A 57,671-nucleotide genomic window follows, 5' to 3' on the forward strand; every position below is an offset into this window, starting at 1 on the left:
AGAACTCGCCGAAACACAATTGATAAACGTAAATCGTGCCGATTTCCTAAAAGAGCAGATTTTATTTTTTATTGGTGCATTCTTCGTTATTCTTTCGTCTTTTTATGCTTTACTTTTTTATAAACCATTCGAAAAATATAAGTTCTTTTTTGCTTCGATAGTTTTTACAATACTTGTATTTATGTATTTCAAGGCAAAAGATTATTATGCTATTGGCTTATACCCAATTTACATTGCTTTTGGTTCCGTTTTTCTTTCAGATGTTTTGCAAAATGGATGGAAACGTTTTTTAAAACCTGTTTTTATTGCACTTCCATTATTATTTTTTATTCCGATGTATTTCTTAGCGTTTCCAAATAAAAGTCCAGAAAAAATAGTGGCAGAAAAACTGGAAACCCATCGTTGGGAAGACGGAAAAGAACATGATTTATCACAGGATTTTGCGGATATGCTGGGCTGGAGAGAACTTGCCAGAAAAACAGATTCGGTTTATGCTTTATTTCCAAAATCTGAAAACACTTTAGTGCTTTGTGACAATTACGGTCAGGCCGGAGCTATAAATTATTATACAAAAAAAGGAATCAAAGCTGTTTCTTTTAATGCCGATTACGTGAATTGGCTTAACCTAAATCTGTATTATACAAACTTAATTCGGGTGAAGGAATTTGAAGAAAAGAGCAATGAATTTAAAGAAACAAGTCCGTTTTTTCAATCAGCTTTTAAAGTAGACGGAATCACAAATAAATACGCCCGCGAATTCGGAACGACAATTTTTGTTTTTACCAAAGCCAAAGTCAACATCAATAAAAGGCTTGAACAAGAAATCAAAGAAGAAAAAAATTACGAAGATTAATGATCGATTTTACCAATATTGAATATTTAAAAACTGGAAATCCAAAGCAAATTCGGGCTTATGAAACTTTAACTCAAAATAAGGTTTTAGAAACTCTTTCTGAATTTGATCCGATTTTGGTCGGCACAGTTCCGATTAACATTGATATCAAAAACAGTGATCTTGATATTATTTGTTATTGGAAAAATAAAGTTGAATTTGTTTCAAGAATTTCTTCTTTATTTGAAAACAAAGCTGAATTCCAAATTCGAGAAGTTATAATTAATCAGCATGAATCTGTTGTTACTAACTTTAAAATTGATGATTTTGAAATAGAGATCTTTGGCCAGAATATTCCAACTAAAATTCAAAACGGATACAAACACATGATTATTGAACACAAAATCCTGGAGTCAAAAGGCGAAAACTTCCGTTTAGAAATTATAAAACTCAAACAAAATGGTTACAAAACCGAACCAGCTTTTGGCAAATTATTAGGTTTAAAAATCGATCCGTATTTAGAATTATTGAATTATAAGATTTAATTCAACAGAATAAAAAACACATTCTACTTAAAATCAAAACCTTACAACAAACAATAACTTAATAAAAATATTTCGTTAATTTCTTTGGATAACCGTATTTAGTGCTTATCTTTGCACCCGAAACATCGCGGGATAGAGCAGTAGGCAGCTCGTCGGGCTCATAACCCGAAGGTCACAGGTTCGAGTCCTGTTCCCGCTACTAAGAAAAACACCACTTGAAAAAGCTGGTGTTTTTTTGTTTATAACACTTTACGATATGGATGAATTTGTAGTTTATATTCTTTACTCTGAAAAATTCAATAAAACTTATACAGGTTTTACTTCTAATTTAATCGAAAGATTTAAATCACATAACTTTCTTGAAACAAAGGGATATACTTTAAAATTTCGACCTTGGGAAGTTGTTTATGTAGAATTCTTTAAATCAAAATCTGAAGCAATGAAGAGAGAGAAATATTTAAAAACAGGAGTTGGAAGAGAATTTATCAAAAATCTCATTTCTAAATTATAGCTCGGCGAGTTCATATCCGCCGCGGCGGACACAGGTTCGAGTCCTGTTCCCGCTACTAAGTAAAGCTTCAGAGAAATCTGAGGCTTTTTTTTGTTTATAAGGCTATTCAAATTCTACAGTGATCAATTCATTTATTTTATCCAGAAACTCTAATTCATCAGATGGAAATAATTGAAGAACTGTTTCTAAAATCAAACTTAGATTAATTGATGAATTTTTATTTGTTTCCTGATCCAGTGATAGAATACATAATTTGAGCATATTGGTAATAATACAGCCCAGCTCGTAATAGTTGATTACTTTGATTTCAGTATTATGGAAATTCGTTTTTTTTGTTATTGCTTTTTGACTATTTAAATAGTTTGACGCAATTTTTTTAACGTCTTCTAATGTTGTGATTTTATTAATTCCCATGATATATTTTAAATTAGACTTTACTTTTTAGCAAATTCAAATTTGAGCATATTACAACTATAAATGGTTATCCTAAATGATAACTTATAAAAAAAATTGCGCAAAGTCAGAGACATTTGCGCAACTTTTCAGTTGAACTCTTCGCAGAGCAGGGGATGCAAAATACTGTTGGCGCAGGTCCTTCTTCTAAAAAAGCTTTTAATATTGATATTGCAAACGCATCAGATTCTGAACTCGGGGCCTTGAATCATGCATTTAATAGGCATGCATCTGAGCTTTCTGTATTAATAGACAAACCCATTAAATGGGCTAAAAAAGATAACTTAGCATCTATGATGGATAATTTTAACGAAGCTGTAAATTTAATAGAAACTCAAGGTACAAAAGTTGGTAAAACTAGAGTACCATATGGTGAGAAGGGAAGTGGTGTAAATGTGCAATCGACAGAAGCAGATGTTTACATCTACCAACACACAAGTGGAAAAGAGTATTACTCATATAGAAGATCATCAGATAACCAATTTATAAGTGCTGGTGAAAAAACAAGAAATATAAATATATCAAATTAAAAAATAATCATGGAATTAATGGATATAGTGATATTCGTATCATCATTTTCAAAAGACAAAGTTATTTATTTTAAGAATAATTTTCTTCAAGGGTACGTGTCTTCAGAAGAATATTATGAATCGCCGAAATATAGTTCACCAGTCATGTTTGAAACAGAAAACTTTTTGGATATGTGGAATTATGTATTAGATGAAATTGGCAGATCTTTTACTTTTTATTTCGATAATGATAATAACCAATTTTGCCCAAAGGCTGCTATTCAAATAAATAATGATGGCTCTATATGTTTAGTCTTAAGCGTTGATTCAGAGTATTCAGATGAATATCAATCAAAATTAAAGAGTGCTTTTCCTAATGATGATTGTATCGTCAGTTATTCTTACTTTATGCCTTTTTCAAGAGAAGATTTTAAGAAAAATCTAAATTAAATTTATTTTATTAACCTTGATTAAACTATATAATTCCCCCGCTCAGCAAAGTGTTACTAAATTTAAACAAGCTATCTCCGCTGCGCAAATGTCTCTGACTTTGCGCAACACAAACAAATATATTTAAAAACCGTAGATCTATCAAAGTCTCCGACTTTAAAATAATTTTGAAATAACCTTAACTGTAGTAGTCTTACCAAAAATCTACTCAAAAAAGTCAGAGACTTTTGAGAACTCTACAATTTCTAAGAACAAAAAAATTGCGCAAAGTCAGAGACATTTGCGCAGCTTTTCAGTTGAACTCTTGGAAGAGCGGTACATTTACCAAAAATTACTTTCTAATAACTTCTATTTACAAGTAGATTTATTAGTTTTATAAACCTGCCCTTTATTATTTGTCCATATTTTTAAATCAGTATATCCGTCATCACCGCCACCAACAAAAGTAATCTTATAACAACTGTTTGAATAAAAAATCTGTGTAACATTTTTTAAATCATAAAGATTTATTATTTCATTTATATTTAAGGCACTTGGTATTTTTATATTTTTATTTTTTACAAATAAATCATAGTAGCAATCTTTGTCTTTTAAATTTAAACTATCGCATTCTATCAAAATTCTTTTCAATGGTCTTCCATTACATGATACTATAGATTGATTTTTAATATCAAAATATATATCTGTTGATTGACAAGATGAAAGTAAAAAAATAAAAAATAAAATTTTAATCATCAGAAACGTCGGAGTAGTCTTTTTTTTCATATCTTTCTGTATTGTAGGCTGTCCACCATTTATTAATTCTACTTATTATATCACTATTTTTATTTGCTTTGTTATTAAATAATTTAAGTATTAGATTTTTTTGTTTCCCATTGCCATAATTTTCATCAACAAATTTTGAAAAATCTCTAAAAATACCAGCACCTGCTTCGGCTTGTTGTTCTAAGGGAGATTCATTGTGAACTATATCTGCATAATCATCATCTTTGATAGCATAGGCATTAATTAATGCTTTAACTACGTACGTACCAACCGACCTAGCTATATGTTCCCCACCTCCGTAATCATCTAATTGTGGTAAATGCCCAACTTCATGAGAGCTCAATTCAAAGAACTCTACAGAATTTGCTTTTACATTATAATAGGTAATATTTCCATTTTTCGATTCCTCACCTGTAGTCATAGCACCTCCCGCTGCGCAAATGTCTCTGACTTTGCGCCACACAAACAAATATATTTAAAAACCGTAGATCAATCAAAGTCTCCGACTTTAAAATAATTTTGAAATAACCTTAACTATAGTAAGTCTTATCAAAAATCTACTCAAAAAGTCAGAGACTTTTGAGAACTCTACAATTTCTAAGAACAAAAAAATGCGCAAAGTCAGAGACATTTGCGCAGCTTTTTCAGTTGAACTCTTCGCACAGCTAGGGGTTATACTTTTCACTTAAATCACTTAGAAAGTGGCCTTATATTAACATGCAAACTTTTACATTCTGAATACTCTAAATCAATCATTTCGTTTTTCTCTGAAATTGATATAACAGAATTACCTTTTAGATTATATTCATACCATCTATTTAATTTTAAATCTAAAATTTTAATTTTATGTTTTGGTAAAAGATAAAGAATCTGACTATATCTATCACTTTCATTTATTGAAGAAATAATTAAGAATCTATCTTCTAGCATCTCATATATACAATATCTATAATCTTTAATGGGGCTAAATATAATTTTATCTTTATAATACAGCTCATTTTCCGAATTAAGATGTAATTCAGATTGGTTTAATAAATATTCTTGCGATAAACTACTTTTTTTATATTCATAAAAAGGAACTAAATCTTGCGCGCTTATATTAAAAAAAGTAAACAGCAATATAGTTAAGGTTAAAATTTTCATATGATTTATTTTTTTAATGTATATATTGAAGAACCTCCATTTATTCCTTTTTGATTTCCATAAGAACTTGGCAAGTTCCTTTCATAACTTATTGTCCATTTATCATACCAACCGTTTTTGGTAAAAACCTGAGTTCCTTGATCATTTTTAACAAAAAAGTAGCAAAATGGCTTGTCTCCGCTGCGCAAATGTCTCTGACTTTGCGCCACACAAACAAATATATTTAAAAACCGTAGATCTATTAAAGCCTCCGACTTTAAAATAATTTTGAAATAACCTTAACTATAGTAAGTCTTACCAAAAATCTACTCAAAAAAGTCAGAAACTTTTGAGAACTCTACAATTTCTAAGAAAAAAAATGCGCAAAGTCAGAGACATTTGCGCAGCTTTTCAGTTGAACCGGATTATAAAAAAGCCACTCCGTTATGGGAATGGCTTCAATTACTTTAATTATTTCACATAGAAGAACGTAAATGCTTTTTAGGTAAATCTTTTTTCTTCCTCTGATTATAATAACTATTCATTTCTTCCTTAGAAAAGTAGCAATAAACCATATAGCTATCAAAATCTTTATCAGTGTATGCAGATTTAACATTAACAATATCATACGCCATAAAAAATGCTTTCGCTTCTGCTCGATAATTTCGTGTATTATTAATTTCCCCACTTAAAAAATGAACAGCAAAAGGCATATAATGTATTCTTTTTTTATCTTTTAATATTCCATACGTTTCTTTTTGCTTATTTATATAAGTTTCAACTTCATATTGCTTATATGCTACAAAAAGGAGAATTATTGTGATAGTAATTATCAACGATTTCTTTAATATTATTGTTTTCATAAGTTATTGTTTGCCCAAGATGTTCCATTCCATTTATATGTACCCGAAGACAGATTTGTAAAATTAGAAATTAAATCAGACAATCCACTAGCTTTCTTTTTCGAATCTTCTTCATTTTTCGTTGTTTTACCAAAATCAAAGTTTAAGTGCGTAACCTTATTTTTATCATTTTTAAAATAATAGTCAGCACCTACGAACCCTGCATCTAACATTTCACCCGCAGTAGGAAACTCAGGCGTGTTGTACCACATTAATTTATCAATCAAGGCTTCAGCGTAGCTCAGCATAGTAAGCTAATTCCGCTGCATTTTTTTTGCCAGCCATTAAAGCCGCTAAATAAACTGTCCAATAATGTCCATCAGTCTCGTAATTTCCATTGGGGTCAATAAAAGTGAGCGGAGTCATTTAATAGAATTGAGTTGTCTGCTGAAAAGAATATGGAGATAAAGCAGGGTTATTTATTTTATTCTAAAATTCCTCCACTTAATTTCTTTGCATCTTGCAAAAGAGAATTACCTAGTGTGATATTTTTAGGCAAATATTTTCCTTCTAAATAATACTTACCAAGAATATACTTAGCATTTGGATGCTCTTTATCAGATGCTCTTTTTAGATAATGCAAAGCCATTTTTCTGGTTTCTTCATCTAAAAAATCAATTTCAGGTAAACTAGTTGATGAGTTTTTTTCATCTAATTCGACTAGTCCCATAAATACATTTAGGGATGCTTCAGAATAATTCCATTTGTTTGACACTATAATTGAATAAATCAATGCGCCATGATATGTATTAACCTTAGCGATACTATCATAAAAGTTTTTATCAAATTTATTAATTAATTTTTCTTTAAATTTTGGAGCTAAATTTTCTTCGTTTTTTGCTTTAGCTAATTGTGTATCATTAAATTCAACAATATATTTTTTCTCATAATCTTTAAATGCTGAATTATAAATGTAATCAGTATAATATTTCAATACTATTAAAACTATACAAACAAGAATGATACTTAAAAACAACTTTTTTTTCATATTTTTTTAATTAGGTTCTGCAATATCTTTTAAAGTTACCGGGTCAATTTCTACAGGTTGCCAATTCCAAGGACGCGTACCAACTAGTTCATGTCCTCTATATATATTCCATTGTCCTTTATCACCAGGACGGCCACTAAAAAAATGACCACTACTATTATCTTCTGATGGCGAAACAAGTTTAGTTGAACCAACAAATATTACTTTAGAAAATTCTTCATAACCAGAAGCCGTTTCAAGAATTCCACCTCTTTCTCCATTCATACAAGCATAAGAAATAAAAGTTCCTCCATTTCTTTTTATCTCAACCCATTTTTCTCCGACCGATGATTTAGTCAAAAAGTCATCTAAATCATTTGCAAATATCCTAGTCCCATCTAATTTTGAACCTTTGTAAGTTAAATGCTTTATATACCCATGTCCAAAATATCTTACCGCATCATCAGTTATATCTTCTATTAGTGCATAAGCAGTTCTAACCATTTTTTGTTCTTCTACATCTCGTTTTGAATATAAAGTAGGGAAACCAATTAAAAATGATGGAGGTCTTGCACTTGAATTCGTATGGTAAGCAATTGCATCTGTTACATTTGATATTTCTCCATTCTCTTTATTAGTATATTGCCCTGTATCCCAATCATAATATATCCCTGATTGTCCTGCTCGCGGAGCCATTCCATCAAGGTCTATAAAATAAACAGGATTATTAAAAGCATAATTATAAGGACTAAACCTTCTCATTTGTTCTGCTAAAGGATCAATATTCATCCAGCGACCAAGTGCTGGATCATAATTACGTGCACCATAGTCGTAAAAGTTAAGCCCCAGCTCGTCTTGAAGCTCCTTTCCATTGTACTTATACTTATTCTCCACACCTGTTTTAACAGTATTATACCCTTCTTGTTTCAATCCAAAAGGATAGAAATTACTCTCTTCTTTAATAGCAAGCGTTTTATCATAACTTACACGAACATTACCCAAATGATCCTTGTATTGGTATACATACTTATAAGATCCTGACACAGGTTCAACATAACCTTCGGTAGTTGGAAAAAATTTCAATGCCGCATTATCATATTGGTATCCTCCAAGATAATCAGTAGTTGTAACACTTGCCGGTGAAGTAACTGTTACGATTTTCTGTACTTTCTGCCCTGTTGCATTGTAAAGATATACAATGTTTCCTGTTGTGGCAAAAGTTATTTTAGTTGGCAGGTTTAAATGGTTATAAGTGATGGCTGTGATGTTTTTGTTATTGTCTTTGGTCATATTACCATTAGCATCATAGCTATAATCATCAACCGTATTGGCTGCACTGTCTACAAAACCGCCTGCTTTATAAGTAGTAGCATTATCCACCACTTTTGTAAGCTGGTTTAAATTATTAGTAGAGCCATAACTATATGCTAAATTATCAATTTGCTTGATAGAAGCAACATCTCCATTACGAACCAGAGACATAATGTTTCCGTTTTTGTCGTAGGTTAAAGTTTCATCGTAATAATTATTTACAGTACCATTTTGCTTAAAGATAGCGGTTCTTAAACGATTTAAATTGTCGTATGCATACGCGTAACCTCTTATTATAGCTTCAGAGTTATTACTTGTCCAATAGGTCTCTGCAATGTTTCCATTATATAAAGCACTTACACCTGCTGTAGCTGCTGTGTTATAATTTATCTTAAAAGCAAAAAGATCTTTAGGATCTCCTGATTTACTCAATGCATTTACATCATTAATTCCTGTAAGCCATCCGCGAATGTTATACGTATAATTTACGTTTTGTGTTGGCGCGGCTGTAGTGTTTCCTACTTTTTTAGAAATTAACTGTCCTAATTCATCATAGGTATTGCTGGCAATTAATTCAATTGTACCACTGTTTATTTGATGAGTCTGAGTTAATAAACGATCCTGAGCAGAGTATGTAAAAACATCTTTGGTCATAAGCTCTGTATCTGTACTCAGCCTTTTATGTCTGGTAATGCTGTACTGCAATTCTCCTGAAAAAGGGTCAAGGTTACTATCTGTATAGGTATAACCTCCTAAATGATTTTGGGTATACGCACGAATAGGTCTGGCTTTTGCATCATATAGTGTATATGAAGATTCGTTTTTATACAAAGTACTGCTTTCTAAAACACGCACCCAAGAACCTGTTGCCAAGCCTTTTGGTTTTACAGTTGTATTGTAATATACTGCCTGCGACTCTACAGAAGCCGGAATTGTTGGCGCATTAGGAAAATTATAATCGTCATAATAATTAACCGTTAATACATGATATCCAGATGTAGGCCATACAGTGTTACTATAACGAAAAGCCACGCCATTTATAGTCGTATTTGTTGCCGCAGCAATTTTAGTTTCACTAGGATTTGTCGTTACTGCATTTTGAGCGTCCTGCCATGTTTTTCTATCGGCAGTTGTAACTGTACCCGGCATCCATGCTGTAAGAATTGCACGATTGAAGGCATCGTATTTAGTTACTGCCCATCCTGTAGAGGTTAAATCTGTAAAAGGTGAATTTGCAGGACCAGTAGCTACTGCTCTGTCTAGTTTATCATAAACGATAAATTCCCATTGTTTGCCTGGTAATTTTTTCTCAACAAGTCGGTTACGATAATCGTATTTGTACTGATAACATAAATCGTTTAGAATTGTTGCGGTAAGCGCAGCATCAGCTTTTGGTGGAATTACATAAGTAAGGTTTCCATATTGATCATACACATAATAGGTATCGTGTTTTTCATTTGTTGTTCCTGTTCCTACTTTACCATACGTCCTTTTCAAGATAACCTGTCCTAATTTATTTTTGAACTCTACAGTTGCTCCGTTTAGCTCTGTTGGTGCTGCAGCTGTATTCTCATCATAAGTAACTGTTTTTGTAAGCTGGTTGGCATCATAAAAAACATTTGCGGCTGCATTTCCTAAAGAGATATCATACAATCCTAATGTACTATTCCAGGTTGTAATGGCATTAAAACTTTTTACATCACTAGCCGCATTAGCCAAATAATCTATTTTTATTTCATGACCTAAACCCAATCTCCAGTCGTTTCCTGGAGCTGCTTGTTTTGAAACTCTGTTTAATGGAGAATTTTCTAACGATTTTTCACTATATGGGTAATTAGTTGCCTCTAAAGCTGGGTTTCCATTTTTTGTGGAATTTGGAGTTCCATAATATGACGTTAAATTACTAACCGCTGCTGTTTCAAAAGCCATATTATAACCTTCTGATTTATAAGGCAGGTATTCTTTTATTTGTCTGCCATAAATATCGTACTCAATAGGCGTAATAATGTCTTTTCCGGTATTCGACTGCTGGTTGCCATTTTTTTGAATCGGTCTTCCTAATCCATCAAAATAAGTAATATCTACTTTGGCTTTATTAGCATCCAAAGCTGTATAAACTGTCTGAGAAGCTTGTTTATAGGTTTTGGTAATAACATAATTTTGATCCTGAGATGGGGCTGCTAAACTTGCACAATCTGTACTTGTACCAAATACTAATGGGCAATTGTCTGTATTATTTCTCACATAGTTTCCTGCTGGTTTTAAACATTGTGTTACAAATGTAAGCGGGTCACCAAGAGTATCCAGATCATTGTCTAAATACCATTTTGTATTAGGGTTTAATGTTGCATCAGCATCATTACAATCCAAATTATTATTGGCATATCCTGTTGGTTTTACACTATAAAAAACCGTTCCTCCTGCCGAATTTCCAAAGGTATCATTGTCATTATCCTTATAAAAAGTCTGAGGAGCAATATTGGTTATATTGGCAGTTGTATCATCATAGTCTGAATTATTGGTTACATAACCTGTTGGTTTTGCACTATAATACACACTTACATTTGGATTACCATACGTATCACTATCAGCATCTCTGTAAAAATACTGCGGAGGTATATTGGTAATATTAGCATTATTATCATCTAAATCTGACTGATTGTCAACATACCCATTGGGCTTAGTCTGACTAAAAACATAAACAGCAGGATCTCCATAACCATCTTTGTCAAAATCACGATTCCATTGATAACCTGTTGGGTCTTCTCCTCCTGGGTCAACTACAGCTGCCGCTGCAGGAGTATCAACTGGTGCCGTCTGAAGAGAGTCTATTTGTTGCGCATAACCCCAAAAAGCAGACAGTTGGAGAAATATAATATATAATAATCTGTTTTTCATTTTGCTTTAAGGTGTTAGTTTTTGTAGTGGTATTGGTTTTCAGATAAAATGTTTCCATTTCTGTCTTTTACAGTCTGCAATCTGTTATAAGCGTCATAACTGTAAGTCATGACATCACCTTTAGGATCTGTTACAGTACTAATACCTATTAATGGAAGGTGTGTAAAAGTGGTTATCATACAATTTACCAGAGAAGCGTTGCTTCTTAAACCATTTAACGTCGTCATATTGGCTTCAGAATAGGTATCTAAGGTTGCTGTTGTAATTCCTAATGCAGCAGCAATTTGTGCCAGAGTTGCGTTTTCAATTTTAGCAATTGGTAATGTTTTATCATAACCCCAGATAAAGCTTACGCTTGTTCCGTTTTCCTGCGTATATTGTATAATATTACCCTTAGCATCATATTGATCAAACGTTATTTTCTTTTCTAACTGACCTACTGCCGGAGTTGTAATATTGGTTAAAGTATTTGGAAACTTTGCCGCATAAATATTCTTTGGAAGCAATAAATTGTATGTAGATCCACTCATTTCATAAACAGTAGTCTGCTCTGAAATTTTTGTAGTTCCTTTATAAATTTGGGTATTAATAGGAGTTCCTACCATATTTGCAGCTTTCAGACTGGCAATAAATGGCAGACCTGCCACTTGTGTATCTGGTGGGTAAAAATATTTCGTTTCTGTAATCTCACCTGCTGCACCCGTCGTTGAGTTTGTACTCGACTGCGAAGTTAACTGGAAGTGATTTGTACCAGTATAATTATAATTTACTACAGTTGTAAAAGGATTTGCACCATTTTTATCATATTCATTTGTAGTAGTATTCGATAAATAAACAAAATAAGAGATATACTTATAAGGCATAATATCCAAATGGGTTATTGTGGGTATACCTATTGTTGTTCCGGCTGTTTTTCCAAAACATGGATTTGGAATATTGTATGAAACATTATTCGCCCCGCTTGCTATACAATTGCCATTGGCATCTTTTTGATGAAAATGTGAAACTGAACAATATTTAACCGGATATGATTTTGATATATTATTCGCTGAACAATAGCATTGATCATTTCCAACATTATTTATAAACACTCCCGGAGCCGGATTATAAATGGCAAAATTGATCAATGTTGGGTTATTAGTATCTTTTAAATAGGTATTTATAGTCTCTTTTCTAAGAACATACGAGCTGCCTTGTTTTTCAAAAACTTTTGTTTTTAATAATTTTCCATTATTCCAGCCTAAATTAGTCCACGGAACATTTCTAAACTCCCTGTCTCCCAAATAAATTTGTTCACGATAATCTTTATTGATCATAAACTCATTTTCTTCATAGCCATTATCAAAAGCATCACCACTGCTTACAGTAACATATTTGTAATATACATTAGATCCCATTTCGAATAAAGAAGAAACACTGCTCGAGTTTAAAACAGCATCGGTAACTGTACAACTGTTATTATTAGCATCTGCATAACTTACATGATCACTGTAATTTATATAATAAGGAACCTGAAAATTATCTCCGGAAGATATATTTAGGTTGTCAAATTTTGCGTAATAATATTTTTTCGTAACCGGAGTTGGATTATTTAAAGAGTAATCTTTAGTAGATTTTACCCTGCAGCCACCAGTTAATAAATTAGTATTTATAATTTGAGGTGTTCCTGAATAATATTGAAGATTTACTTTACTATATATACAATTGTAATCGTTGGTTAAAGTAACTCTATAGTTTTTATTTTGTTCAACATTAAAATAATAAGGTATTGTCGCATCATTATTTAAAACTAATGATGTAACCCCGGGAGTAACCTGTTGCGAATAAGCTGAACTATACTCAAAAATAGGTACATAAACATTATCTTCAATACAAAAAACAGTTACGGCTCCCTTATGATGATTTCCTCCAGTATCATTAGAGGGATCGCAATTTGCAAAATAAGTATTTCCGGTAAATTTTGCCGTATACGAAAAATCTGCTTTGAAATTAACTACAGTTGTCGTATGTCTTTGCTCCACATCATTCTCTAAAGTCATTACCGGATTTACAGTTGTCGGCATAACTTTTTTAGTTCCATAATAATCATTAGATGCATACTCTAATTCCGTATAACCTTTTGTTGGATACACTATTTTATTCAAAAGACCAGTTTGTACTTTAGCTTCGTTAATTTCTCTATTAGCATCTGTAAAAACAAAGTTTTCAAAGCCTGATCCTTCTATCCTAGGAATCAGCATAATATTATTTGCTCCATTAAAATATCCCCAATGATCCTGACTTTTAGACAATCGTACAGGAAAGTCCGTTGGGTTTATATAAGTAAAAGAATATTTATTAGCAGGTTCCAAAAAATTAAACCCGTTTAAAAAAATCCTTTTGTTTGTAGTAACTAAATAATCAAAATCAATTTTTTCAATTATCGCTTGTGATTTATTTTTTAATGTAATAGTTTTAATAACATCGGCAGGATCAGTACCTGCTGGTATTTTATCTTCGTAAGTAAAACTAACACTTCCTGCAGTAGCGTTATTACTGCTTATAGCACTTATTGTTTTTCCTATAATTCTTGCATTATGTGAATAAATTGGTCCAAAAGTAATTCCTTTGGTATAGCCTTGTCCAGATGCACAGGTCTGCCAAATTGGATAAGCTTTCGAAGCCTGCTGACTTTCTGCTTGTGTATAATTTTCCGTAACATTGTTATATGTAAAATAAATCTCATCTCCTTTAGGATGTACTATTTTGTTCATATACCAGGCAGTTGTTTTTATAGAAGGTTCACTATGACCAGCTCCATAAGTATTTAACATTGTCTGCTCTGTTTCCTGAAAATAATATTTTACACCATCAGTAGTTGTGATCACAAAGGTGTAAATCTCCCCTCCTACTGTCGGAATTAATTCCACTCTCAAATCAGTTTTCTCAAGAAAAACAACCTTATTATTATCGTCAAAATAAAATTTTCCTGAACCTCCGGGAAAATTAAAAATAAAAAGATCTCGCTGGCTGTCTTTTCCCTGATTTTCCCCAAAAAGATAAAAATACATATTTTTCATCTCATATTCTGGTACAGTCGTAATATCAAGATGCTTCATTGCAAAATCATCATCATAATCATCTTCCAGATTACGAATAATGCGCGTGATGACGCCTCCACCGATAAGACCCCAACCCAGTCCGGTTTTAGAATTTATTTCATCAACTTTAATTCCTGCTGATGCATAAGTTAAGTTATAAGGAACACTCAAATTTGTTGTTTTATAATTAAATAAAGGCAAATTGATGTTTGGTGTACCTGTAAACATACCTACTGGTGTATTTCCGTATAAAGAAAATTTAAAAGCCTCTGGAGAAGGAGGAGTAATATTCGGTAAAAATTTACTTGGATCATTGCTTGAATCCTGCGCATGTACTCCAGTTATGACACATAGAAACATTCCCCATAATAGGGCTTGAATAGAGTTTTTCAAAATAAAATTTGGATTAATTTGGATAGAAAATTGGTTCTTGGCTGCTTTTTTACAAAGAATTTGTAATAAAAATATAAGACTTACATATAAATATGCTTTTTTTTGTTAAGAAATTTGTTTTTTGGTAAGGCAAATATTGTAAAATAAATTAAGTTTAAACAATAAAAAATTAACATTTATTGAGTCAAAATCAAATAATTTTTCAAAAGACTTTTCATGCTTTAAAACACTGTTTTTAAACACTAAAGAAATTTCTTAATAATAAAAAAGGTCTCCCAATTGGGAGACCTTTTTTGTATATAAATATCTACATCTTACGCTCTAAACAAAGCATATTTATTATAATTAAACAAAACCCTGTCATAAGGAACATAAAGAGAAACAATCTTCTCAGATGAAGCGTCAAATTTTATTCCGTTGTACTTTCTGAATAAGTAAATTTCTTTTAAACAATTTGAAAGACTTTGGTGAATTTCACTTGTAAAAGTCGGTAGTTTTTTATCACCAACTAAAAGATCAATTTGATAGTTAGAACTGCTTTTTGATAAATTATTACCAATAATTCTTAAGGTAAAAGTTGTCGATTTTCCGTATTGTTCGCCTTTATATTGTAGTGTCATAATTTTGTGATAAAAGGTTAATATTTTATTTCAAGAATTAATTAAAATTATAAAAAAAATCGTTTAAACAAAGTATGAATTGAATTTAATTAATTCACAATACTGTTTTCGGGTGTCTTTTCTTCGTTAATATCCAATAAAAACAAATTTCCGTTTTCGTCAAACATTGTCATATTTAAGGCATCCCGCAAAGTGAGTTTTCTTGAAACCGAACCCGTAAATTTATTATAAGAAAGATTCATTTCAGACAAATTAGACAATTGTTCCAGTTCTTTAGGAATTCGACCATCAAAACTATTGCCGTATAAACTTAGATTTTCTAAAACACTAAAATTAGAAATATCAGAGCTTAAATTTCCTGAGAGTTTATTATCATTTAAAAGTAAAATTTTCAAAGTCGAAATCTTATACAAAGAAGCTGGCAAAGTACCTTCAACCTTATTTTCAAATAAACAAAGGATTTCTAATTGATTCAGATTTCCAATTTCTGTTGGAATTTCTCCGGAAAAATTGTTTTTAAAAAGCTCCAAATCTTTAAGATTCTCCAAATCACAAATTGCAGATGGTACTATTCCTGCGAATTGATTGTTTGAAATATTAAAAAACGTAAGCTTTTTTAAATTACCTACTGAATTTGACAACTTCCCTTTGAGATTGTTTTTACGAAGATCAATCGAGGTTAAGTTTTTAAGTTCGAAAAATTCCTGCGGCAGTTCGCCCTGCAGATTATTATCAGCCAGATTTATGGCGGTAACTTTTCCGTTTTCGGTATAAACTCCATACCATGTTGAAACAGAAAGAGATAAATTCCATCTTATTTTCCAATGCGAACCATTCGTCGCATGATATAATTTTATTAGCGCGTCTTTCTCTTTATCCGAAACAGTATCTGCAAAAATATTTAGAGAAAAAACAAATGCTAAAAAAAGTGTTGCAAAGATTTTCATAACAGACTTGGGGTATGTTTTTCTGACTTCAAAATTAGTTAATTAGTAGATATAAAGCGACTTATGTCGATAAAGTGTTAATAAATAAAAAAATCGTATTACTTTTCTTCTATTTAAAAATATCGAAAACGTTATAGATTTTTAATTACTTTTGAAATAACTAATTACAAAAAAACTAAGAATATGGAATTTAACTTTTACGCATTACTAGCCGCGGCAGTTGTAACTCTTCTCGTTGGCTTTGCCTGGTATCATCCAAAGGTTTTTGGAACTATCTGGATGAGAGAAAACAATTTTACCGATGAAGATTTAAAAAAAGGAAGCATGCTCAAAATTTTCGGGCTTACTTACATTTTTTCTTTAATGATTACAATGACCTTAATGTCTCTCACAATCCATCAATCGGGAGCAATTGGAATGGTTGGAGGCCCACCATTAATTGATTCGGCAAAACCTTCTTTTGCAGCTTTTATGGCAGATTACGGAAATGCTTATCGCACTTTTAAACATGGTGCTTTGCACGGTTTTATTTCGGGATTGTTTTTTGCTTTACCAATTGTAGGAATCAATGGTTTATTCGAAAGAAAATCATGGAAATATATTTTTATTCATGCTGGTTATTGGATAGTTACACTCACTTTAATGGGCGGAATTATCTGTGGATTTGCATAAATTACAAAACAAAAAACCCGTTTGATATCAAAATCTCAAACGGGTTTTCTTAATAATAACTTAAAGAAAATGAGTTATTATAAATATTATCTAATTTTGAAGAAATTAGCTCAATCTTTTGAATACAACTTATTCTTTTCAAATATACAACAGCACATCGTTACTCCCTTTAGAATGGAATTCGCTGGCTGTAAACAATATCTTTTTAAGACGAGAATATCTCGAAGTCCTGGAAAATTCCTGTCCGGTAAATATGATTTGTGATTTTATTGGAATTTTTGATAATGAAAAACTTATCGGAATTGTTTTAACTCAATTTTTATTTGCCGAAAAACTCGAATCCTTTGGAGAACGCGATCAATGTTTAAAAACTTCTGTTCGAAATTTTGCCTTAAAGAACTTTGCTTCGCATGTTTTATTTGTTGGAAATAATATGCTGACCGGGCAAAATGCTTTTATTTTTGATTCGACTGCAAAAGAATCAAAAGCTATCAAAACACTTCATAAAGCCATTACGCAGTTAAAAAAAGATTTGAAAGCAAATGGGAAAAAAGTTCATATAACCAGCATAAAAGATTTTACTATAGAAGAGATTAAGCCGCTTCAGGCTGAATTTAAAAACAATTATACCTTTTCGACTCAACCCAATATGATTTTTAAAATCAATGAAAATTGGAAAACCGAGCAAGATTACATTGATGCTTTGTCAAAAAAATATCGGGATCAGTATAAACGCGCCAGAAAAAAATCTGAAGGAATCGAAAAACAGCAAATGTCTTTAACTGACATTAGAAAATATGAAGATGACATTTACGAACTTTATTTTCATGTTGCTAAAAATGCGCCATTCAATACTTTTTTCCTCGCAAGAAATCATTTTAGCTTTTTTAAGGAAATCATGAAAGATGACTTTTTACTTTATGGTTATTTTTTAGATGAAAAACTTATCGGTTTCAATACATTGATAAAAAATGGAACTGTAATGGATACTTATTTTCTAGGTTACGATGAAAGTATTCAGCGCGAAAAAATGTTGTATTTAAATATGCTTTATGACATGATTGCTTATTCTATTAAAAAAGGGTTCAAAGAAATTGTTTTTGCCAGAACTGCTCTGGAAATTAAAAGTTCTGTGGGTGCAAAACCAGTAAAAATGTACGGTTTAATTACCCACAGCAATGCTTTAATCAATCACAATATTGCGAGATTCTTTAATTATCTTGAGCCAAAAACCGAATGGCAGGAACGCAATCCATTTAAATAATATTTTTAAGGAACAGCCAGTTTCATCTGTTTATGCAGAATATGAATTTCTAAAGAATTCTGTGCACCACAGTATTCACCATCAATTTGAAAATGAACCGGAATATCTGTTTTTATTTCTGCCTTATCAGTCGAAATAATAACAATATCTTCAGAATCGATTGGCATATTTCCGGTAATAATTTTTCCAATTAAGAATAAGTCAAGACTTTTTAAAATAACCAGCTCAAACTTTCCATCGTTCATAGCCCCATTCGGATTTATGATAACGCCAGTCCCGTATTTTTGAGAATTAGCAATTACAATCATTCTAGCCACATGACTTACTGTTTTATTATTTGCCGAAATAGTTGCTTCAAAAGGTTCATCAGCTTCCGTTAAAGTTGTAAAAGCCTGCAAGGCATAACCCCAAAAACCTCTTACATCGCTCTGTTCGTAGTTTTTAACCAAATTAGCATTTAAACCAAGATCGCTTAAGTGAATGCTTTTTTTGCCGTTAATGCAAATCATATCCATTTCGATATAATGATGCTGAAAGGCGATTTTAAGGTTTTCTTCAATTCCTGCCGGCAGATTTAAATCGACCGAAAGTCCGTTTGCAGATCCAGCCGGCAAAATTCCAATGATAACATCGTGTTCTTCCATTGCTTCGGCAACCATCTTTATAGTTCCATCACCTCCAGCTACAATAATTCGCTCAGGATTATATTGATTGTATATAGTTTGTATTTCTTTTATATCATTTTTTCCGGTTGTTTCATATACTTCTAGATCGAAGTGGTTCGTCGATGCAAATTCTTCGACAGCTTCGATTAAATCTGATTTATCAAGATCTCCTGATATCGGATTTACAACAAATAAGATATTCTTTTTCAAAATTTTATTTTTAAAACCAATTAAATTAAGTAAATTACAGTTACCTAAATATACGCAATTAATGAAACCAATTTTACAATTATATCGAGGTTATGCAAATGAGCAGGAATTAATTGTAATGGGACATGTTTTAAAACGAGAACACAATTACGATTTTGAGAAAAAGAAACTAAAGAATGCTACTTCAATTCTCAAGTTGTTCCGAATCAAAACCATTAAAAACTTTGATGTTTATCTTCATTACAATAACGAAGTAATTCATACCAAAACTTTAGACGATGGTTATTTTAATTTCTGTATTCCGTTAGAAAAAGAAACTCATTTTGGATGGATGTCTTATGAGGTAAGTTTGAAATACAAAAACGAAACTATACGTTGTGAAGGCAGTTTTATTAGACCACACAAAGGAAAACTCGGAATTATTTCAGATATTGATGATACTTTTTTGGTTTCGCATACCAATAACATTTTTAAAAAAATTTACATTTTGTTATTTAAGAATGTAAACGACCGAAAGGTTTTTAATGATGTGGTTTCGCATTATCAGGCGTTAAGTTCTGCAGGAAGAAATAATACCGAAGAAGTGAATGCTTTTTTCTACATATCGAGCAGCGAGTGGAATTTATACCGATTTATTGCCAAGTTTACCCGAATTAATAAATTACCAAAAGCGGTTTTTCTGCTAAAAGATATCAAAAGAGGAATCACTGATTTTTTTATGAGCGGAAGAGGAAATCACGATCATAAATTTGAAAAAATAAAACATGTTGTAGAGTTTTATCCAACTCTGAAATATGTTTTAATGGGCGACGATTCTCAGCATGATCCTATTTTATATGAAAGAATCTGCAAAATATTTCCCGTTACTGTCATTGCAGTTTACATCCGTCAAACGGGTAAATCTCAAAAAAAGGAAGTAAAAAAGATTTTACAAAATCTGGAAAGCCTTAATGTTTCTGTTTGTTATTTTAAAGAAAGCAGCGAGGCAATCGCACATTCAAAATCTATTGAAATTATTAAATAAGTTTTTTGTTTCAGGTTTCAGGTTCTCAGCAAAACCTGAAACCTGAAACAAACTTATCTAAGCATTAAAACTATCAATCTCTTCCTGAACAATTTCCCAGTCTATAAGTAATTGTTCTAAATCCTGTTTCTTTTTATTGTAAGCTGTAAAAAACGATGCATCTTCGATGTGTTTATCGTAATTCGTTTCGAGCATTTTATCGTCGTGCTGAATGTCTTTTTCTAATTGCTGAATCTGACTTTCGATTTTACTTAAACGGTTCTGCAGCGTTTTTCCTTTTTTCTGATCTTCATAAGATAATTTGCTCGCTTCTTTCTCTTTAGGAGCTGCTGCTTTTACAACATCTTTTTTCTCAACTTCTCGCATGTTTTCGAGATTACGCTGTTCTAAGAAAAAATTGATATCTCCCAGATATTCTCTGATTTTTTGATCTTTAAATTCATAAACGATATTTGACATTCCCTGTAGAAAGTCCCTGTCGTGGGAAACAAGCAGTAAAGTTCCGCCAAATTTTTGAAGAGCAGCTTTCAGAACGTTTTTAGATTTAATGTCTAAGTGGTTCGTAGGCTCATCCATTACTAAAACATTAATTGGCTGCAGTAATAATTTACAAAGAGCCAAACGGTTACGTTCTCCTCCTGAAAGCACTTTTACTTTTTTCTCTACATCATCTCCACGGAACAAAAATGCGCCAAGCATGTCTCGTACTTTCATACGGTTAGTGTCAGAAGCAGCATCTTCCATGGTTTGCAAAAGTGTAATTTCTCCATCAAGATGTTCTGCCTGATTCTGAGCAAAATAACCTAGCTGTACATTATGTCCTAATTTAATAGTTCCTCCATATTCAAATTCATTTACAATGGCTTTCATAAAAGTAGATTTTCCTTGTCCGTTTTGACCAACAAAAGCAATTTTACTACCACGTTCAACCAATAAACTAATGTCTTTTAAAATGGATTTATCACCGTAAGCCTTTGAAACGTGCTCCGCTTCTATTACAACTTTCCCGGGTTCTTTAGAAACCGGAAACGAAATATTCATTACTGAATTATCATCTTCGTCAACTTCGATTCTTTCAACTTTATCCAGTTTTTTAATCAATGATTGCGCCATTGAAGCTTTTGAAGCTTTTGCACGGAATTTCTCGATTAGTTTTTCTGTTTCTTCAATCTTTTTCTGTTGATTTTTTTGAGTTGCCAATTGTTTCTCACGAATTTCATGACGAAGTTCTAAATATTGAGAATATGGTTTATTAAAATCATACGCTTTTCCTAAAGAAATCTCGATTGTACGATTTGTAACGTTATCCAAAAACATTTTATCGTGCGATACAATCACTACAACTCCGGGATAATTACGAAGGAAATTTTCTAACCAAATGATACTTTCGATATCCAAGTGGTTCGTAGGCTCATCCAGAAGAAGTACGTCGTTTGACTGAAGCAGGAGTTTTGCTAATTCGATACGCATTCTCCAACCACCTGAAAATGTTTCGGTTTGGTTATTAAAAACTTCTCTTTTAAAACCAAGTCCTAAAAGAATTTTTTCGGTATCACCAACATAGTTATATCCGCCAAGAAGTTCGAAACGATGTGTGTAATCAGATAAATCTTCAATAATCTGTCCGTATTCTTCACTTTCATAATCGGTTCTTGTAACCAATTGATGATTGATTTCTTCTAACTTTTTCTCTACAACTTTAATTTCAGTAAAAGCTTCATACGCTTCTTCCAAAACAGTTCTTCCGCGTTCAAAATCAATATCCTGACGTAAAAACCCCATTTTGATATCTTTCTCCTGAGAAATAACTCCTGAATCTGGTTTAAAATCTCCTGCTAACATTTTTAGCATTGTAGATTTACCTGCTCCGTTTTTACCAACAAGACCTACGCGATCACCTGCCCCTAAACGAAAAGTAACTTCTTCAAATAAATATGTTCCTCCAAAAGAAACCGAAAGATTGTGTATATTAAGCATAATTTATAACTATTGTTATCAGCAGTAAAGGTTGAAAAATCGTACCTTTGTTTAAATTTTTTGCAAATGTTAAAAAAAGGATCCAAACTAAATAGTATTTTAACAGGAAGTTGTCCAAAATGCCAAAAAGAGAGCATGTATTCAGACAAAAATCCGCTTCATTTGACTAATGTTCTAAAAATGAATGATCATTGTAGTCACTGCGGATTAAAATATCTAATTGAACCATCTTTTTTTTATGGGGCAATGTATGTTAGTTATGCTTTAAATGTAGCCGTCGGAATTGCAGCATTTATTATTTCGTTTGTCTTTTTTGGAGCGAGCGTAAAAGATTCTTTTATAGCAATTGTTATTACATTAATTGTATTATTTCCTTTTGTTTTAAGACTCTCGAGAAATTTATATATCAACATGTTTATTTCATACGATCCTAAGGCCGGTCAGGAGTAAGAGATTTTAAATATCTTTTATGGAAACGTTTTATATCCGCTTCGCGGTCTATAGGTGTTCCATATTCAATATTATCATATAACATTTTTGCCAAAGCTGGTCCCAGCATTACACCACGCGTTCCTAATCCGTTAAGGAGATGAATAGATTTGTAGGCCTCATGAGTACCAATTAAAGGCCGTCTGTCAGCCACTGTTGGCCTTACTCCTGCAAAATGTTTTACAATTTCAAAATCGCAGGTAATAATCTCTCTAATTCTGTCTAATAGTTCCTGCTTACCTTCCTCGGTAGGAAGATCTGTTTTATCATGCCAGTTGTAAGTTGCACCTACTTTATACAAATTACCTCCAATAGGCAAAATAAAGACACTTGTATTAACAATAACATCTAATTTTAAATCTGGTGCATTTATTAAAAACAATTCACCTTTTGTTCCGTCCAAAGGCAGATAATTAAAATAAGGATTTTTATGCAGTCCAAATCCTTCTGCAAAAATGATATGACGGGCTTTAATGTTTTTATACTGAACTCCTGAATCAATAAAATCCAAAAAAGAGCTATGAAAAGATTCTTCTAAAAGTAAATTATTCTCCTTTAAATATTCTCTGTAGCTTTCCAACAATTGTCCGGTTTTAACATAGCCTGTATGCAAAACCTCTCCATAATCATACGGTGAATCAATACTCTGGTATTTTTTAGTAATCAGTTTTGTAGATAAAAAAGGAGCTAAGTTAATTTTATCAGAAGCTGCAAACCAGTTATTTTGTTCTTCGATTGAAAAAAACTTTCGAAGAATAGGCATTTTAAAATTGAATTTTTCCTGTAGTTTATCTTCCACTGTATTATAGAACTCATTCATTAAAACCAAATGTTCTTTGGCGTTCCATACTTCACTGAAACGTTTCAAAATAACCGGATTGTAAAGTCCTCCCGCAATTCTCGAAGAATTTTGCGATTTGTCGTCAATAACTAAAATTGATTTATTGTTTTTAAGGGCAACTTCAGCAAAAGAAATTCCGGCCAGTCCAGATCCGATGATTAAATAATCAAGCATTGTGTTTGTAGATAAATGAAAAAAAACTCTTCTACAAAGGTAGTAAGAGTTTTTCTTATAATTTGATTAGATCTTTAGTAGTTCCACATGTCTTCTTCAAAATTGCGGATTTTCTCTTTAACCCTTTCTGATTCTAACAGCTGATTTTGTGCATTATCTTTCATATAATCTTTAATTTCGCGATCGCCATACATATTTTCTTCTTTGTAAATTATGGCGTTAAAACGTCTCGAATTTAATATTTGATCGAATGAAATTGGCATTGCAGAATTGCTGTCGTTAAATGCCTTTCCCTGATGCAGTACTTCTCTGGCATTTGGAAAGAAAACCCAGAACAATTCTATATAATCCTTTTCGTCGCTGTTCATTGTGTAAACATCGGGTGTAACAGGACAAATTCCGAGTAAACGGTATTTAAGTTCACTCTGGCGTTTATCAAAATACCAATATCCTTTTATTTTGTACTGAGAAACATCTGCAGCTGTTAGATCTTGTTTCAAAATATATTCTGCAGGAACAGTTCTAGTAGGCCCTATTGTTTGATCAACATACGTAACAACTTTCTTTTTTCCGGTACCCGTAACAACTTTTTTCTTCACTACACGTGTTTTATAGTCATCCGGATATTGATTAATAAGCTCTCTCCCGGCGTCAGTAGTATCAATTCGGGAAAGCGCACCCTGAATATCTTTTAGAGATTTTTTGGTATTGAAATAACTATCAGAATACACTTCTGTAATTTTTCCTGTTCTAATACCTTTTGTCAGTACATCATAAAGAGAACGCCTGTCTGATCCAATATTAGCAGTGTCCACAGGAAAGTATAACGGAAAATTAATTTTTTCATTTAAGTCAATAATTTCCCAAACTGTTTTTCCCATCAAAACATCTCTATCATCTACATAACCATAAGCTAAAGGCTTATCATTATCAGAAATTAATTGGGCTGGAGTTTTTAATCCAATCTGATCAGCCGTTTTTGCATTAAGCAGATTAGATTGCGCATTAGAACTAATAAAGCAGGCTGTAAATACAATAACCGTTAAAAAAACTTTCACTTTCATCATAATATTTTTTATAATAAAACCAAACGCAGTTTGTTATTATTTATTGTAATTTTCTTACAATTTAATATGTCTATAAGAACGAAAATAATTTGTTCATGAATTGAATCCTACAATAAAACTTACAACAAACTACAAAACAGAAAGTTACAAAAAAAAGTAATTACTTTAAAAAAAATATTAATTCTCTTAATGAAATGAAATATTAAAAATAAAATTAAATCTCTTTTAAAATATCAATTCTCTAAAAACAAAAAACTCTTACTACAATGTAGTAAGAGTTTTTATATATTCCTCAAGTCAAAGACTTAGTAGTTCCACATATCTTGTTCAAAGTTGCGAATCTTCTCTTTTACTCTTTCAGATTCTAACAATTGATTTTGAGCGTTGTCTTTCATGTAATCTTTAATCTCACGATCTTGATACAAGTTTTCTTCTTTATAAACAATCGCATTAAAACGTCTTGAATTTAAAATCTGATCGAAAGAGATTGGCAGTGCTGAATTGGTATCATTGAAAGCTTTTGCTTCATGAAGTACCGTTCTTGCATTTGGGAAGAAAACCCAAAACAATTCGATATAATCCTTTTCGTCGCTGTTCATCGTATAAACGTCTGGAGTTACAGGACAAATTCCAAGTAAACGATATTTTAATTCACTTTGACGTTTATCAAAATACCAGTATCCTTTAATTTTATACTGACTAACATCAGCAGCTGTAAGATCTTGTTTCAAGATATATTCAGCAGGAACAGTTCTTGTTGGTCCAACCGTTTCATCTACATAAGTAACAACTTTCTTTTTACCAGTACCTGTAACAACTTTTTTCTTCACAACACGTGATTTGTAGTCATCAGGATATTGGTTAATAAGTTCTCTACCAGCGTCTGTTGTATCAATACGAGACAATGCACCTTCGATGTCTTTCATAGATTTTTTAGTATTGAAATAACTATCAGAATACACTTCAGTTATTTTACCTTTTTTAACGGCTTTCGTCAAAACATCATAAAGTGAACGTCTATCAGAACCAATATTAGCAGTATCTACAGGAAAGTAAAGCGGAAAATTGATTTTCTCATTTAAGTCAATAATCTCCCAAGTAGTTTTTCCCATTAAGATATCCCTGTCATCTACATAACCATAAGCTAAAGGCTTGTCATTATCAGAGATAAGCTGCGCAGGAGTTTTAAGCCCAATTTGAGCCGGTGTTTTTGCATTTAGCAAATTCGATTGCGCATTAGAAGCAAAACCTCCAGCGATAGAGACAATAGCTATTAAAAAATTTCTTACTTTCATCGTGGTATCATTATAAGATATGAATGTAGTTTACACTACTAATTATTGTATTTCGTAAATTACCGGAGCAGTTCTTGGTAATAAATAACTACCAGCTCCAACAAGTTTAGTTTTAATTTCAGAAATAGTAACTTGGTCTCCTTTACCAGCTCTTGAAAGAACTTGTTTACATTGTGCATTTAATCTGTTTCCTGTAACAACAACTGTAGGCTGTCCAGCAATTTTCATATTAAATCCAACAACATCTAAACCAACTTCAAAATCAAAATCAAGTAATTTAGCACCAATAGTAGCAATTTCTAAGTTAGATCTAGGACCTTTAACAACTCCCATCTCACCTCTAATTGTTCCTGTTGGTCCAGGAATACCTTTAATTCTGAATGTTTTCTTATCTGTAACTTTATCACCGTTTGGTAATGTTCCTGTAACAGAAATTGTAGCTTCTGTACCAGAACCAGGGCTCATGTTATATTTTCCAGGTTTTCCAGCTGAAGATAATCCAGGAGCACTAGCTTGTACTTTGTTATCAGCAACACCAGCGAACGATACAGAGATTGGGTTAACAACTCCTCTATATACTACGTTCATTTTATCAGCAGAAATTGTAGCTGAATTTGGTCTTGGAACTACAACGTATTTTCCAGCAAATTTAAGCGGAATGTTTTTTCCGTCCTCTAGGAATGTAAATTGTCCGTTGATGTTTTGTTCTCCAACTCCACCAGCAGTTAAAGAGATAACCGCTTGTCCGTTTACGATTTGTCCAGGACCTTGGAAAGAAGTTGGTTTTGTGTTTTCGTCATAACGACCTAAAACTACTTTACCTGTAACTTTTTCTCCTTGGAAATAAGCATTTTTGTCTAAAACTACAATCGCTTGGTAGTTGCTGTAAGAAGCTGCCTGAACCGCCGCTTTTCCTAAAGCACTGTTATAAACATCAGTTTCTGCTTTTTGAACGTCATTCTGCCAAGCTGAAAGTTTAGCAGCAGATGCAATTGCTGGGAAACCTTTAAAGTGGTAAGCTAAGTATTTTTCTTTTATACCTTCTTTGTTTTTAACGTCAGAAACATCAAATTTCTTCTCAACTTCTGCAATAATGTTAGCATATTTTTTATCAGTTCCTAAAGCTGCTTTAAAATCAGCTTTATATTTCTGAATTCTAGCAATGATTTCATTACCTTTTTTAGTGTAACCGTCTCCTGTAAACCAGTCATCGATGTTATCACCTCTGTCCATAGCTTCGTAAGGCAATTTACCAGTCTCTTTATCAACTTCAAACCCTTTAATAGATTGAGCTTTTAAAGTTCCTAAATATGCATAAAAATCTTTCGAAATAGCTTCAACTTTATGAGCAGTTGCAGCTGCTACAGCAAACTCTCCTTTTGCCTCAGATGCTTTTTGATCCAAAGCTGTTAATAGAGAGGTATTATTTGTAATTGATGTCGTATTTGAAGCTTCAAATTTTTCGTTAAATAAACCAAAACCTGAAATAACTTCTTTTGATACGTTCATTGCCAACATTGCGATGAAAACCAGATACATCAGGTTAATCATCTTCTGTCTAGGGGTTAATTTTCCTCCTGCCATTTTTTTCTAATTAGTTCTTAATTAATAAATGTTATATTTTAGCTAAAAACTAATTATCCTTTGTTACTCATTGCAGAAAGCATTCCACCGTAAACGCTGTTTAAAGAAGCGATGTTTGCTGTCATAGAAGCCATTTGCTCTTTTAATTTAGAAGCGTTTTCAGCGATTTCAGTATTTGCTTGTGCATTTCTTGAAGCGCTTTCTAATTGTACTTTATATAAACTGTTTAATGATTCCATTTGTGCAGCAGCAAGAGATAACTCTTCAGCATATTTCTTTTGTCCTGCGATTGAATCTACAGTTGGAGAAATTGCTTTTGCAGCTCCTTCGAAATTTTTGATGCTGTTTCCTAAACTTGACATTAATTCACCGTCAATTTTAGCTTCTTTTAAAATTGCATCTAATTTTTGAGATAATAAACCTTGGGCATCTGTTGATTCAACTTTATCCTCTTTTTTTCTAGCCTGTCCGTTCGCTAATTCTGGGTAAACAAGAGTCCAATCTAATTCGTCTTCAACTGGTTCAAAAGCAGATAACGCGAAGATTAACGCCTCAGTTAATAAACCTACTGAAAGCATAACTGTTCCTGTTAATGGTCCAATTTCAAAGTGAGTAATTTTGAATAAAGCTCCAACGATTACTACTGCCGCTCCCATACCATAAGCGAAATTCATTGCTTTTTTACTTAATAATGCCATAATAATTTTTTTTTAGGTTTTAATTTTAAAATAGATTCGATTTGGTTATTGTATTGATTTAATTATAAATTACTATTTCTTTTTTCCGCCTCCTGTTACTTGAGTTCCCATGTAATCTTGTACAGTTCTGAAACCTATATAACTTCTGGCTGAATCAGCATATTCGTGATCACGAGTACTTACTTGTAGGAAATAAGCAACGTCTTTCCAAGATCCTCCGCGAACAACTTTTCTTTGGTTGTTTCCATCAATTACGTTAGGGTTCATTGTAGAAACATACTCGTATGCATTTGGATTATAAGCTGAATCTGTCCACTCAGAAACGTTTCCTGCCATGTTATATAATCCGTAACCATTTTGTTCGTAAGATTTTGCTTCAACAGTATATAAAGCTTCATCAGCTGCATAATCTCCTCTGTTTGGCTTAAAGTTAGCCATGAAGCAGCCTCTGTCACTCTTAGTGTAAGGACCTCCCCAAGGATATGTAGCAGACTCCAGACCTCCTCTTGCAGCATACTCCCATTCTGCTTCTGTTGGAAGCCTGAAAGCATTAACTAAGTCACGTCCTTTTTTCTTAGATTTAATATAGCTGTTTTTATTCAAAGTTCTCCATGCACAAAATGCTTTAGCTTGTTTCCAGGTTACACCAACAACAGGGTAGTCTCCGTAAGCTTTATGCCAGAAATAATCGTTGTGCATTGGTTCATTATATGAATATGAGAAATCTTTAATCCAAACTGTTGTATCAGGATAAACATTAACCTGCTCAGTTTTAACGAAGTCTTTTCTTTTTCCAACTTTAGCTTTTGCAGCAGCCTGAATATCCATCCAAGAATAACGGAATTTCAATTTATTTACATCAATTGTTCTTAAACCATTATACGATTCTTCAATTGGTAAATACATAGAATCCATTACTTCAGCATAATATTCATCCGGATAAGCCTTAGTATCTCTAATTAACTTTACTTTTTTGTTTAATTTTCTACCAGCATAAGGATCATCTTTTGTTCCTACGCTATAGTAGTTATCATACATATATTTATCATACGCCGTCATTTTATCAGGCTCAGAATCATTAAATGCATAATCAGCAATACTTCCACCTTTACTTCCTTTACCGCCAGTGCTTTTTTGTCCTGTTTCATCCGCTAAAATAGCAAGACGAACTCTCATAGTAGAATCTTTTACCCATTCTACAAATTGACGATACTCACTGTTAGTAATCTCAGTTTCATCCATATAGAACGAACGAACTGTTACTGTTCTTGTTGGAGCATCTTCTACATTAGCTAAATCAGCATCACCTTTACCCATAATAAAAGATCCACCCGGAACTAATGTCATTCCATACGGTTTTTCGGGATGCCATTTCCCTCCTGTAACACCAACTAATTCACCTTTGTCACCTGACTTACCACAGCCGATTACTAGTGTTAACATTGCTGCAAATGCAATAAACTTCTTCATATAAATTTGGGATTATCTATTCATTATTAAAAGTCCGTAAACGTATTTATTATTTATCTAAAAAACAATACTACTTGCGAAATTTATTTTACCGTCCAAAAATAATGTTAAATAAAATAAAAAAAAAATATTTCATCGATAAACTGATTAAAAAAATCGACGTAAAACGTTAAATTTTATAATATATAAACCTTATCTTACTAATTTTTTTAACTTTTTTTTGAAAAAACTTAAAAAATTAAGATTTTTATTAAAATTTTCTTTTACAAAGCGTTTTTTCGCTGTGCTTTCCACCATCTTTCTGGCAATTCTTGATTACAAGCGCTCAAATATTCTTCATAAGAACACGGTAATAACGTGTTTCTTTTTAATTTATTGCTGCCGTTTGTTTCGAACGGAATTTCAATCCACCAACGCTCTGTTTTGTCGCTTTTATAAAAAACCAATTCTTCTTCTTCAAGAGGAACAATATATTTTAAATAATTTGTTCTGCTTCCAAAAGGATATTCTTTTGAACGATAGTGATATCCTTCTATAAAATACCAAACTATCTGAGCTGTAATAGGTGCTTCTGAAACTGTACTATTATGATTAAAGACTCCGAATGAAGACACCTTATCACTAATTCCTGCATATCTCGCCAAAGAACAAATTTCTTTTCCATTGAAACCATTTGGCTCAAAAGAAATTGTATTTCCTGAATCTGAAGACTTTACCGAATTTAAATCTATACTAACTAAATCAGCATCTCTAAATACCGGTTCCGCCAATGCTATTTTATTTGAAATCTCGCCTAAACGGTAAGCATCAAAAAACAATTTTTCAATTAAATCAATTTCTTCCTGTGAATTATAATAAGTCTGATAACCTATATTACAGTAATTAAAAAGATTGTTTGGCTCATCAATTATGATTTTTGTTAAATAAGAATTAGCCGAAACCGCTTCGTTTTCTTTACCAAAATCAAATCTGTTATCTACAGAAACCAGATTAACCATTTGCTCTAAATCATCATAAGCACGATACAAAGCATACGTCAAATCCTGCGAACCTCCCAGAACTATAGGAATGACTTTATTTTTAATTAATGCAGCAGTTACCTTCTTAACTGCAAAATAAGTATCCTCTACAGAATCTCCGGCAAGAATATCTCCTAAATCGGCAATGGAAGCATCCCAATTACCCGGAAACATCCCGTAAAGCTTTTTACGAACAGCATTTAGATTAACTTCATTAACCATGTTAATATTGCGTCGATCCTCTAAAACTCCAATAATTGCAATATTAATTTTACTGATATCCGGAAATTGATCCTGAGTATGCAAAACAATTTTACTTCCCAGTTCTTGTGAAGACAATGAACTAATGAATTTTAAAATTCCGTCATTTAAAGGCTCTAGAAAATCAAATTCCATTCTTTATTTCTTTTTTGCTGCTGTTTTTTTTGCCGGTGCTTTTTTTGCTGTTGCCGTTTTTTTAGCCGCTGTCTTTTTAGCCGGTGCTTTTTTCTCAATCATTTCCTGAACTTCGGCCAATGTTAATTTTGTTGCATCAACATCTTTACTTAATTCTATTTTGATTTTCCCTTTTAAAATTACAGAACGTCCCCAGCGGGCTTTTTCAACAACAATTCCTTCTTCTTCCCAATTATGAAGAACTTTATCTATATTTTTTTGTAATTTATCTTCAATCAGTTCTTCAACATCAGCCTGAGATAAATTATCAAAATTGTATTTTTTACTTACGTTTACAAAAAGACCATTCCATTTAATGAAAGGACCAAAACGCCCTACTCCTTTTTGTACGGCTTCTCCTTTATAAGTAGCAATTGGAGCATCTGCAAGGGCTTTTTCATCAATTAACTCTTGCGCTCTTTCTTTGGTAACACTTAAAGGATCTTCTCCACGAGGTAACGAAATAAATACACTTCCGTGACGAACATACGGACCATAACGACCGTTGCTCACTTCTACTTCTTCTCCTTTATAATCTCCTAAATTTTTAGGAAGTAAAAATAAATTTAAAGCTTCTTCAAGTGTGATATTTCCAATATTCTGATCTGCCATTAAGCTGGCAAACTTTTTATCTTCGTCATCTGCTTCTCCAATCTGCGCCATTGGCCCAAATTTTCCTAAACGCACAGAAACCTGTCTTCCGTCAGCGTCTTTTCCTAAAATTCTTTCACCACTTTCGCGTTCAGCATTTGCTTCAACCTCTTTTACATTTGGGTGAAATTTATTGTAGAAATCCTGCATCATAATTGCCCAGTCAATATTTCCCTCGGCAATTTCGTCGAAATCCTGTTCTACTTTTGCAGTAAAATTATAATCCAAAATATTTCCGAAATTCTTAACCAAGAAATCGGTAACAATAGTTCCAATATCTGTAGGAACTAATTTTCCTTTGTCTGAACCTGTATTCTCTTTCAGAGTCTTTTGAACTACTTTACTATTTTGCAATGTAAGCTGTGTATAGTTACGCTCAACACCTTCAAGAGTACCTTTCTCAATATAATTTCTATTGATGATGGTAGAAATTGTTGGTGCATATGTAGACGGACGACCGATACCTAACTCCTCTAATTTTTTAACCAAAGATGCCTCAGTGTAACGTGCCGGCGGCCTTGAATATCGTTCTGTAGCTGTAATATAGTTATTAGCCAGTTTTTCATTTACTTTTAAAGCCGGAAGCATTCCTTCTTGTTCTTCCTCATCATCGTCATGACCTTCTAAATAAACTTTTAAGAAACCTTCAAAAAGTAAAACTTCTCCTGAAGCCGTAAAAACTTCGTCATGATTATCAGCTTCAATTTTTACGTTTGTTCTTTCAAGCTGTGCATCGCTCATTTGAGATGCTAAAGTTCTTTTCCAGATCAAATCATACAAACGAGCCTGATCACGGTCAATATTTACTGTATGACGAGACATATCTGTAGGACGAATTGCTTCGTGCGCTTCTTGTGCACCTTTACTTTTAGTTGCAAAAGTTCTCGGTTTTGAGAATTCTTTTCCGTAAGATTTTATAATTTCTGCTTCAGCAGCATCCATTGCTTCTTTTGAAAGATTTACAGAGTCAGTTCTCATATAAGTAATAAGTCCTGCTTCGTATAAACGCTGTGCTAACTGCATTGTAATTCCAACTGGTAAATACAATTTTCTTGCAGCTTCCTGCTGCAATGTAGAAGTTGTAAAAGGTGCTGTTGGAGATTTTTTGGTAGGTTTAGTTTCTAAATCGGCTACCTTATATTTAGAACCGATGTTTTGATTTAGGAAATCTTCGGCCTCTTTTTTAGTATTGAAATTTTTAGGCAGTTTTGCCTTAAAGGCTTTTCCGCCTTCGTTTACAAATTCTGCAACAATAGAATAGGATGCTACTGCATTAAAACTTTGAATTTCGCGTTCTCTTTCTACAATTAAACGTACAGAAACAGATTGTACACGACCAGCAGAAAGTCCTCCTTTTACTTTTCTCCATAAAACCGGAGATAATTCATAACCTACTAAACGATCCAGAACACGACGTGCCTGTTGCGCATTTACTAAGTTATAATTGATTTCTCTTGGATTATCAATTGCTTTAAGAATAGCAGATTTTGTAATCGAATTAAAAACAATTCGTTTGGTTTTTTTTGTATCAAGTTTTAATTCTTCCGCCAAGTGCCAAGAAATAGCCTCTCCCTCGCGGTCCTCATCGCTCGCTAACCAAACCGTTTCGGCATTCTTAGATAGTGATTTAAGTTTAGTTACCAAGGCTTTTTTATCGGGAGAAACTTCATATTTAGGTTTAAAACCATTCTCAACATCTACCCCTATTTCCTTTGATGGTAAGTCGGCTATGTGACCATAACTTGACTCCACCTGAAAATCGCTGCCGAGAAATTTCTCGATCGTTTTCGCCTTTGCAGGTGACTCCACTATTACTAAATTCTTTGCCATTGCTCTTATTTTCTGCAACAAAAGTATTTATTTTTTTTAAATATTAACCTTGTGATTGAATTTTTGAGGTATTTTGATATTATGAAACTTAAAATTGCAGATTTATCTGTAATATTCTCGATTATATATATAGGTATAACTTTTAACGAAATAAGTCCGTCAAATTCTTTTATTTGAGATTGCTGATTTGAGATTTTAGATTACAAAATGAATATTTAAATTAGAAAGCCTTACTATTCTTTAAAAACAAACAGCCCATTTTACAATCTAAAATCTGAAATCATCCCGAAATTTCGGAACTAAAATTCTTTTCTGCCATCTTGTCATATTTACCGTATTTGCGTTATCTTTGCACTTTGAATTTTTACAATGGAAAAGATTATTGAAGAAAGCAAACAGGGCGAAAGTCTTGTTTTAGAAAATAAACCTGAGAATACTAAAAAATTATTTATAGAAAGTTACGGCTGTGCGATGAATTTTTCGGACAGTGAAGTCGTAGCTTCCATTTTGTCTGATGGAGGATACAATACAACTTCAGTTTTAGAAGAAGCTGATTTGGTTCTGGTTAATACCTGCTCTATTAGAGATAAGGCAGAACAGACTATTCGCAAACGTCTGGAAAAATATAATGCTGTAAAACGTACAAACCCGAAAATGAAAGTGGGCGTTTTGGGCTGTATGGCCGAACGTTTGAAAAGTCAGTTTTTGGAAGAAGAGAAAATAGTTGACCTTGTTGTTGGCCCAGATGCTTATAAAGATCTTCCAAATTTATTAGCAGAAGTTGAAGAAGGCCGCGACGCAATCAATGTAATTTTATCAAAGGAAGAAACATACGGAGATATTTCGCCTGTTCGTTTAATGAGTAACGGAATTACCGCTTTGGTTTCTATTACACGCGGATGCGATAATATGTGTACGTTTTGTGTTGTACCTTTTACCCGCGGTCGTGAACGTAGCCGTGAACCACAGAGTATTATGAACGAAATTCAGGATTTGTGGAATAATGGTTATAAAGAAGTTACGCTTTTAGGACAAAACGTTGACAGTTACCTTTGGTACGGAGGCGGCTTGAAAAAAGATTTCGTAAACGCATCTGAAATGCAAAAAGCTACTGCAGTAGATTTCGATCAATTACTTGAAATGGTTGCTGCTGGTTTTCCAAAAATGAGAATTCGCTTTTCGACTTCAAATCCGCAGGATATGCACGAAAGTATTTTGCATGTTATTGCAAAATACCCAAACATCTGCAAACATATTCACTTGCCAGTGCAGTCCGGAAGCAATAGAATTTTAAAAGAAATGAATCGTTTACATACTCGTGAAGAATATATGGCACTGATTGATAAAATCAGAGCAATTGTTCCAGATGCTTCAATTTCGCAAGATATGATTGCCGGTTTCCCAACAGAAACAGAGCAAGATCATCAAGATACTTTAAGCTTAATGGAATATGTGAAATATAATTTTGGTTATATGTATTCATATTCCGAACGTCCTGGAACTCTTGCCGGAAGAAAAATGAAAGATGATGTTGAAGAAGAAACAAAAGCCAGAAGACTTCAGGAAATTGTTGATTTACAACAAAAACACGCTTGGTTTAGAAGCGAAGAATTCGTTGGAAAAACCGTTGAAGTTTTAGTAGAAAAAGTTTCTAAAAAATCTAAAGATGAATTCTCTGGAAGAAATTCTCAGAGTATAACAGTAGTTTTCCCAAAAGAAAATTACAAAATTGGAGATTTCGTAAACGTAAAAATCACAAGCTGTACTTCAGGAACCTTAAAAGGTGAAGCGGTTGGATTGAGTGAGATGAATTAAATTGTTTGAAGTTTCAGGTTTCAAGTTTCAGGTTATTTCTGTAACTTCAAACTTGAAACAAAATTATAAGCCAAATTTTAAAGTTGTAAGGTCAAAGCATAAAACCTGAAACCTGAAACAATTAAAAACTTGAAACAAAATACAAATGGAAACAGTTCAAGCAATAAAACAACGATTTGAGATTATTGGTAATGACCCTAAATTAAATCGTGCTATCGAAAAAGCCATTCAGGTTGCTCCAACTGATATTTCGGTTATGGTAACTGGAGAAAGTGGTGTTGGTAAAGAAAACATTCCTAGAATTATACATTCGCTTTCACACAGAAAGCATGGTAAATATATTGCCGTAAACTGCGGAGCAATTCCGGAGGGAACTATTGACAGTGAACTTTTTGGACACGAAAAAGGTGCTTTTACCGGTGCCACAAGCACACGTGAAGGTTATTTTGAAGTAGCAGACGGCGGAACTATCTTTCTTGATGAAGTTGGTGAATTACCATTGACAACTCAGGTAAGATTACTTCGTGTACTTGAAAATGGTGAATTTATAAAAGTAGGTTCATCTCAGGTTCAAAAAACAAATGTTCGTATTGTTGCGGCAACAAACGTGAATTTATTTAATGCAATCGAAAAAGGAAAATTCCGCGAAGATTTGTATTATCGTTTAAGCACTGTCGAAATTACATTGCCGCCTTTGCGTGAGCGAAATGACGATATTCATTTGTTATTTAGAAAGTTTGTGGCCGATTTTGCTCATAAATACAAAATGCCGCCTTTAAGACTGGATGATGATGCAGTACAGCTTTTGCAGAAATTCAGATGGAGCGGAAATATTCGTCAGCTTCGAAATGTTGCCGAGCAAATTTCTGTTTTAGAAACCAATCGCGATATAAATCTGGCAACACTTCAATCTTATTTACCTGCCGAAGGAAGCAATTTGCCTTCTGTAATAAGCGATCAAAAAAAGGAAAGCGATTTCAGTACAGAAAGAGACATATTATACAAAGTTCTTTTTGACATGAGAAGTGACTTAAACGACCTGAAAAAGCTGACTTTAGAATTAATGAAAAACGGAGGGTCTTCGAAAATGCAGGATATTAATCCTAATTTAATTCAGAAGATATATGGTTCGCAGGAAAATGATAATGAAATTGATTTTGAAGAAGAACCAAGAACAGCCGTTATGACACCGGCAGTTCGCGAAGAGAATTATCAAATTCCAGACGACAATTATTTATTTGCCGAGACTATTGAGGAAGAAGAGGTTTTACGTTTAGAACAAAAAGAAATCGAAATGATTAAGAAATCATTGGAAAAAAACAAAGGAAAACGAAAAGCAGCTGCTGATGAATTAGGAATTTCGGAAAGAACTTTATATAGAAAAATCAAACAATTCGATTTGTAATTCTTGTAAAGAAGTTAAAACACAAAAATGTTTTCAACGAAATGAATATCTTTGACCAAACGTCAGCAAAACGACGAAGCAATCCTTTATAAAATAAAATGAAAAACTTAAAATATCTTATTGTTCTTTTAATTGCAACAACTTTCAGCAGTTGTGGAGTTTACAATTTTACAGGAGCAAAACCAGTTGATGCAAAAACTTTTCAGGTCAATTTTTTTCACAATAATGCAGATTTGATTGAACCTGGAATTGACAGAGATTTTACATTGGCATTGCAGGATTTGATTATGAATCAAACCAATTTAAATCTAGTAAGTAACGGAGGTGAATTGGTTTATGAAGGAGAAATTGTTGATTACAGAATTACGCCAATGACAGCAACAGCCGATCAACAGGCAGCTCAAAACCGTTTAACGATTCGTATCAATGTGAGGTTTACTAATAAAAAGAAGGAAGCTGATGATTTTGAAAAAGTATTTGAATTTTATTATGATTTCGCAGGAACTTCACTTCCAACAGGAAGTGTTTTAAATGAAGCCATAAAAACAATTTACGAAAGAATCACTCAGGATATTTTTAATGAATCGCTGGCAAAATGGTAATTTTTTTAGTTTAACTGATGAATCGTTTATTCATTAAATCTAAAATCGAATAAAATGTAAAAAAACAGTTAAACAAATAAACGAATAAAGAACTAACTAAACGAATAAACAAAAACAATGAACGTTACCGATTATACTCACTTAATGAATAAACCTGATACAATTACAGAAAATCAGGCCGAAGCGTTAGGAAGTGTTTTGAATGAATTTCCGTATTTTCAAAGCGCAAGAGCGCTTCGATTAAAAGGACTTTACAATCAAAACAGCTTTAAGTATAATTACGCTTTAAAAGTAACGGCCGCACATACGGCGGATCGTTCAGTTTTATTTGATTTTATTACTTCTGAGACTTTTAAATCTATTCAGAATGATTTTTACGACCAAAAATTAAAAGAACTTTTAGAAATTAAAGTTGTTGACAGCGAAATAGTATCATTTGAGCCGGTAGTAAAAATTCCTGAAATTCGTATTGATCCAATTGAGCAGTCGATTTTAAAATCAATAAAAGAAGCCACAACAGTTGTTTTTGAAGAACCATCTAAAATAGAAGTAAAACCAGTTGACACTGTTGCAGTAGAAGAATCAGCTTTAATTCAAACAAATGAAATTGAGCAGAATACGTTTGAAGAGACTTTAAAAGCTGAACAACAAACAATTGAGCCAATTGCAGAAGAATCGATTGTTTTGCCAAGCGAAGAAGAAATATTGAGCACTTTTAAGGAAATTTCAGAAGTTGAAGAAATAGCTGAAATTCCAGAAGAACCCGTTGCAATTATCAACGAAGAAGCAATATTCAACTCTTTTCAAGAAGTCGATAAAGTAGAAGAAACTGCCGAATTAAGAGATGCAGAAGAACCAAATGCAGTTTTTGAAGAAGAAAATCCAGACAATATTCTTACTGAAACACCAGAAATTGAAAATATAAAAGTAGAAGCCATAGTTAATGAATCTATTCTTACGCCTAGCGAAGAAGAAATACTTGATACTTTTAAAGAAGTAACAGAAACGGAAGAAAAAACGATCGAACCGGAAATAGAAGAATCAATAGCAGCTCCAAGTGAAGAAGAAATTCTAAATACATTTAAAGAAGTGAACCCAGTTGAAGAAAAGGCAGACGGTCCGGTTATCGAAAAACCTATTGCTAAAGCTACTTTTTTTGATGAATTTGTAGATGATGAAATTCCGGAAGTACATGTTGATCCAGTTGAAGAATCAATTTTGGTTTCTATTAAAGAAGCATCAACCGTTACTTTTGAAGAACCAAAGGCAGAAAAAGTATCTGAAATTGAACTTCTGAAATTTGAAACTCCAGAGATCGAAACCTCTGAAATTGAGACTTCTGAAATTGAGACTTCTGAAATTGAAATTCCCGAAACTGTAAAAGAAGCTCAGGAAAATTTAGAAATAGGAAAACCAATAGATTTTTCTGTAAACGAGAAACATTCTTTTCAGGAATGGCTTCAATTATCAAGAGCAGAACCTATCGATCGATCTGCAGAAGTTGCAAAAGAAACAGAAAACGGTGAAAAAAAAACCACTGAAATGACTGAAATAATTTCTCCTGAGGAAGAAAAGAAAAAAAAGGCAGAAATAATTGACAGATTTATAGAAACAAATCCAAAAATTTCTCCAATTAAGCCTACGATGTCAAATCCGCCAATTCATTTTAATATAAATGAAGAGGAGAATTCATACCTAATGACAGAGACTTTAGCTCGCGTATATTTGGAACAAAAAAAATATACAAAGGCTATACAAGCATATGAAATATTAATTTTGAAATATCCAGAAAAAATTAGTTTCTTTGCAGACCGCATTTCGGATATAAAGATTTTACAACAAAATAACAATAACAATTAATACAATGAGCACATTTTCAATTTTCTTAGTTTTAATCACAATAGTTTGCTTTCTATTGATCGTAGTGATTATGGTACAAAACCCTAAAGGAGGAGGATTATCTTCTACTATCAGCGGAACTCAAATGTTAGGTGGTGTACAAAAAACAACTGACTTTTTAGATAAAAGTACTTGGACACTAGCTACTATCCTTATTGCTTTAATCTTGCTTTCAAGTTTAAGCTTCACAGGATCTTTAGGTGATACAGGATCTAAAATCATTGATAAAACAGAAGCACCTGCATCTACGCCAGCTGCTCCGGCTCAACAAACTCCTGCTCCGGCAGCACCAGCAGCTAAATAATAATTTTTATATAAATTAAAATGCCAGCCTGTCAAAGCTGGCATTTTTTTTAGGAAAAAATGTCAGTTTAAAGAGCATGGCATAATTTCTGAAAGTTTAGAGAACAATAAAAAACGTATAACTTAATAATAACATAAAATCATGGCTTTAAACATTAAACCGCTTTCAGACCGCGTACTTATTGAGCCTGTTGCAGCTGAAACTAAAACTGCGTCAGGTATTTTTATTCCAGATACTGCCAAAGAAAAACCACAAAAAGGAACTGTTGTTGCAGTAGGAAACGGAACTAAAGATCATACTATGACTGTAAAAGTTGGAGACACTGTTCTTTACGGTAAATATGCAGGAACCGAGTTAAAACTGGAAGGCACTGATTATCTAATCATGCGCGAGGATGATATTCTTGCAATAATCTAAAATATTGTATTAAGTACGAAGTATTAAAAACAAAAGAACTTCATTTAACTTGAAACAAATCAAACTTTAAACAAAATTAAAATGGCAAAAGATATAAAATTTGATATTGAAGCACGTGACGGATTAAAACGTGGTGTTGATGCATTAGCAAATGCTGTAAAAGTAACACTTGGACCAAAAGGTCGTAACGTAATTATCGGAAAATCATTTGGTGGACCAACAGTTACTAAAGATGGTGTTTCGGTTGCAAAAGAAATCGAATTAAAAGACGCATTAGAAAACATGGGTGCGCAAATGGTGAAAGAAGTTGCTTCTAAAACCAATGATTTAGCAGGAGACGGAACTACAACGGCTACAGTTTTAGCTCAGGCAATCGTAAAAGAAGGTCTTAAAAATGTTGCTGCGGGTGCAAATCCAATGGATTTAAAACGTGGTATCGACAAAGCTGTAGAAGCTATTGTAGCTGATTTGGCAAAACAAGCGAAAGTTGTTGGAAGCGATTCTGATAAGATCAAACAAATTGCTTCTATCTCTGCAAACAATGACGAAGTTATTGGTGAATTAATCGCTACTGCTTTCGCAAAAGTTGGAAAAGAAGGTGTTATTACTGTAGAAGAGGCTAAAGGAACTGATACTTTTGTAGATGTTGTTGAAGGAATGCAGTTTGACAGAGGATATCTTTCTCCGTACTTCGTAACAAACCCGGAGAAAATGGAAGTTGAATTAGACTCTCCATATATCTTATTATACGACAAAAAAGTATCTTCTTTAAAAGAATTACTTCCAGTTTTAGAGCCAGTTGCACAATCAGGAAAACCATTATTGATTATTGCAGAGGATGTTGATGGTGAAGCACTTTCTACTTTAGTAGTAAACAAATTAAGAGGTGCACTTAAAATTGCTGCTGTAAAAGCTCCAGGTTTTGGAGACAGAAGAAAAGCAATGTTAGAAGATATCGCAATTTTAACTGGAGGAACTGTAATCTCTGAAGAAAGAGGATATACTCTTGAAAATACAACTATCGAAATGTTAGGAAACGCAAAAAGAGTTTCTATCGATAAAGACAATACAACTATTGTAAGCGGTGCTGGTGAAGCTGATATCATCAAAAACAGAGTAAACCAAATTAAAGGTCAGATGGAAACTACAACATCTGATTATGATAAAGAAAAATTACAAGAGCGTTTGGCTAAATTAGCCGGAGGTGTTGCAGTTCTTTACGTTGGTGCAGCTTCTGAAGTTGAAATGAAAGAGAAAAAAGACAGAGTAGATGACGCTTTACACGCAACTCGTGCTGCTGTAGAAGAAGGAATCGTTGCTGGTGGTGGTGTTGCTTTATTAAGAGCAAAAGTTGTTTTAGCTCAACTTAAAGCCGATAACGCTGACGAAGCAACTGGAATTCAGATTGTTTCTCGTGCTGTTGAGTCTCCATTAAGAACTATTGTTGAAAATGCAGGCCTTGAAGGTTCTGTAGTTGTGGCTAAAGTTTCTGAAGGTTCAGGTGATTTTGGATACAACGCAAAAACTGACGAATATGTAGATATGCTTACTGCTGGAATTATCGATCCTAAAAAAGTAACTCGTGTAGCTCTTGAAAACGCTGCATCTGTTTCTGGAATGATCCTTACTACAGAATGTGCATTAATTGATATTAAAGAAGAAAATGCCGGAGGCGGAATGCCAATGGGAGGCGGAATGCCAGGAATGATGTAATTCATTCTCTTCTTAAAAATTAAAAGCGCTGAATTTACTTCTGGCGCTTTTTTTTGATAGCCACAAATTCACAAATTTATTTTTTTCAAATCTTTGCATACAATTTGTTTGCCGCAGATTAAAAAGATTTTCACAGATTATAATTCTTTTAATCTGTCTAATTTGCAGCTAATAAAAATATAGATAAAGATTATAAAAAAAATAAATTCGTGAATTCGTGGCTATCATTTTTATTTAACATTCTCTTTTTCTTTAAAAAATCTGTTATCTCTACCTTTGCGGCTTCATAATAATTATCAATAATGAAAAAGCCTTTTACCGCTCTCCTATCTTTATTTTTTCTTTTACTTTCCTTTATTTTACAAGCACAATCCAGCAAAGAAAATTATGTTGTTTTGGTTTCTATGGACGGTTTTCGCTGGGATTATCAAAAGCAGTTTAACCTTCAGAATTTAAAGCAAATTGCAAAAGAAGGTGTTCATGCAAAGTCAATGAAACCATCTTATCCAACTAAAACTTTTCCAAATCATTATTCGATTGTAACAGGACTTTATCCGGATCATCACGGAATCATTAATAATGTTTTTTATGATGCTGCTTTAAATCAATCATTTTCATTATCATCAAATGCAAAAAATGATTCGAGATTTTATGGCGGAAATCCAATTTGGAATCTGGCAGAACAGCAAGGTGTAAAAGCAGGTTCTTTCTTTTGGCCAGGTTCTGATATTGACAAAAGAAATCCAAGTTATTTTAAAAATTACGATAACAAAATTCCTTATGGAGCAAGAATCGATACTATTTTAAAATGGTTACAGCTTCCAGAAAAGCAACGTCCGCATTTAGTGACTTTATATTTTGATGAACCTGATCATACCGGACATAATTTTGGTCCGCTTTCGCCAGAAAACAAAAAAATGGTTATTAAAATGGATTCTATTATGGGAGAATTATCCAGAAAACTAGATCAATTGCCTATCGGAAAACAAATCAATTTAATTATTGTTTCAGATCACGGAATGGCCGATATTTCTAATGATAAAAAAGTTGCTGTTCTTGATTACCTAAAACCAGAATGGCTGGGTTATAAAGATGTAATTAACCCTATTATGAGTCTTCAGGCAAAATCCGGTTATCAGGATTCTATTTTTAATGCTTTAAGAAAAGTTCCTCATATTAAATTCTGGAAATCAACCGAAATTCCTAAGAGACTACATTTCGGGACCAATCCGCGTGCTCATGATTTTGTTATTGAAGCAGATAAAGGATGGAGTTTAGTGAGTAAGGAATCCCAAAATATTAAAGGCGGAACACACGGCTATGACAATAAGAATAAAGATATGCACGCCATTTTTTATGCTAAAGGTCCTGCCTTTAAAGTAGATAAAACAGTTAGAACCTTTCCAAATGTTTCTGTTTATCCTTTAATTGCTCATATTTTAGGTCTGCAAATTGATCAGATTGATGGAAAGTTGAATGATGTAAAATCGATGTTGGTGAATTAGATAATGTGTCAATGAGAAAATTAGATAATTTTAAATATTTAATACGACCCTATTTTTTGTAGAGACGCACAGCTGTGCGTCTCTACAAAAAATAGGAATCAATTATTTAATTAAAAACCAGTTGAAACAGAAACTTCTTTCCATTGTCCCAATTCACTTTGAACACTTGCTATTTTTTGGTTTGCCATATTAAAGGCATCTTCACCTAAAAACAAATGCAATGGTGGATTTTGATCTTCAGCAGCTTTAATCAAAGCTTCTGCTAATTTTACTGGATCTCCCGGCTGATTTCCGTTAATATCTTCTTTGTGAGCGCTTTCAGACTCTCTTACGTTTTTATATTCTGCAATTGGATTTTCCGGAAGTAATAAAGAACTATCTTTTAAGAAATCTGTTCTGAAATAACCCGGATAAACAATTGTAGCATGAAGTCCGAAAGGTTTAATTTCTGCCGCCAAAGATTCTGTTAAACCTGCAACTGCGAATTTGGTAGAACAGTAAATTCCCCAACCTGGAAATTCTCCATAATAACCTCCAACAGAAGAAATATTGAAAATATGTCCCGTTTTATTGGCACGAAGAATCGGCATTGTATTTCTGATTACATTTAATAATCCAAAAACATTTACTTCGTAGTTTTTTCTAGCTTCAGCATCAGTTAACTCTTCAAGCGTTCCTAATAATCCGTAGCCAGCATTATTAACCAAAACATCAATTGTTTTAAAATGATTTATAGTTTTGTCGATAGCATTTTTCACGCTTTTTTCGTCAACCAAATCCATTTCTAGAGGAATAAAATTGTCTGATGTAGTTCCTAATTCTTTAATTAAAGAAGCTTCACTTCTTGAAGTTGCAGCGACTTTATAACCTTCTGCTAATAATTTTTTAGCCAATTCTAATCCGATGCCTTTTGAAGCACCTGTGATAAACCAAACTTTTTTATTGTCCATGATTTTAAATTTTTACGTTTATAATTACATGACAAAGGTATGGTCGAAGTTCAGCTCAAATATTAAAGCAATCAAGCAAGAAATTACAAAAATCAAACAATTTCTGCCAAACGATAGTTTTTAGGCGAAACCTGAACATTTTTCTTGAAGAAATTGATAAAATGAGACAATTCTTCGAAACCTAAACACCAGGCTATTTCGTTAATATTCCAATTGGTTTGTTTTAAAAGAATCATCGCTTCCTGAACAATTCTTTCAGAAATAATCTGCGAAGTTGTTTTTCCTGTTGTTTCTTTTAATGCTTTATTTAAATGATTTACATGCACATTTAACTGACTTGCATATTCTGAAGGTGAACGAAAATTAATTTGCTGTGTTATGGATTCTATCGGAAACTGGCGTTCTAACAATTCCAGAAATAAAGACGAAATTCGAATCGTAGCATTTGATTTACTGTATAATGAAGTAGTTACGGTTTGTGTTTTCAGAGCAAGATGAATAATTTCAAAAACCAGATTTCGAAGCACATCATATTTAAAAGCATAATCAGAATTGATTTCGTCAAACATTCTTAAATAAACCGTTTTTAGAGATTCCGCCAATTCCATAGAAATAGGAACAATCGGATTTCCGCCTGGCTGAAACAATGGGTATTCTTTCAGATTGCCATATTGACTAAAAAAGGCATCGGTAAAAATGCAGAAAAATCCGGTTTGGTTTTCATCAACCTGTTCCCAATTATAAGGGATCTGTGGATTAGCAAAAAACAAAGCCTGATCTTCAATCGCTACAACTTTATCCGCATAATGCACTTTGTTTTTCCCGATGATCAAACTTATTTTATAAAAGTCTTTTCTTGTGTATGGAAATGGCTTGCAGATATTTCCAACAAAATCATCCAATTTAAAAACATTAAAATGTCCGATTTCTTTTTTAAGATTCTCGGGCATTCCGTTTACTTTGATTGTGTAAAAATCTTCTAAGGTTTCTGTGAGTTTCATTTTGTAAAGTTACGAAATTCAATCTTTTTATAATTAGAAAATTTATCAATAAGAAAATGAGATAATTTACGCAACGTATATCTGTAGAGATGTACTACTGTACGTCTCTACAGAAAATTGGAACATATAAATTAATAATTCACAATTAACAATTAACCATTCACAATTACGCATTCACAATTATTAGGATACCACTTTGTACGTTGGATCTTCAATAACATTTACATTAATTACGGCATCGGCATTTTTAAGCAATTGCCTGCAGTCTGGACTTAAATGCTGTAATTCAATAATTTTATTTTCATGACTGTATTTTTTAGTCAAATTATTGAGCGCTTCAATTGCAGACATATCAGAAACGCGGCTTTCTTTAAAATCAATTATTACATGATTTGGGTCGTTTTGAGCATCAAACTTCTCCAAAAAAGTGGTTACAGATCCAAAAAATAATGGTCCATAAATTTCATAATGTTTCACACCATTTTCATCAATAAAATGTCTGGCGCGAATTCTTTTGGCACTTTCCCAGGCAAAAACCAAAGCCGAAATAATCACACCAATTAAAACCGCCAAAGCCAGATTATGTAATACAATTGTAATTAAAGCAACCAAAATTCCAACGAAAATATCGTGTCTGGGCATTTTATTAATAATCCTGAAACTTGCCCATTCAAAAGTAGTAATCGCCACCATCATCATTACTCCTACTAAAGCGGCCATTGGTAATTTTCCAATTACAGGCGCTCCAAAAAGTATGATTAATAAAATTGTCAAAGACGCAATAATTCCAGAAAGTCTAGCTCTAGAGCCGGCACCAAGATTTACTAAAGTCTGTGCAATCATCGGGCAGCCTCCCATTCCGTAAAAAAAACCGTTTAAAATATTCGAACTTCCCTGTGCTATGCATTCGCGATTGCTGTTTCCGCGTGTTCCGGTAATTTCGTCAACTAAATTCAGCGTAAGCAAACCTTCGGTCAAACCAACCGCCGCCACAATAACCGAATACGGAAAGATAATTTTTAAAGTTTCAAAAGAAACGGGAATATTTGGAATATGAAATGGAGGAAATCCGCCCTGAACAGAAGCAATATCTTCTACTGTTTTAGTTTCTATATTAAAAACAATAACCAAAGCAAAAACAATCATAATCGCAACCAAAGATGCCGGAACTGTTTTTGTAATTTTAGGAAAAATCAAAACAATAGCGATCGTCAAAGAGACCAGACCGAGCATAATATACAAAGGTGTTCCCTGCAGCCAGGAAATCTGACCGTTAATAATGGTTTTAAATTGTTCCAATTGTGACATAAAAATCACGACCGCCAATCCGTTTACAAAACCAAACATTACAGGCTGCGGCACTAAACGTATAAACTTTCCGAGTTTAAAAAGTCCGATACAAATCTGGACAACTCCGCCAAGCGCGACGGCCGCAAAAACATATTCAATTCCATGCGATTTCATTAAGGCGATTAAAACAATCACCGTTGCTCCCGCTCCACCCGAAATCATCCCGGGTCTTCCACCAAAAATTGCAGTAACTAATCCGGCAATAAAAGCAGCATATAAACCAACCAAAGGCGGAAATCCGGCTAAAATTGCAAACGACAAAGATTCTGGAATCATTGTCATAGCGACAGTTAATCCTGCTAAAATTTCATTTTTGTAATTGACCTTTTGGGTGAAATCGAAGAGTTGGAAAGCTTTTTTCATAAGGCACAAATGTAGAAAATAATGCCCAAAAGAAGAATTAACCTTTTCGGATTGAAAAAGTATTTACAACAACTTATGCTGTTATACTAAGAAAACTGTTTTAAAAGCAGCACAAAAACCGAAAGGATGAAACTTATCATTTTTTAATATTTAATTTTTTAAAGAAAATAATACGCAAAACTATCTATAAACCGATATATTTAGCTGCGTATTTATACCTGTTTTGTTTAACAAATTGTTAATCTAAACGAATACATGTGTAACCTAGACAGTTTACATAATCGATAATATTATCACACTGAAGCTCAACGCCTTCTACACGCAATATTTTATCGCAATCTTCGAGATCAAAATTGATTTTATAATCTGGAAACTGATTCTGGATAACGGCAGTGACATAATTTTTGTCTGATTCTTTGTAGACGTTTGTTTTAAAAATTTCAACAACCATAATTATTTAATTTATAAAATGCTGAATTAATTTTGACGAAAAAGTATCTGAGATTCTAATTTTAGCACCGAGCTTTTTTTTGTAGGTAATACCAGGTTTCAATTCTGGTTTATTAGCTCATAAACGCCTTAAAAATTTGAGGAGTTTAAAATTAAGAAAAATCTTCTGTTTTTAAATCCCTTTTCGAATAAAAATCATTTCGACAAAATAAAATCCATATCATTTTTGGTTTTGGAGGATAATTAAATTCGAAGCCAAAAATACTTTAGAGATACCTATTATAATAGATTTTTTATACCAACGGCGTATCATTTATACGAATGGCGTTTGTATAAAATATTCTCCACAAATAGCTATAAACTATAATATTAGACTATTTTTGCCGTCATGAAAATTCTCAAAATTTACCAAAATTTCTTTCTCAGAAACCTCATCGTGCATACCTTCATATTGTTGGTGATTTTTGCCTGTGTGTATGATGAACTCCGTTTGGCCGGTCATGATTTTTGTTATATGGTCAGTAAAATTGCAATAGGATATTTTCCCTGCATTTTATGGATTACGGTTTTTAATCTTTTTATAATCAAAAGATTATTATTTAAAAGAAAAGTCAAAATATTCTTTCTGCTGTTTTTAACGTATTGGACTTCTTTTTACTTTTTCATCAATTGGTTTTTCCCTTTGGTTGGATTTGGAAATTTCAAAACTCTGCAGATTTTATCGCTTCTTATCAACGGAATGTTTTTCTATTTTATTCATGTTGTGATTACCAAAAAAATCATGGATGCCGATAAAGATATTATGAATTTCAAATCTGAGCTTTCGTTTTTAAAACAGCAGCTGAATCCGCATTTTTTACTAAATGCGATGAACAATCTTTACGGAGAAGCATTGTCTGAACCGGATAAAGTTCCAGACCGAATCCTGAATCTTTCGGATATGCTGCGTTACCAAATTGAAGCGACTAAAAAGGATTATGTTTTGGTTGAAGAAGAAATTGCTTTCGTTAAAAAATATATTGAATATTATACTTTTAGAAACGATCGCTTAAACGTTACCCAAAATTTTGAAGGTAATTTTGATGAAATTGAGATTCCGCCTTTATTCTTTTTACCTTTAGTAGAAAATGCCGTTAAATTTTCGGCAGAAACCACAGAACCTTTTATCGTAATAGATTTAGAAGTAAAATCCCGAAATTTGACTTTTACGATTAAAAACAATTATATAGACTCGGGATCACGTCTTTCGAGTACCGGAATCGGAATCGAAAATCTAAAACGTCGTTTAGAAGTTTACCGTTTAAGGCATGATTTGAGCTGCAAAAAAGAGAAAAATATGTTTGTTGTAAAATTAAGTATATGGCACTTACCTACCGCTGTCTCATAATTGACGACGAATCTCCGGCGCATAAAGCGTTAGTTTCACATATTTCGAAGTTTGAAGAACTGGAACATTCCGGAAGTGCTTTTAGCGGAATGGAAGCGCTCAAATTACTCAATGCTAATCAATACGACATTATTTTTCTGGACATTAATATGCCTGTCATTTCGGGTGTCGAATTAATGGAACTCCAGCCCAATCGTCCACTCACCATTGTTACGACCGCTTATTCTGATTTTGCGCTTTCGGCTTATCAAAACGATGCGATTGATTATTTGCTTAAACCTATTTCGCCTGAAAAATTTGCTAAAGCCATAGAAAAAGCAAAAACTTATTTCTCCGGCAACAGCCTGAAAAAAGAAAATAATACCGATGCAAAAGTGCTTTCGTATCGCTTAAATGGGCAGAATATCGATATGCCGCTTTGCGACATTGTTTATATCGAAAGTCTGGGCAATTATATGAAACTCTATTGTACCAAGTTCAATTTGCCTCATATTGTGTATGGTTCGCTTTCGAGTATCGCTTCAGAAATTGACAGTTCGAGTTTTGTTCAGGTTCATCGCTCTTATATTGTAAACGTAAACAAAATCTCTGCTGTTACATTTAAAAACCTTACTATGTCTAATGGCGAAGTGATTCCTGTTGGACGTAAATACCAGATTTTACTGGATAGTTTTCTTAAGTAGTTTTCAGTTCAATTAAGATTTCGAAATCCTCAACCAATTTAGGCTGAGGATTTTTTATTTTTTTTTAGTAATAAAATACCGTATAAATACGTGATGTGGTTTTTTGGAATTTTGGTAATCTTGTTCAAACAGATGTTAAAATTAATTAACCCCCAAAACAAAAACTATGAAAAGCTTTAGATTGTTACTAGTATGTATAATATTGAGTTTTATTTCTCTTAAGTCACATTCACAAGAAAAAATTAATTTTGACGATATTAAGCTCGATATATCTAAATTCATTTTTTACGGAAAGCCAGATATAACTAAATGCGATGGATCAGGGACTGTTTTAGAGTCAGATGATTATGCAGCAACAAATGCTCCTTTATATTCAACTTTTACAATACATAAAAAACAAGGCGATAATTATATTATATCATTTTTAGATTGGTCTACAAGTAAATCAATGTTCAAAAGTGAAGACACTTACAATAAAAACCTTGTAAAAGCCCTTACATATAATTACCTAGCACCAAAAGGCACTTTTGAAGCATTCAATTCAAAGACTAAAAGTAACGATAAAAATATAACAGTAACTACTTTAAGAAAAGAGGCTTTTTATTTAATCTCAAAAAATGACTTAAAAGAATATGCCTATAAATATGACCCAAAACCATCTTATGAATTTAATTATGGAACAATATCTTATCTTGCAAGAATGCGACCGAAAGTTGGCAACATTCCTGGTAAATGGTCGACCGATTTAAATCTTGGACTTACAGCTGGAGTTAGAAAAAATATTGGAAAGAATTTTGGTCTATCGTTATTAGCAGGAATTGGAATTACAAAGATTAGTTTGGATTCAATTTCTACAAAAGGAGTTGTAAAAACAACTAGTGAAAAACCCGCACTTACTCCAAGTTTAAACTTGTTATTCTCTTATCAAAATTTCTCAATTGGATTTGGTGCAGGAATGGATTGGATTAACGAAGATTCCAAAGAATCCTCTGCATGGATTTACAACAATAAAATCTTTTATGGAATTGGTTTTGGAATAAATATTTTTCAGTCTTCATCAAATCAAAATAAAACAGAACTTCAAATTCAGTAGAAGACAACAATATATTTATCCTCAAGCTGCCAGAACCCAAAAATTCTCGCAGCTTTTTTTAATCTCAAAATTGCCTTACAAAAACACAAAATTCTTACATTAGCATCACCAAAAACAAATCAGAAATGGAAATCTGAATTCACAAAACATAGCTCAAAAAAGTTAACTAACCAAACTCCCAAGAAAAACTATGAATGAAGAAAGAACCGCATTAGACACGTTATACTTTGTAAACGATTCTAATAAAAAAGTTTCGCTGGAAGTAATTACCGGCGGATTGGGTCAAACCAGTACTTTTGATGCCAAAATAGATGGCATTTTAGACCTTCAAAAGATTAACGGAAATCTTCCGCCAACTGTTATTACGGATAATAAAAGTCTGAAAGGAAAAGTTTTAATTCTTTCCTGCACAATTACCGACACGTCAAGAGATACCAATTATACAGAATTAAGAATACGATTAAACGGTGGAATTATGTTTCTCGAGTATCCGCTGTTTGCCAATGTAGAAAAAGAAGGCGATACGGTAAATTATCGTTGTGTAATTCGTTTCTTTAATCCGTCATAACATGAAAAAAATAATTTTATTTTCGGCATTTGCTTTATTATCGTTTCAGATGTATTCGCAGGATAAAGGAATTGATCTTGATGTTTTAAGAGCGCCGTCGTCTCCGGCATCTAATTTATTGGGTATTGCGACAACGGATATTGATAAACCTACGGATATTTCGTCTTTTATGGTTTCGGTACAATCGGCGAGTAATTCTTTTACGGCATTTCCTTCTAATTACGGAATCGATCTTTCGCCTTATTATTTATTTGCAAAAGGCTCGACAGATTTCACCACAAAAGGTTTGCAGGACAAAGATTTTAAAAACATTTTTAAACAGACCTTTGTTATTTCGTTAGCAATTTCTAATCCCGATTCCAGCAACACTGCTTTGAATTATAAAAGCACATATGGCGGTTTAGGTTTTAAGTTTTCTATTTCACGCGGCGAATATGATTCTATAACAAAAGCAAAACTGGATTCTATTATTGTAAAACAGGATAAAATCAATAAGTTGTCTATGCAGGCCATGGAAGACTGGTTAAACGATAATGATGAAAATTACAGATCACTTTTAAAACAAAGAGAAGATTTAATGAAAGGCGTCACTAATCCCGATGATATTAAGAAAATTATCGAAAGTGATAAATATAAAAAAATAGAAGCTCAGTTAAGCGACATGCTGGCAAATTTCAAAAAATCAGATAAAGAAAAAGCATTACTTGGAGAAATAAACGCTATTGCAGCTACATTTCAAACCCAGCGAATTGGTTTTTCCTGGGATGTAAACGGAGGTATCAGCAGCGAATTCAGAAATAGAAATTTCGAAAACAGCAAAGTTTACAATGCCGGAATCTGGACAAACTTTGGTTATACCAATAAAAAAGGATTTGCATTTCTGGGGTTAATTCGATATTTATACAATCCTGATAAAATTCTGGCTCTCGATAATAATGTCAATACTCAAAAAGATGTCTCGACGCTGGATACCGGAGGTAGAATTGCGTATTCAAAATCGCAGTCAAAATTCAGCTGTAGCGCAGAAGCTATTTACAGAAGTGTACTTAACGGAAACGCAATCGATCCTTCGTGGAAATTGATTTTTAATGCCGATTATTCTATTCTTAAAAATCAAAAACTGACTTTTTCTTTTGGAAGGGATTTTGACGGAACAATTCACAAAGATGGAAATTTAATCGCCGCTTTAACGCTTATTGCGGGATTTGGAAATAAAAAATAAAATGATTTAATTTTCAAATAAACTGTGCCGACGAGTTTTAATCTGCACAGTTTTTCTTTTTATAAACTCTTATTTCAAAAAAATCACTTTATCAAAATAATTTTCTTACATAAATAATTACCTTAGCAAACCAAGAACTTTTTAATGTAATTTTTTATACAATGTCCATTTTTAAACATCTCTTTAATAAATCAGAACCACAATGTCCAAGATGTCTCGGAAAAGGTTTTGTTGACTGGGATGATATCCGGCGTTTAAATAAAGTGTTAAAATGGGTTCCCGCTCCCTGCGCCTACTGCAACGGTTCGGGAAAAACCACTAAAGAAATGCTGGCTAATGTTCCTGTAGATATGACGTATCTTACGATTGATTTACCCGAATCTGAAATTGAAAAAATCAAAAATGGTGATATTGAAACACTCGAAAAAGGAAAACAAAAAGAACTTTTTTTAGAAAATCTTATAAAATATGTACAAGACCATTATTTAAATAAAAACATGACCGCTGAAGATATTGCTGAACTATATCTCCGTACCGAAAGCGAAAATGCTCAGTTCTCTATAGAAAGGCAAAACTTAATTCAATACATCCGGCAAATTATAGAATTAAAAAAATCAGATCTTAACTAATACAAAGAAATAAAACCTTAGAATCTTAATATCTCAGAACCTTAAAGCCTAAAAAATAAAAAACAGGTATAAATACGTGTTGTCAGAACTTTTAAAATTGGTAAAATTGCTAAGAATAATTTTTTCTTTTTAGAATGTAGCCTTCCGAAAGGGATGCTTGTAAATTTTGTCAATTTTTTTTGAAACAAAAAAGTGAGATTTCATATCGCTGGTAACGATTAGAAATCTCACTTTTTATTTTACAATATTTAGCTAATCTGTTTATATCCGGCAAGTTGTTCTTCAAGATGCTGTATAATCTTTTTTAAACTATCGATTGTTTCTTTTCGGGCGTCGGCCAGATCTTTATAATTGATTGATTGCTCTGTTCCTCTTTGTGTTTTTTTATAAATCTCGCCGGTTTCCTGCAAAATATGCAGTTTAATCATTTCTCCTTCGCCTGTTAAAAGCCATTCTGGATCAACATCGGTATATTTTTTTAAGATATTCTCTAATTTATCTACCCCAATCGTTTTATTATTTTTTAACTGACTTGCAAATGAGCCGTTCGACATGCCAATTATCCTTTCGAAGGCACTAACCTTAATACCTTTATAATCCAAATATTGTTTAATCCTCATTAACGTGTTCTCTTCCATATACATTATTTCTTTAGAAAAATTCCTACATTTATTTGTTTTTAAGAAATACCCTACCTATATTTGTCTTACTTTTAATACAAAATAAGCAATGGACAAAAATATAAAATCTCAGCCAAGTTACAACCAAGATGTGTTAAAGATTATAAAAGAAAAGCACGGATATTCTTACGATTACATTAGAAAGTCCATTCGAGGAGATCGTACAGGCATTATTTGCGATATTATAAAGGCTGAATATAAGAGACTTGACAACGAATACAGAATTGTAAGAGAAAATCAGGCCAAAAGACTGAAAAAAGAAAAAGACAATAATAAATAAGCCTGTTCTGAAAATATTTAGATCTAAATTACCAAAAAGCGGCCATACTCTTCTCCAGAGTACTCATAAAACGAAGCAGGAGAATCCTAACTCCTGACTAGTTTTATGGGAGGCCAAAAACAATCTATTTTTATAGATTACCTGATTAGATATGCAGCTGATCTGAGCATATTTAATGTATTGAACAAACCGTAAAGTTGTTTCTTTGCGGTTTTTTGTTTTTAGTGAACTTTATAGTTCTTTTAGCATAATCCGCAGGAAAAATATTTTTCAACTTTGTACCTTTGCCATATTCCACGCCAAAAAACAAATTAAAGCCCTAAAATCAATATGATACGAGAACATTACATTCCCTTTAATAAGGAATTCTTACTCGAGCAACAAATTGCAGCTTTCGCAGAAGACAAACAAAAGGTTGGTGATTTTAAAAAACTATTCGATATAATCGAACACTATTATCATTACGAATCTTTTAACCTAAACCGAAATTTAAAACAAAACTACGCGCTGTACGATCCGGATTTGAGCGAAAAAGAACGTGAAGGTTTTATTGGCAAAAGCAATTTCTTAGTCTTTAAAGAAACACTCCTTACGGTTTTAGCGCGCGGCAATTATTATCGAATTGATCAGGAAACTTTAAAAGAAGCCATTAAAGAATCTGACTTAATAGGTTTAAATCTTGCCATAGATTTTCATGCTTTTAAAGATTATGAACTTTACGTGCGCGGGCATCATAAAGCAAAAGAAACGGTTAAAAAATATTATTTCTGGAAAAAAGAAGTCGAAATCGAATATTACGATCGTGTTCTTATTTACCTAAATTACAGCGAAGCCGATTATCTGGCTCAAAAGAAAGTCAAATTAGGAAAAATGCCAATCGATCCGGGTTCGATTGCTTTAAAGATTTTTAAGCGTGTTCCTAAAAATGATCTCGAAACCATTTTCCCAAATGCAATTCCCAAAATGTCTTTAAAAGATAAACTGCTGCTTTGGGTTCCGGGAGTTTTTGGCGGCATTTCATTATTAAGTGCCAAAGTAATTCCGGCGCTTATAAACATGTACAATGCTTACGAAACCGGAGAAACTATCGATTTGCTAAACAGCAAAACTTCCTTAAATCAGGGATTAATTGCGCTGGGAATTTTAGCGGCTTACTGTTTCCGCCAGTACAATAATTTTATAAACAAGAAAATCAGATATTCTAAAATGCTTTCAGACAGTTTGTATTTTAAAAATGTCGGAAACAACAGCGGTGCCTTTTATTCTCTTTTAAATTCATCCGAAGAAGAAGCCTTAAAAGAAACTATTTTGGCCTATACTTTTTTAAATAAAAGCCAAAATCCTTTAACTGCGCAGGAATTAGATTCTCAAATTGAATCCTGGTTTTCGACGCAATTAAATACCGAACTGGATTTTGATGTAAACGACGCTTTACTTAAACTAAAAAGCATTGGTTTAGGAATAGAAACTGACGGAAAATGGAAAGTGATTCCGCTAAATGAAGCCCTTATCAAAATCGACGAATTATGGGATAATGTTTTTGAATACAATGTGAAATAGGTTTTAATGTTCTGCGAATTTTTAATTGGGAATTTTTAGTAGATTTACAGTAACTAACCTTAAAACCACAAAAATGAGAACATTAGACCAATGGTTTGCAGAATATGCCGTAAGTCATCAAAACCCAAAAAACAAAGCGATACATTACATTTGTGTGCCCGCAATTTATTTTTCTATCGTAGGCTTATTAATGAGTATTCCGAGCGGAATTATTGCTAATACTTTACAGCTAAATTTACCCATTATCGAAAACTGGGCATTTGTAGTTCTGCTTTTTGTTCTTGTTTTTTACATCAGGTTATCAATTGCGATGGCCGTAAAAATTGCAATTTTCTCAGGAATCTGTTTAGTCTTAAATTATTATATAGGTCAAATTTTTCCGTTATGGATATTCTCAATCGGCGTGTTTGTTATCGCTTGGATTGGACAGTTTTACGGACATAATATCGAAGGCAAAAAACCATCTTTCTTAAAAGATCTTCAGTTTCTTTTAATTGGTCCGGCGTGGGTTGTAGAGAATTTGTTTTCCAGAAAATAATATTCTTTTTACCAGTACTTTAAAAAACTAATTTACAGTTATTTAAAAAATATTCTCATAACTTTATCATACCAAAACAGATAAAAATATGAAAATAGATGTAAAAGAAATTAAGATTGAAAATTATGACATTTTCACTTATAGACGAATCAGACGTGCAATTGGTTATTTAGGTTTTCTACTGCCAATATTTTTGGTTGGATTTTCTCTGATATCTTTTTTTCAAACCAAAATACAGCCTTCTATAAGTCATTATTATTATACCAATTTAAGGGAAATATTTACGGGAACTTTATGCGCTGTAGGTTTGTTTTTAATTCGGTATAAAGGCCACGGTAATAAATCTATTTGGAAAAACGATAATTTACTAACCAATATCGCGGGAATTATGGCGCTGGGCGTTGCGCTTGTTCCCACAAATCCCGAAGACATTTCACAAAAAATCTACACCTTTATTCCATCAACAGTTACCTGGCTCGGCTGGCTGCATTATGGTTTTGCTGCAATGCTTTTTTTGATTTTATCTTTACTCGCTATTCATGTTTTTACAATTGGGCAGGAAAAAGATACCAGAGAACCTAAAAGTATTTTGCACGAAAACAATATTTACAGAACATGTGGTTATATCATTTTGATTTCTGTGATTTTGGTTCCTGTTTCAGCCGCTCTTGAACTATTTACATATTCAACATTAACCTTTGAAGCGCTTGCACTATTCGCTTTCGGAACTGCCTGGCTCATAAAAGGCCGCGCATTGGGAGATCAGGGAAAAATTGGCGAAAAATTATATCAGGAACACAATTCTGTTGATACCGAAAAAGTGTTTGAAGAATAAGTTCTAAAATCGACTGGTATATTTTTGGCAGTAAACTGAATAACTATTATTAATTCCAAAATTTATATCACATGAAAGTAACTTATTTTGGCCACTCCTGTTTTTCTGTTTATGCAAATGGAAAACACCTTCTCTTCGATCCTTTTATCACACCAAACGAATTAGCAAAAGACATTAATGTGGATGAAATAAAAGCCGATTATATTTTTATTTCTCACGCCCATTACGATCATATTCTCGATGTCGAAAGAATTGCAAAAAATACCGGGGCAAAAGTTTTTGGTAATTTCGAAATCTACAACTGGCTGTTAAAAAACGGAATCGAAAATGCGCATCCAATTAATCCGGGCGGAAAATTCAGCTTTGATTTCGGAACCGTAAAATGTGTTATAGCACAGCATCCGAGCAGTTTTATGGACGGAAGTTATGGCGGCATTGCCTGCGGTTTTGTATTAACGACTTTAGACGGAAATTTTTATTACAGCGGCGACACTGCTCTTACTTTTGATATGCAGTTTATCTTAAAATTTACCAAACTGGATTTTGCTGTTTTCCCAATCGGTGACGGTTTAACAATGGGTATTGAAGAAGCTATTGAAGCTTCAAAACTGGTTGAAGTCAATAAAATTCTAGGCGTTCATTACGATACTTTCGGTTTCATTAAAATGGATCATAAAAAAGCTTTAGACGATTTTAAAAATGCAAATCTAAATCTTTATTTACCTAAAATTGGAGCTACAATCGACTTATGA

General features: G+C 32.8%; 55 protein-coding genes and 1 tRNA gene (1 of these 56 only partly in view). 29 read left to right on the forward strand and 27 right to left on the reverse strand.

What is annotated here, in order from left to right:
- The 4 genes from BUC29_RS00215 to BUC29_RS00230 all read left to right on the forward strand — a co-directional run.
- A protein-coding gene (locus tag BUC29_RS00215) for an ArnT family glycosyltransferase (RefSeq protein WP_073412278.1) crosses the window boundary here: on the forward strand, window positions 1–853 show its 3' portion. 659 nt of this gene lie to the left of the window's left edge; only the last 853 of its 1,512 coding nucleotides appear in the window; its start codon lies off the left edge, out of view; it ends in the stop codon at window positions 851–853.
- Window positions 853–1,377, forward strand: a complete 525-nt coding sequence (locus tag BUC29_RS00220; protein WP_073412280.1) for a DUF4269 domain-containing protein — start codon at window positions 853–855, stop codon at window positions 1,375–1,377. Before BUC29_RS00215 ends, BUC29_RS00220 begins: the two co-directional genes overlap by 1 nt.
- 126 nt (window positions 1,378–1,503) lie before the next feature.
- Window positions 1,504–1,576: transfer RNA gene (locus BUC29_RS00225), tRNA-Met, on the forward strand.
- A 57-nt stretch (window positions 1,577–1,633) separates the two neighbouring features.
- Window positions 1,634–1,888: a GIY-YIG nuclease family protein gene (locus BUC29_RS00230; RefSeq protein ID WP_073412282.1), complete on the forward strand. Its 255-nt coding sequence runs from the start codon at window positions 1,634–1,636 to the stop codon at window positions 1,886–1,888.
- A gap of 102 nt (window positions 1,889–1,990) precedes the next feature.
- On the opposite strand, the gene BUC29_RS00235 is transcribed toward BUC29_RS00230, so the two are convergent.
- Entirely contained in the window at window positions 1,991–2,302 is a 312-nt protein-coding gene (locus BUC29_RS00235; protein ID WP_073412283.1) for a hypothetical protein, read from the reverse strand.
- Window positions 2,303–2,457: 155 nt separating this feature from the next.
- Between BUC29_RS00235 and BUC29_RS00240 the strand changes: the two genes are divergently transcribed.
- Window positions 2,458–2,871: a hypothetical protein gene (locus BUC29_RS00240; protein ID WP_073412285.1), complete on the forward strand. Its 414-nt coding sequence runs from the start codon at window positions 2,458–2,460 to the stop codon at window positions 2,869–2,871.
- Between the two features lie 9 nt (window positions 2,872–2,880).
- Window positions 2,881–3,300, forward strand: coding sequence for a hypothetical protein (locus tag BUC29_RS00245; RefSeq protein ID WP_139260365.1), 420 nt, complete (start codon window positions 2,881–2,883; stop codon window positions 3,298–3,300).
- Window positions 3,301–3,648: 348 nt separating this feature from the next.
- Here the strand turns inward: BUC29_RS00245 and BUC29_RS00250 are convergent, their stop codons facing one another.
- From BUC29_RS00250 to BUC29_RS00300, 11 genes are all read right to left on the reverse strand, one after another.
- Window positions 3,649–4,065, reverse strand: coding sequence for a hypothetical protein (locus tag BUC29_RS00250; RefSeq protein ID WP_139260367.1), 417 nt, complete (start codon window positions 4,063–4,065; stop codon window positions 3,649–3,651).
- Complete coding sequence (locus BUC29_RS00255; RefSeq protein WP_139260369.1) at window positions 4,028–4,528, reverse strand: hypothetical protein; 501 nt, start codon at window positions 4,526–4,528, stop codon at window positions 4,028–4,030. The genes BUC29_RS00250 and BUC29_RS00255 overlap by 38 nt, the downstream gene beginning before the upstream one ends.
- 227 nt (window positions 4,529–4,755) lie before the next feature.
- Window positions 4,756–5,208 (reverse strand): hypothetical protein, encoded by a 453-nt coding sequence (locus BUC29_RS00260; protein WP_073412295.1) that lies wholly within the window; start codon window positions 5,206–5,208, stop codon window positions 4,756–4,758.
- 5 nt (window positions 5,209–5,213) lie between these two features.
- The gene (locus BUC29_RS00265) at window positions 5,214–5,417 is read right to left on the reverse strand and encodes a hypothetical protein (RefSeq protein WP_073412296.1); all 204 of its coding nucleotides are present in this window, start codon (window positions 5,415–5,417) and stop codon (window positions 5,214–5,216) included.
- Window positions 5,418–5,663: 246 nt separating this feature from the next.
- Window positions 5,664–6,050, reverse strand: a complete 387-nt coding sequence (locus tag BUC29_RS00270) for a hypothetical protein (RefSeq protein ID WP_073412297.1) — start codon at window positions 6,048–6,050, stop codon at window positions 5,664–5,666.
- On the reverse strand, window positions 6,047–6,337 hold the full coding sequence (locus tag BUC29_RS00275) for a hypothetical protein (protein WP_073412299.1): 291 nt from the start codon (window positions 6,335–6,337) through the stop codon (window positions 6,047–6,049). Before BUC29_RS00275 ends, BUC29_RS00270 begins: the two co-directional genes overlap by 4 nt.
- Before the next feature lie 176 nt (window positions 6,338–6,513).
- Complete coding sequence (locus tag BUC29_RS00280) at window positions 6,514–7,077, reverse strand: sel1 repeat family protein (protein WP_073412301.1); 564 nt, start codon at window positions 7,075–7,077, stop codon at window positions 6,514–6,516.
- A gap of 6 nt (window positions 7,078–7,083) precedes the next feature.
- Window positions 7,084–11,265, reverse strand: a complete 4,182-nt coding sequence (locus BUC29_RS21090) for a DUF6443 domain-containing protein (protein WP_244160728.1) — start codon at window positions 11,263–11,265, stop codon at window positions 7,084–7,086.
- A gap of 14 nt (window positions 11,266–11,279) precedes the next feature.
- Window positions 11,280–14,738 carry an RHS repeat domain-containing protein gene (locus tag BUC29_RS00290; protein WP_139260371.1) on the reverse strand — a complete coding sequence of 1,153 codons (3,459 nt, stop codon included), beginning with the start codon at window positions 14,736–14,738 and terminating at the stop codon, window positions 11,280–11,282.
- Window positions 14,739–15,052: 314 nt separating this feature from the next.
- On the reverse strand, window positions 15,053–15,358 hold the full coding sequence (locus BUC29_RS00295; RefSeq protein WP_073412305.1) for a hypothetical protein: 306 nt from the start codon (window positions 15,356–15,358) through the stop codon (window positions 15,053–15,055).
- An 89-nt stretch (window positions 15,359–15,447) separates the two neighbouring features.
- The gene (locus tag BUC29_RS00300) at window positions 15,448–16,305 is read right to left on the reverse strand and encodes a leucine-rich repeat domain-containing protein (protein WP_073412307.1); all 858 of its coding nucleotides are present in this window, start codon (window positions 16,303–16,305) and stop codon (window positions 15,448–15,450) included.
- Between the two features lie 183 nt (window positions 16,306–16,488).
- On the opposite strand from BUC29_RS00300, the gene BUC29_RS00305 reads away from it, so the two are divergent.
- On the forward strand, window positions 16,489–16,977 hold the full coding sequence (locus BUC29_RS00305) for a DUF1761 domain-containing protein (protein WP_073412309.1): 489 nt from the start codon (window positions 16,489–16,491) through the stop codon (window positions 16,975–16,977).
- Between the two features lie 118 nt (window positions 16,978–17,095).
- The gene (locus BUC29_RS00310; RefSeq protein ID WP_073412311.1) at window positions 17,096–18,241 is read left to right on the forward strand and encodes a GNAT family N-acetyltransferase; all 1,146 of its coding nucleotides are present in this window, start codon (window positions 17,096–17,098) and stop codon (window positions 18,239–18,241) included.
- A gap of 5 nt (window positions 18,242–18,246) precedes the next feature.
- Here the strand turns inward: BUC29_RS00310 and BUC29_RS00315 are convergent, their stop codons facing one another.
- Window positions 18,247–19,116 (reverse strand): diacylglycerol/lipid kinase family protein, encoded by an 870-nt coding sequence (locus tag BUC29_RS00315; protein ID WP_073412313.1) that lies wholly within the window; start codon window positions 19,114–19,116, stop codon window positions 18,247–18,249.
- Window positions 19,117–19,177: 61 nt separating this feature from the next.
- On the opposite strand from BUC29_RS00315, the gene BUC29_RS00320 reads away from it, so the two are divergent.
- On the forward strand, window positions 19,178–20,140 hold the full coding sequence (locus tag BUC29_RS00320; protein ID WP_073412315.1) for an App1 family protein: 963 nt from the start codon (window positions 19,178–19,180) through the stop codon (window positions 20,138–20,140).
- Between the two features lie 57 nt (window positions 20,141–20,197).
- On the opposite strand, the gene BUC29_RS00325 is transcribed toward BUC29_RS00320, so the two are convergent.
- Window positions 20,198–22,117: an ABC-F family ATP-binding cassette domain-containing protein gene (locus BUC29_RS00325; RefSeq protein ID WP_073412317.1), complete on the reverse strand. Its 1,920-nt coding sequence runs from the start codon at window positions 22,115–22,117 to the stop codon at window positions 20,198–20,200.
- 66 nt (window positions 22,118–22,183) lie between these two features.
- On the opposite strand from BUC29_RS00325, the gene BUC29_RS00330 reads away from it, so the two are divergent.
- Window positions 22,184–22,567: a DUF983 domain-containing protein gene (locus tag BUC29_RS00330; protein ID WP_073412319.1), complete on the forward strand. Its 384-nt coding sequence runs from the start codon at window positions 22,184–22,186 to the stop codon at window positions 22,565–22,567.
- Here BUC29_RS00330 and BUC29_RS00335 read toward each other — a convergent pair.
- The 8 genes from BUC29_RS00335 to topA form a co-directional block, all read right to left on the reverse strand.
- Entirely contained in the window at window positions 22,548–23,621 is a 1,074-nt protein-coding gene (locus tag BUC29_RS00335) for an NAD(P)/FAD-dependent oxidoreductase (protein ID WP_073412321.1), read from the reverse strand. The two genes, BUC29_RS00330 and BUC29_RS00335, sit on opposite strands and share 20 nt — an antisense overlap.
- Window positions 23,622–23,695: 74 nt before the next feature.
- On the reverse strand, window positions 23,696–24,685 hold the full coding sequence (gene porN / locus BUC29_RS00340; RefSeq protein ID WP_073412323.1) for a type IX secretion system ring subunit PorN/GldN: 990 nt from the start codon (window positions 24,683–24,685) through the stop codon (window positions 23,696–23,698).
- 308 nt (window positions 24,686–24,993) lie between these two features.
- A complete protein-coding gene (gene porN / locus BUC29_RS00345) occupies window positions 24,994–25,983 on the reverse strand; it encodes a type IX secretion system ring subunit PorN/GldN (RefSeq protein WP_073412325.1) in 990 nt (329 codons plus the stop codon).
- Window positions 25,984–26,025: 42 nt separating this feature from the next.
- Window positions 26,026–27,567 (reverse strand): type IX secretion system motor protein PorM/GldM, encoded by a 1,542-nt coding sequence (gene porM / locus BUC29_RS00350; protein WP_073412327.1) that lies wholly within the window; start codon window positions 27,565–27,567, stop codon window positions 26,026–26,028.
- A gap of 53 nt (window positions 27,568–27,620) precedes the next feature.
- A complete protein-coding gene (porL, locus tag BUC29_RS00355) occupies window positions 27,621–28,265 on the reverse strand; it encodes a type IX secretion system motor protein PorL/GldL (RefSeq protein ID WP_073412329.1) in 645 nt (214 codons plus the stop codon).
- A gap of 72 nt (window positions 28,266–28,337) precedes the next feature.
- Complete coding sequence (porK, locus tag BUC29_RS00360) at window positions 28,338–29,735, reverse strand: T9SS ring complex lipoprotein PorK/GldK (RefSeq protein ID WP_073412331.1); 1,398 nt, start codon at window positions 29,733–29,735, stop codon at window positions 28,338–28,340.
- A gap of 263 nt (window positions 29,736–29,998) precedes the next feature.
- Entirely contained in the window at window positions 29,999–31,150 is a 1,152-nt protein-coding gene (locus BUC29_RS00365) for a formimidoylglutamase (RefSeq protein ID WP_073412333.1), read from the reverse strand.
- A gap of 3 nt (window positions 31,151–31,153) precedes the next feature.
- Window positions 31,154–33,670, reverse strand: coding sequence for a type I DNA topoisomerase (topA, locus tag BUC29_RS00370; protein ID WP_073412335.1), 2,517 nt, complete (start codon window positions 33,668–33,670; stop codon window positions 31,154–31,156).
- A 369-nt stretch (window positions 33,671–34,039) separates the two neighbouring features.
- Here topA and miaB point away from each other — a divergent pair, with 369 nt between their 5' ends.
- The 8 genes from miaB (at window position 34,040) to BUC29_RS00410 (ending at window position 43,330) form a co-directional block, all read left to right on the forward strand.
- Window positions 34,040–35,485, forward strand: coding sequence for a tRNA (N6-isopentenyl adenosine(37)-C2)-methylthiotransferase MiaB (gene miaB, locus BUC29_RS00375; RefSeq protein WP_073412337.1), 1,446 nt, complete (start codon window positions 34,040–34,042; stop codon window positions 35,483–35,485).
- A 145-nt stretch (window positions 35,486–35,630) separates the two neighbouring features.
- Window positions 35,631–36,890, forward strand: coding sequence for a sigma-54 interaction domain-containing protein (locus BUC29_RS00380; RefSeq protein ID WP_073412338.1), 1,260 nt, complete (start codon window positions 35,631–35,633; stop codon window positions 36,888–36,890).
- Between the two features lie 98 nt (window positions 36,891–36,988).
- Window positions 36,989–37,492, forward strand: coding sequence for an LptE family protein (locus BUC29_RS00385; RefSeq protein ID WP_073412340.1), 504 nt, complete (start codon window positions 36,989–36,991; stop codon window positions 37,490–37,492).
- A 117-nt stretch (window positions 37,493–37,609) separates the two neighbouring features.
- Window positions 37,610–39,352: a tetratricopeptide repeat protein gene (locus BUC29_RS00390; RefSeq protein ID WP_073412342.1), complete on the forward strand. Its 1,743-nt coding sequence runs from the start codon at window positions 37,610–37,612 to the stop codon at window positions 39,350–39,352.
- 4 nt (window positions 39,353–39,356) lie between these two features.
- Complete coding sequence (secG, locus tag BUC29_RS00395; protein ID WP_057123787.1) at window positions 39,357–39,695, forward strand: preprotein translocase subunit SecG; 339 nt, start codon at window positions 39,357–39,359, stop codon at window positions 39,693–39,695.
- Window positions 39,696–39,836: 141 nt separating this feature from the next.
- Window positions 39,837–40,112 (forward strand): co-chaperone GroES, encoded by a 276-nt coding sequence (locus BUC29_RS00400; protein ID WP_008467105.1) that lies wholly within the window; start codon window positions 39,837–39,839, stop codon window positions 40,110–40,112.
- Window positions 40,113–40,193: 81 nt separating this feature from the next.
- Window positions 40,194–41,825, forward strand: coding sequence for a chaperonin GroEL (groL, locus tag BUC29_RS00405; RefSeq protein ID WP_073412344.1), 1,632 nt, complete (start codon window positions 40,194–40,196; stop codon window positions 41,823–41,825).
- A 302-nt stretch (window positions 41,826–42,127) separates the two neighbouring features.
- Entirely contained in the window at window positions 42,128–43,330 is a 1,203-nt protein-coding gene (locus BUC29_RS00410; RefSeq protein WP_073412346.1) for an alkaline phosphatase family protein, read from the forward strand.
- 110 nt (window positions 43,331–43,440) lie between these two features.
- On the opposite strand, the gene BUC29_RS00415 is transcribed toward BUC29_RS00410, so the two are convergent.
- The 4 genes from BUC29_RS00415 to BUC29_RS00430 form a co-directional block, all read right to left on the reverse strand.
- Window positions 43,441–44,280, reverse strand: a complete 840-nt coding sequence (locus BUC29_RS00415; RefSeq protein ID WP_073412348.1) for an oxidoreductase — start codon at window positions 44,278–44,280, stop codon at window positions 43,441–43,443.
- Between the two features lie 92 nt (window positions 44,281–44,372).
- Window positions 44,373–45,281: a helix-turn-helix domain-containing protein gene (locus tag BUC29_RS00420; RefSeq protein WP_073412350.1), complete on the reverse strand. Its 909-nt coding sequence runs from the start codon at window positions 45,279–45,281 to the stop codon at window positions 44,373–44,375.
- Between the two features lie 183 nt (window positions 45,282–45,464).
- Window positions 45,465–46,994 carry a SulP family inorganic anion transporter gene (locus tag BUC29_RS00425; RefSeq protein ID WP_073412352.1) on the reverse strand — a complete coding sequence of 510 codons (1,530 nt, stop codon included), beginning with the start codon at window positions 46,992–46,994 and terminating at the stop codon, window positions 45,465–45,467.
- A gap of 238 nt (window positions 46,995–47,232) precedes the next feature.
- Window positions 47,233–47,445 (reverse strand): hypothetical protein, encoded by a 213-nt coding sequence (locus tag BUC29_RS00430; protein WP_073412354.1) that lies wholly within the window; start codon window positions 47,443–47,445, stop codon window positions 47,233–47,235.
- Window positions 47,446–47,880: 435 nt separating this feature from the next.
- Here BUC29_RS00430 and BUC29_RS00435 point away from each other — a divergent pair, with 435 nt between their 5' ends.
- The 6 genes from BUC29_RS00435 to BUC29_RS00460 all read left to right on the forward strand — a co-directional run bounded on the left by BUC29_RS00435 (window position 47,881) and on the right by BUC29_RS00460 (window position 53,026).
- Window positions 47,881–48,831 (forward strand): sensor histidine kinase, encoded by a 951-nt coding sequence (locus BUC29_RS00435; protein WP_244160730.1) that lies wholly within the window; start codon window positions 47,881–47,883, stop codon window positions 48,829–48,831.
- Complete coding sequence (locus tag BUC29_RS00440; RefSeq protein WP_073412358.1) at window positions 48,804–49,514, forward strand: LytR/AlgR family response regulator transcription factor; 711 nt, start codon at window positions 48,804–48,806, stop codon at window positions 49,512–49,514. The genes BUC29_RS00435 and BUC29_RS00440 overlap by 28 nt, the downstream gene beginning before the upstream one ends.
- A gap of 166 nt (window positions 49,515–49,680) precedes the next feature.
- Window positions 49,681–50,607 (forward strand): hypothetical protein, encoded by a 927-nt coding sequence (locus tag BUC29_RS00445; RefSeq protein ID WP_139260373.1) that lies wholly within the window; start codon window positions 49,681–49,683, stop codon window positions 50,605–50,607.
- Window positions 50,608–50,797: 190 nt separating this feature from the next.
- Window positions 50,798–51,175, forward strand: coding sequence for a hypothetical protein (locus BUC29_RS00450; RefSeq protein WP_073412361.1), 378 nt, complete (start codon window positions 50,798–50,800; stop codon window positions 51,173–51,175).
- A 1-nt stretch (window position 51,176) separates the two neighbouring features.
- Window positions 51,177–52,397, forward strand: coding sequence for a hypothetical protein (locus tag BUC29_RS00455; RefSeq protein WP_073412364.1), 1,221 nt, complete (start codon window positions 51,177–51,179; stop codon window positions 52,395–52,397).
- 161 nt (window positions 52,398–52,558) lie between these two features.
- Complete coding sequence (locus tag BUC29_RS00460) at window positions 52,559–53,026, forward strand: hypothetical protein (protein ID WP_073412366.1); 468 nt, start codon at window positions 52,559–52,561, stop codon at window positions 53,024–53,026.
- Window positions 53,027–53,274: 248 nt separating this feature from the next.
- Here BUC29_RS00460 and BUC29_RS21625 read toward each other — a convergent pair whose 3' ends face one another.
- Window positions 53,275–53,664 carry a hypothetical protein gene (locus tag BUC29_RS21625; protein ID WP_208610036.1) on the reverse strand — a complete coding sequence of 130 codons (390 nt, stop codon included), beginning with the start codon at window positions 53,662–53,664 and terminating at the stop codon, window positions 53,275–53,277.
- Between the two features lie 91 nt (window positions 53,665–53,755).
- On the opposite strand from BUC29_RS21625, the gene BUC29_RS00470 reads away from it, so the two are divergent.
- From BUC29_RS00470 to BUC29_RS00490, 5 genes are all read left to right on the forward strand, one after another.
- A complete protein-coding gene (locus tag BUC29_RS00470) occupies window positions 53,756–53,986 on the forward strand; it encodes a hypothetical protein (protein ID WP_073412370.1) in 231 nt (76 codons plus the stop codon).
- A 330-nt stretch (window positions 53,987–54,316) separates the two neighbouring features.
- Entirely contained in the window at window positions 54,317–55,546 is a 1,230-nt protein-coding gene (locus tag BUC29_RS00475) for a TMEM143 family protein (RefSeq protein ID WP_073412372.1), read from the forward strand.
- A gap of 73 nt (window positions 55,547–55,619) precedes the next feature.
- Complete coding sequence (locus BUC29_RS00480; protein ID WP_073412374.1) at window positions 55,620–56,084, forward strand: Mpo1 family 2-hydroxy fatty acid dioxygenase; 465 nt, start codon at window positions 55,620–55,622, stop codon at window positions 56,082–56,084.
- 88 nt (window positions 56,085–56,172) lie between these two features.
- Entirely contained in the window at window positions 56,173–56,919 is a 747-nt protein-coding gene (locus BUC29_RS00485; protein ID WP_073412376.1) for a hypothetical protein, read from the forward strand.
- A gap of 71 nt (window positions 56,920–56,990) precedes the next feature.
- Window positions 56,991–57,671 (forward strand): metal-dependent hydrolase, encoded by a 681-nt coding sequence (locus BUC29_RS00490; RefSeq protein ID WP_073412378.1) that lies wholly within the window; start codon window positions 56,991–56,993, stop codon window positions 57,669–57,671.

Origin of the sequence: Flavobacterium defluvii, from assembly GCF_900129555.1 — a bacterium.
Lineage (GTDB): Bacteria > Bacteroidota > Bacteroidia > Flavobacteriales > Flavobacteriaceae > Flavobacterium > Flavobacterium defluvii.

Excerpts from the sequence above, each read along its gene's own strand:
- BUC29_RS00220 (WP_073412280.1), top strand. The coding sequence starts at position 853 with ATGATCGATTTTACCAATATTGAATATTTAAAAACTGGAAATCCAAAG.
- BUC29_RS00230 (WP_073412282.1), top strand. The coding sequence starts at position 1,634 with ATGGATGAATTTGTAGTTTATATTCTTTACTCTGAAAAATTCAATAAA.
- BUC29_RS00235 (WP_073412283.1), bottom strand. The coding sequence starts at position 2,302 with ATGGGAATTAATAAAATCACAACATTAGAAGACGTTAAAAAAATTGCG.
- BUC29_RS00240 (WP_073412285.1), top strand. The coding sequence starts at position 2,458 with ATGCAAAATACTGTTGGCGCAGGTCCTTCTTCTAAAAAAGCTTTTAAT.
- BUC29_RS00245 (WP_139260365.1), top strand. The coding sequence starts at position 2,881 with ATGGAATTAATGGATATAGTGATATTCGTATCATCATTTTCAAAAGAC.
- BUC29_RS00250 (WP_139260367.1), bottom strand. The coding sequence starts at position 4,065 with ATGAAAAAAAAGACTACTCCGACGTTTCTGATGATTAAAATTTTATTT.
- BUC29_RS00260 (WP_073412295.1), bottom strand. The coding sequence starts at position 5,208 with ATGAAAATTTTAACCTTAACTATATTGCTGTTTACTTTTTTTAATATA.
- BUC29_RS00270 (WP_073412297.1), bottom strand. The coding sequence starts at position 6,050 with ATGAAAACAATAATATTAAAGAAATCGTTGATAATTACTATCACAATA.
- BUC29_RS00275 (WP_073412299.1), bottom strand. The coding sequence starts at position 6,337 with ATGCTGAGCTACGCTGAAGCCTTGATTGATAAATTAATGTGGTACAAC.
- BUC29_RS00280 (WP_073412301.1), bottom strand. The coding sequence starts at position 7,077 with ATGAAAAAAAAGTTGTTTTTAAGTATCATTCTTGTTTGTATAGTTTTA.
- BUC29_RS21090 (WP_244160728.1), bottom strand. The coding sequence starts at position 11,265 with ATGAAAAACAGATTATTATATATTATATTTCTCCAACTGTCTGCTTTT.
- BUC29_RS00295 (WP_073412305.1), bottom strand. The coding sequence starts at position 15,358 with ATGACACTACAATATAAAGGCGAACAATACGGAAAATCGACAACTTTT.
- BUC29_RS00300 (WP_073412307.1), bottom strand. The coding sequence starts at position 16,305 with ATGAAAATCTTTGCAACACTTTTTTTAGCATTTGTTTTTTCTCTAAAT.
- BUC29_RS00305 (WP_073412309.1), top strand. The coding sequence starts at position 16,489 with ATGGAATTTAACTTTTACGCATTACTAGCCGCGGCAGTTGTAACTCTT.
- BUC29_RS00320 (WP_073412315.1), top strand. The coding sequence starts at position 19,178 with ATGAAACCAATTTTACAATTATATCGAGGTTATGCAAATGAGCAGGAA.
- BUC29_RS00325 (WP_073412317.1), bottom strand. The coding sequence starts at position 22,117 with ATGCTTAATATACACAATCTTTCGGTTTCTTTTGGAGGAACATATTTA.
- BUC29_RS00330 (WP_073412319.1), top strand. The coding sequence starts at position 22,184 with ATGTTAAAAAAAGGATCCAAACTAAATAGTATTTTAACAGGAAGTTGT.
- BUC29_RS00335 (WP_073412321.1), bottom strand. The coding sequence starts at position 23,621 with ATGCTTGATTATTTAATCATCGGATCTGGACTGGCCGGAATTTCTTTT.
- porN (WP_073412323.1), bottom strand. The coding sequence starts at position 24,685 with ATGAAAGTGAAAGTTTTTTTAACGGTTATTGTATTTACAGCCTGCTTT.
- porN (WP_073412325.1), bottom strand. The coding sequence starts at position 25,983 with ATGAAAGTAAGAAATTTTTTAATAGCTATTGTCTCTATCGCTGGAGGT.
- porM (WP_073412327.1), bottom strand. The coding sequence starts at position 27,567 with ATGGCAGGAGGAAAATTAACCCCTAGACAGAAGATGATTAACCTGATG.
- porL (WP_073412329.1), bottom strand. The coding sequence starts at position 28,265 with ATGGCATTATTAAGTAAAAAAGCAATGAATTTCGCTTATGGTATGGGA.
- porK (WP_073412331.1), bottom strand. The coding sequence starts at position 29,735 with ATGAAGAAGTTTATTGCATTTGCAGCAATGTTAACACTAGTAATCGGC.
- BUC29_RS00365 (WP_073412333.1), bottom strand. The coding sequence starts at position 31,150 with ATGGAATTTGATTTTCTAGAGCCTTTAAATGACGGAATTTTAAAATTC.
- topA (WP_073412335.1), bottom strand. The coding sequence starts at position 33,670 with ATGGCAAAGAATTTAGTAATAGTGGAGTCACCTGCAAAGGCGAAAACG.
- miaB (WP_073412337.1), top strand. The coding sequence starts at position 34,040 with ATGGAAAAGATTATTGAAGAAAGCAAACAGGGCGAAAGTCTTGTTTTA.
- BUC29_RS00380 (WP_073412338.1), top strand. The coding sequence starts at position 35,631 with ATGGAAACAGTTCAAGCAATAAAACAACGATTTGAGATTATTGGTAAT.
- BUC29_RS00385 (WP_073412340.1), top strand. The coding sequence starts at position 36,989 with ATGAAAAACTTAAAATATCTTATTGTTCTTTTAATTGCAACAACTTTC.
- BUC29_RS00390 (WP_073412342.1), top strand. The coding sequence starts at position 37,610 with ATGAACGTTACCGATTATACTCACTTAATGAATAAACCTGATACAATT.
- secG (WP_057123787.1), top strand. The coding sequence starts at position 39,357 with ATGAGCACATTTTCAATTTTCTTAGTTTTAATCACAATAGTTTGCTTT.
- BUC29_RS00400 (WP_008467105.1), top strand. The coding sequence starts at position 39,837 with ATGGCTTTAAACATTAAACCGCTTTCAGACCGCGTACTTATTGAGCCT.
- groL (WP_073412344.1), top strand. The coding sequence starts at position 40,194 with ATGGCAAAAGATATAAAATTTGATATTGAAGCACGTGACGGATTAAAA.
- BUC29_RS00410 (WP_073412346.1), top strand. The coding sequence starts at position 42,128 with ATGAAAAAGCCTTTTACCGCTCTCCTATCTTTATTTTTTCTTTTACTT.
- BUC29_RS00415 (WP_073412348.1), bottom strand. The coding sequence starts at position 44,280 with ATGGACAATAAAAAAGTTTGGTTTATCACAGGTGCTTCAAAAGGCATC.
- BUC29_RS00420 (WP_073412350.1), bottom strand. The coding sequence starts at position 45,281 with ATGAAACTCACAGAAACCTTAGAAGATTTTTACACAATCAAAGTAAAC.
- BUC29_RS00425 (WP_073412352.1), bottom strand. The coding sequence starts at position 46,994 with ATGAAAAAAGCTTTCCAACTCTTCGATTTCACCCAAAAGGTCAATTAC.
- BUC29_RS00430 (WP_073412354.1), bottom strand. The coding sequence starts at position 47,445 with ATGGTTGTTGAAATTTTTAAAACAAACGTCTACAAAGAATCAGACAAA.
- BUC29_RS00440 (WP_073412358.1), top strand. The coding sequence starts at position 48,804 with ATGGCACTTACCTACCGCTGTCTCATAATTGACGACGAATCTCCGGCG.
- BUC29_RS00445 (WP_139260373.1), top strand. The coding sequence starts at position 49,681 with ATGAAAAGCTTTAGATTGTTACTAGTATGTATAATATTGAGTTTTATT.
- BUC29_RS00450 (WP_073412361.1), top strand. The coding sequence starts at position 50,798 with ATGAATGAAGAAAGAACCGCATTAGACACGTTATACTTTGTAAACGAT.
- BUC29_RS00455 (WP_073412364.1), top strand. The coding sequence starts at position 51,177 with ATGAAAAAAATAATTTTATTTTCGGCATTTGCTTTATTATCGTTTCAG.
- BUC29_RS00460 (WP_073412366.1), top strand. The coding sequence starts at position 52,559 with ATGTCCATTTTTAAACATCTCTTTAATAAATCAGAACCACAATGTCCA.
- BUC29_RS21625 (WP_208610036.1), bottom strand. The coding sequence starts at position 53,664 with ATGGAAGAGAACACGTTAATGAGGATTAAACAATATTTGGATTATAAA.
- BUC29_RS00470 (WP_073412370.1), top strand. The coding sequence starts at position 53,756 with ATGGACAAAAATATAAAATCTCAGCCAAGTTACAACCAAGATGTGTTA.
- BUC29_RS00475 (WP_073412372.1), top strand. The coding sequence starts at position 54,317 with ATGATACGAGAACATTACATTCCCTTTAATAAGGAATTCTTACTCGAG.
- BUC29_RS00480 (WP_073412374.1), top strand. The coding sequence starts at position 55,620 with ATGAGAACATTAGACCAATGGTTTGCAGAATATGCCGTAAGTCATCAA.
- BUC29_RS00485 (WP_073412376.1), top strand. The coding sequence starts at position 56,173 with ATGAAAATAGATGTAAAAGAAATTAAGATTGAAAATTATGACATTTTC.
- BUC29_RS00490 (WP_073412378.1), top strand. The coding sequence starts at position 56,991 with ATGAAAGTAACTTATTTTGGCCACTCCTGTTTTTCTGTTTATGCAAAT.